Annotated in this window: 56 protein-coding genes, 1 other RNA gene and 1 pseudogene (2 of these 58 cut by a window edge); 35 read left to right on the forward strand and 23 right to left on the reverse strand. The window is 45.4% G+C overall.

Features of this window, described 5'->3' with window-relative positions:
- From mqnP to BKN38_RS01440, 8 genes are all read left to right on the forward strand, one after another.
- Positions 1–295, forward strand: the end of a protein-coding gene (gene mqnP, locus BKN38_RS01405; RefSeq protein WP_082942460.1) for a menaquinone biosynthesis prenyltransferase MqnP. The gene continues 623 nt to the left of window position 1, outside the view; only the last 295 of its 918 coding nucleotides appear in the window; its start codon lies beyond the left edge, outside the window; it ends in the stop codon at positions 293–295.
- 23 nt (positions 296–318) lie between these two features.
- Entirely contained in the window at positions 319–1,038 is a 720-nt protein-coding gene (locus BKN38_RS01410; protein ID WP_066454252.1) for a hypothetical protein, read from the forward strand.
- Positions 1,031–1,540, forward strand: coding sequence for a DUF6115 domain-containing protein (locus tag BKN38_RS01415; protein WP_066454255.1), 510 nt, complete (start codon positions 1,031–1,033; stop codon positions 1,538–1,540). The genes BKN38_RS01410 and BKN38_RS01415 overlap by 8 nt, the downstream gene beginning before the upstream one ends.
- Positions 1,541–1,565: 25 nt before the next feature.
- Entirely contained in the window at positions 1,566–2,435 is an 870-nt protein-coding gene (locus BKN38_RS01420; protein ID WP_082942468.1) for an arginyltransferase, read from the forward strand.
- A complete protein-coding gene (gene asd, locus BKN38_RS01425) occupies positions 2,432–3,307 on the forward strand; it encodes an archaetidylserine decarboxylase (protein ID WP_066454260.1) in 876 nt (291 codons plus the stop codon). Before BKN38_RS01420 ends, asd begins: the two co-directional genes overlap by 4 nt.
- A 32-nt stretch (positions 3,308–3,339) precedes the next feature.
- Positions 3,340–4,425: a thiamine-phosphate kinase gene (locus BKN38_RS01430; protein WP_158655930.1), complete on the forward strand. Its 1,086-nt coding sequence runs from the start codon at positions 3,340–3,342 to the stop codon at positions 4,423–4,425.
- Between the two features lie 147 nt (positions 4,426–4,572).
- Complete coding sequence (locus BKN38_RS01435; RefSeq protein WP_066454267.1) at positions 4,573–5,247, forward strand: hypothetical protein; 675 nt, start codon at positions 4,573–4,575, stop codon at positions 5,245–5,247.
- 250 nt (positions 5,248–5,497) lie between these two features.
- Positions 5,498–6,352 carry an NYN domain-containing protein gene (locus BKN38_RS01440; protein WP_070957653.1) on the forward strand — a complete coding sequence of 285 codons (855 nt, stop codon included), beginning with the start codon at positions 5,498–5,500 and terminating at the stop codon, positions 6,350–6,352.
- A 188-nt stretch (positions 6,353–6,540) separates the two neighbouring features.
- Here BKN38_RS01440 and purN read toward each other — a convergent pair whose 3' ends face one another.
- From purN to BKN38_RS01460, 4 genes are all read right to left on the reverse strand, one after another.
- Complete coding sequence (purN, locus tag BKN38_RS01445; protein WP_066454271.1) at positions 6,541–7,179, reverse strand: phosphoribosylglycinamide formyltransferase; 639 nt, start codon at positions 7,177–7,179, stop codon at positions 6,541–6,543.
- 126 nt (positions 7,180–7,305) lie between these two features.
- Positions 7,306–9,795 carry an ABC transporter ATP-binding protein gene (locus BKN38_RS01450; protein ID WP_066454273.1) on the reverse strand — a complete coding sequence of 830 codons (2,490 nt, stop codon included), beginning with the start codon at positions 9,793–9,795 and terminating at the stop codon, positions 7,306–7,308.
- On the reverse strand, positions 9,786–10,727 hold the full coding sequence (nikC, locus tag BKN38_RS01455; RefSeq protein WP_233712866.1) for a nickel ABC transporter permease subunit NikC: 942 nt from the start codon (positions 10,725–10,727) through the stop codon (positions 9,786–9,788). The genes BKN38_RS01450 and nikC overlap by 10 nt, the downstream gene beginning before the upstream one ends.
- The gene (locus tag BKN38_RS01460; RefSeq protein WP_066454281.1) at positions 10,724–11,833 is read right to left on the reverse strand and encodes an ABC transporter permease subunit; all 1,110 of its coding nucleotides are present in this window, start codon (positions 11,831–11,833) and stop codon (positions 10,724–10,726) included. Before BKN38_RS01460 ends, nikC begins: the two co-directional genes overlap by 4 nt.
- Before the next feature lie 315 nt (positions 11,834–12,148).
- Here BKN38_RS01460 and BKN38_RS01470 point away from each other — a divergent pair, with 315 nt between their 5' ends.
- From BKN38_RS01470 to BKN38_RS10920, 5 genes are all read left to right on the forward strand, one after another.
- On the forward strand, positions 12,149–12,412 hold the full coding sequence (locus tag BKN38_RS01470; RefSeq protein ID WP_070957656.1) for a carbamoyltransferase N-terminal domain-containing protein: 264 nt from the start codon (positions 12,149–12,151) through the stop codon (positions 12,410–12,412).
- A gap of 116 nt (positions 12,413–12,528) precedes the next feature.
- The gene (locus BKN38_RS01475; RefSeq protein ID WP_256325509.1) at positions 12,529–14,868 is read left to right on the forward strand and encodes a carbamoyltransferase N-terminal domain-containing protein; all 2,340 of its coding nucleotides are present in this window, start codon (positions 12,529–12,531) and stop codon (positions 14,866–14,868) included.
- 65 nt (positions 14,869–14,933) lie between these two features.
- Positions 14,934–16,229 (forward strand): hypothetical protein, encoded by a 1,296-nt coding sequence (locus tag BKN38_RS01480; RefSeq protein ID WP_066454285.1) that lies wholly within the window; start codon positions 14,934–14,936, stop codon positions 16,227–16,229.
- A gap of 161 nt (positions 16,230–16,390) precedes the next feature.
- Positions 16,391–16,801 carry a hypothetical protein gene (locus BKN38_RS01485; RefSeq protein WP_066454287.1) on the forward strand — a complete coding sequence of 137 codons (411 nt, stop codon included), beginning with the start codon at positions 16,391–16,393 and terminating at the stop codon, positions 16,799–16,801.
- Between the two features lie 13 nt (positions 16,802–16,814).
- Positions 16,815–16,964, forward strand: coding sequence for a DUF5989 family protein (locus tag BKN38_RS10920; protein ID WP_172798597.1), 150 nt, complete (start codon positions 16,815–16,817; stop codon positions 16,962–16,964).
- A gap of 47 nt (positions 16,965–17,011) precedes the next feature.
- On the opposite strand, the gene BKN38_RS01490 is transcribed toward BKN38_RS10920, so the two are convergent.
- The 3 genes from BKN38_RS01490 to hemB form a co-directional block, all read right to left on the reverse strand.
- Complete coding sequence (locus BKN38_RS01490; protein ID WP_082942463.1) at positions 17,012–18,772, reverse strand: ABC transporter substrate-binding protein; 1,761 nt, start codon at positions 18,770–18,772, stop codon at positions 17,012–17,014.
- Between the two features lie 11 nt (positions 18,773–18,783).
- On the reverse strand, positions 18,784–19,569 hold the full coding sequence (locus tag BKN38_RS01495) for a pseudouridine synthase (RefSeq protein WP_066454376.1): 786 nt from the start codon (positions 19,567–19,569) through the stop codon (positions 18,784–18,786).
- Positions 19,570–19,739: 170 nt separating this feature from the next.
- Positions 19,740–20,705 carry a porphobilinogen synthase gene (gene hemB, locus BKN38_RS01500; protein ID WP_066454380.1) on the reverse strand — a complete coding sequence of 322 codons (966 nt, stop codon included), beginning with the start codon at positions 20,703–20,705 and terminating at the stop codon, positions 19,740–19,742.
- 323 nt (positions 20,706–21,028) lie between these two features.
- On the opposite strand from hemB, the gene BKN38_RS01505 reads away from it, so the two are divergent.
- On the forward strand, positions 21,029–22,015 hold the full coding sequence (locus BKN38_RS01505; RefSeq protein WP_066454289.1) for a HAMP domain-containing histidine kinase: 987 nt from the start codon (positions 21,029–21,031) through the stop codon (positions 22,013–22,015).
- Positions 22,016–22,085: 70 nt separating this feature from the next.
- On the opposite strand, the gene BKN38_RS01510 is transcribed toward BKN38_RS01505, so the two are convergent.
- From BKN38_RS01510 to BKN38_RS01525, 4 genes are all read right to left on the reverse strand, one after another.
- On the reverse strand, positions 22,086–23,462 hold the full coding sequence (locus BKN38_RS01510) for an FAD-linked oxidase C-terminal domain-containing protein (protein ID WP_066454291.1): 1,377 nt from the start codon (positions 23,460–23,462) through the stop codon (positions 22,086–22,088).
- An 84-nt stretch (positions 23,463–23,546) separates the two neighbouring features.
- Complete coding sequence (locus BKN38_RS01515) at positions 23,547–24,617, reverse strand: plasminogen-binding N-terminal domain-containing protein (RefSeq protein ID WP_066454294.1); 1,071 nt, start codon at positions 24,615–24,617, stop codon at positions 23,547–23,549.
- A gap of 18 nt (positions 24,618–24,635) precedes the next feature.
- Positions 24,636–25,430 carry an NUDIX domain-containing protein gene (locus tag BKN38_RS01520; RefSeq protein WP_233712947.1) on the reverse strand — a complete coding sequence of 265 codons (795 nt, stop codon included), beginning with the start codon at positions 25,428–25,430 and terminating at the stop codon, positions 24,636–24,638.
- Positions 25,357–26,913: a peptidoglycan DD-metalloendopeptidase family protein gene (locus BKN38_RS01525; RefSeq protein ID WP_066454296.1), complete on the reverse strand. Its 1,557-nt coding sequence runs from the start codon at positions 26,911–26,913 to the stop codon at positions 25,357–25,359. The genes BKN38_RS01520 and BKN38_RS01525 overlap by 74 nt, the downstream gene beginning before the upstream one ends.
- Positions 26,914–27,243: 330 nt before the next feature.
- On the opposite strand from BKN38_RS01525, the gene BKN38_RS01530 reads away from it, so the two are divergent.
- The 4 genes from BKN38_RS01530 (at position 27,244) to flgK (ending at position 30,127) form a co-directional block, all read left to right on the forward strand.
- Positions 27,244–27,432: a hypothetical protein gene (locus BKN38_RS01530; RefSeq protein ID WP_082942464.1), complete on the forward strand. Its 189-nt coding sequence runs from the start codon at positions 27,244–27,246 to the stop codon at positions 27,430–27,432.
- 87 nt (positions 27,433–27,519) lie between these two features.
- Positions 27,520–27,735, forward strand: a complete 216-nt coding sequence (locus BKN38_RS01535; RefSeq protein ID WP_066454301.1) for a flagellar biosynthesis anti-sigma factor FlgM — start codon at positions 27,520–27,522, stop codon at positions 27,733–27,735.
- Positions 27,736–27,850: 115 nt separating this feature from the next.
- Positions 27,851–28,291 carry a flagellar export chaperone FlgN gene (flgN, locus tag BKN38_RS01540; protein ID WP_066454303.1) on the forward strand — a complete coding sequence of 147 codons (441 nt, stop codon included), beginning with the start codon at positions 27,851–27,853 and terminating at the stop codon, positions 28,289–28,291.
- A 9-nt stretch (positions 28,292–28,300) separates the two neighbouring features.
- Positions 28,301–30,127 (forward strand): flagellar hook-associated protein FlgK, encoded by a 1,827-nt coding sequence (flgK, locus tag BKN38_RS01545; RefSeq protein WP_066454305.1) that lies wholly within the window; start codon positions 28,301–28,303, stop codon positions 30,125–30,127.
- A 129-nt stretch (positions 30,128–30,256) separates the two neighbouring features.
- Here the strand turns inward: flgK and acpS are convergent, their stop codons facing one another.
- The 4 genes from acpS to BKN38_RS01565 form a co-directional block, all read right to left on the reverse strand.
- Positions 30,257–30,616, reverse strand: a complete 360-nt coding sequence (gene acpS / locus BKN38_RS01550; protein WP_066454308.1) for a holo-ACP synthase — start codon at positions 30,614–30,616, stop codon at positions 30,257–30,259.
- A 641-nt stretch (positions 30,617–31,257) separates the two neighbouring features.
- Entirely contained in the window at positions 31,258–31,803 is a 546-nt protein-coding gene (locus BKN38_RS01555) for a flagellar basal body-associated FliL family protein (RefSeq protein ID WP_066454311.1), read from the reverse strand.
- Positions 31,804–32,781 carry an RsmD family RNA methyltransferase gene (locus BKN38_RS01560; protein WP_066454313.1) on the reverse strand — a complete coding sequence of 326 codons (978 nt, stop codon included), beginning with the start codon at positions 32,779–32,781 and terminating at the stop codon, positions 31,804–31,806.
- Entirely contained in the window at positions 32,781–33,137 is a 357-nt protein-coding gene (locus BKN38_RS01565; protein WP_066454316.1) for a hypothetical protein, read from the reverse strand. Before BKN38_RS01565 ends, BKN38_RS01560 begins: the two co-directional genes overlap by 1 nt.
- 242 nt (positions 33,138–33,379) lie before the next feature.
- Between BKN38_RS01565 and ffs the strand changes: the two genes are divergently transcribed.
- Together ffs and BKN38_RS01580 are read left to right on the forward strand one after the other, a co-directional pair.
- Positions 33,380–33,477: signal recognition particle sRNA small type (gene ffs / locus BKN38_RS01570), an RNA gene on the forward strand.
- Between the two features lie 684 nt (positions 33,478–34,161).
- Positions 34,162–34,353: pseudogene (locus BKN38_RS01580) on the forward strand (glutathionylspermidine synthase family protein); the annotation flags it as partial.
- Between the two features lie 176 nt (positions 34,354–34,529).
- Here BKN38_RS01580 and BKN38_RS01585 read toward each other — a convergent pair.
- The 4 genes from BKN38_RS01585 to BKN38_RS01600 form a co-directional block, all read right to left on the reverse strand.
- Complete coding sequence (locus BKN38_RS01585) at positions 34,530–34,757, reverse strand: heavy-metal-associated domain-containing protein (protein WP_066454324.1); 228 nt, start codon at positions 34,755–34,757, stop codon at positions 34,530–34,532.
- 183 nt (positions 34,758–34,940) lie between these two features.
- The gene (gene rnhA / locus BKN38_RS01590) at positions 34,941–35,402 is read right to left on the reverse strand and encodes a ribonuclease HI (protein ID WP_066454326.1); all 462 of its coding nucleotides are present in this window, start codon (positions 35,400–35,402) and stop codon (positions 34,941–34,943) included.
- 8 nt (positions 35,403–35,410) lie between these two features.
- Positions 35,411–36,661 (reverse strand): lipopolysaccharide assembly protein LapB, encoded by a 1,251-nt coding sequence (locus BKN38_RS01595; protein WP_066454328.1) that lies wholly within the window; start codon positions 36,659–36,661, stop codon positions 35,411–35,413.
- 122 nt (positions 36,662–36,783) lie between these two features.
- A complete protein-coding gene (locus tag BKN38_RS01600; protein ID WP_066454336.1) occupies positions 36,784–37,764 on the reverse strand; it encodes a peptidyl-prolyl cis-trans isomerase in 981 nt (326 codons plus the stop codon).
- 254 nt (positions 37,765–38,018) lie between these two features.
- On the opposite strand from BKN38_RS01600, the gene BKN38_RS01605 reads away from it, so the two are divergent.
- The 13 genes from BKN38_RS01605 to hemC all read left to right on the forward strand — a co-directional run bounded on the left by BKN38_RS01605 (position 38,019) and on the right by hemC (position 51,767).
- Positions 38,019–39,323: an MFS transporter gene (locus BKN38_RS01605; RefSeq protein WP_082942465.1), complete on the forward strand. Its 1,305-nt coding sequence runs from the start codon at positions 38,019–38,021 to the stop codon at positions 39,321–39,323.
- 57 nt (positions 39,324–39,380) lie between these two features.
- On the forward strand, positions 39,381–40,607 hold the full coding sequence (locus tag BKN38_RS01610; protein ID WP_070957657.1) for a hypothetical protein: 1,227 nt from the start codon (positions 39,381–39,383) through the stop codon (positions 40,605–40,607).
- A gap of 86 nt (positions 40,608–40,693) precedes the next feature.
- Positions 40,694–41,872 (forward strand): HipA domain-containing protein, encoded by a 1,179-nt coding sequence (locus BKN38_RS01615; RefSeq protein ID WP_066454798.1) that lies wholly within the window; start codon positions 40,694–40,696, stop codon positions 41,870–41,872.
- A 42-nt stretch (positions 41,873–41,914) separates the two neighbouring features.
- The gene (cutA, locus tag BKN38_RS01620; RefSeq protein WP_066454796.1) at positions 41,915–42,220 is read left to right on the forward strand and encodes a divalent-cation tolerance protein CutA; all 306 of its coding nucleotides are present in this window, start codon (positions 41,915–41,917) and stop codon (positions 42,218–42,220) included.
- A 216-nt stretch (positions 42,221–42,436) separates the two neighbouring features.
- Positions 42,437–42,718 (forward strand): hypothetical protein, encoded by a 282-nt coding sequence (locus BKN38_RS01625; RefSeq protein ID WP_066454794.1) that lies wholly within the window; start codon positions 42,437–42,439, stop codon positions 42,716–42,718.
- A 47-nt stretch (positions 42,719–42,765) separates the two neighbouring features.
- The gene (hisD, locus tag BKN38_RS01630; RefSeq protein ID WP_104720830.1) at positions 42,766–44,202 is read left to right on the forward strand and encodes a histidinol dehydrogenase; all 1,437 of its coding nucleotides are present in this window, start codon (positions 42,766–42,768) and stop codon (positions 44,200–44,202) included.
- Between the two features lie 80 nt (positions 44,203–44,282).
- Complete coding sequence (locus tag BKN38_RS01635; protein WP_066454783.1) at positions 44,283–44,552, forward strand: DUF2018 family protein; 270 nt, start codon at positions 44,283–44,285, stop codon at positions 44,550–44,552.
- Between the two features lie 3 nt (positions 44,553–44,555).
- Positions 44,556–45,140: a hypothetical protein gene (locus BKN38_RS01640; protein WP_082942489.1), complete on the forward strand. Its 585-nt coding sequence runs from the start codon at positions 44,556–44,558 to the stop codon at positions 45,138–45,140.
- A gap of 157 nt (positions 45,141–45,297) precedes the next feature.
- The gene (locus BKN38_RS01645) at positions 45,298–46,596 is read left to right on the forward strand and encodes a polyprenyl synthetase family protein (RefSeq protein WP_070957658.1); all 1,299 of its coding nucleotides are present in this window, start codon (positions 45,298–45,300) and stop codon (positions 46,594–46,596) included.
- Entirely contained in the window at positions 46,596–48,086 is a 1,491-nt protein-coding gene (locus BKN38_RS01650; RefSeq protein WP_066454780.1) for a glutamyl-tRNA reductase, read from the forward strand. Before BKN38_RS01645 ends, BKN38_RS01650 begins: the two co-directional genes overlap by 1 nt.
- 9 nt (positions 48,087–48,095) lie before the next feature.
- The gene (locus BKN38_RS01655) at positions 48,096–50,156 is read left to right on the forward strand and encodes a proline--tRNA ligase (RefSeq protein WP_070957659.1); all 2,061 of its coding nucleotides are present in this window, start codon (positions 48,096–48,098) and stop codon (positions 50,154–50,156) included.
- On the forward strand, positions 50,143–50,718 hold the full coding sequence (locus BKN38_RS01660; protein ID WP_066454772.1) for an FxsA family protein: 576 nt from the start codon (positions 50,143–50,145) through the stop codon (positions 50,716–50,718). Before BKN38_RS01655 ends, BKN38_RS01660 begins: the two co-directional genes overlap by 14 nt.
- On the forward strand, positions 50,715–51,767 hold the full coding sequence (hemC, locus tag BKN38_RS01665) for a hydroxymethylbilane synthase (RefSeq protein WP_066454769.1): 1,053 nt from the start codon (positions 50,715–50,717) through the stop codon (positions 51,765–51,767). The genes BKN38_RS01660 and hemC overlap by 4 nt, the downstream gene beginning before the upstream one ends.
- A 248-nt stretch (positions 51,768–52,015) precedes the next feature.
- Here the strand turns inward: hemC and BKN38_RS01670 are convergent, their stop codons facing one another.
- On the reverse strand, positions 52,016–52,483 hold the full coding sequence (locus BKN38_RS01670) for an acyl-CoA thioesterase (protein WP_172798598.1): 468 nt from the start codon (positions 52,481–52,483) through the stop codon (positions 52,016–52,018).
- A gap of 88 nt (positions 52,484–52,571) precedes the next feature.
- On the opposite strand from BKN38_RS01670, the gene galE reads away from it, so the two are divergent.
- Positions 52,572–53,675 (forward strand): UDP-glucose 4-epimerase GalE, encoded by a 1,104-nt coding sequence (gene galE, locus BKN38_RS01675; RefSeq protein WP_066454768.1) that lies wholly within the window; start codon positions 52,572–52,574, stop codon positions 53,673–53,675.
- Here galE and BKN38_RS10500 read toward each other — a convergent pair.
- Positions 53,635–53,829, reverse strand: a complete 195-nt coding sequence (locus BKN38_RS10500) for a hypothetical protein (RefSeq protein WP_143000174.1) — start codon at positions 53,827–53,829, stop codon at positions 53,635–53,637. The two genes, galE and BKN38_RS10500, sit on opposite strands and share 41 nt — an antisense overlap.
- A 126-nt stretch (positions 53,830–53,955) precedes the next feature.
- Here BKN38_RS10500 and BKN38_RS01680 point away from each other — a divergent pair, with 126 nt between their 5' ends.
- On the forward strand, positions 53,956–54,453 hold the full coding sequence (locus tag BKN38_RS01680) for a flavodoxin (protein ID WP_066454767.1): 498 nt from the start codon (positions 53,956–53,958) through the stop codon (positions 54,451–54,453).
- A 119-nt stretch (positions 54,454–54,572) separates the two neighbouring features.
- Here BKN38_RS01680 and BKN38_RS01685 read toward each other — a convergent pair whose 3' ends face one another.
- A complete protein-coding gene (locus BKN38_RS01685) occupies positions 54,573–56,417 on the reverse strand; it encodes a DUF6056 family protein (RefSeq protein WP_066454766.1) in 1,845 nt (614 codons plus the stop codon).
- Between the two features lie 159 nt (positions 56,418–56,576).
- Positions 56,577–57,671: the final stretch of a hypothetical protein gene (locus BKN38_RS01695; RefSeq protein ID WP_143000175.1), read on the reverse strand. It continues 3,399 nt past the right edge of the window; the window shows 1,095 of its 4,494 coding nt (coding positions 3,400–4,494); the start codon falls outside the window, past its right edge; it ends in the stop codon at positions 56,577–56,579.

Raw genomic sequence — 57,671 nt, forward strand, 5'->3', positions numbered from 1 at the left:
AAGAGAGGGGCTGTTTTCTGTGCCTTCGCGCTTTGGCGTCATCGGCGCGCTTCGCATATCGCGTGTGTTTCATGTGCTAGCGGTTGGATTCTGGTGCGCGTTTGCCTATGTGGCGGACATCGGCGCGGCTGGCTGGGTGGGGATAGCGCTTAGTGCGGGTATGCTTATCTATGAGCAGTATTTGGTGCATAGGGATTTTGCCAATATCCCAAGGGCATTTTTCACGACAAATGGCTATCTTGGCTTTGTGCTGCTGGCGTGCATCGTGATAGATGGGCTTATGCGGACGATTTAAATTTGGTGGCAAAAATGAGCGATATGCAATATTTTATCAACACGACAAAAGAGCTTGGCATACAAACGCGCATGATAGAGTGCCTCATACAAGCGGAGTTTAGCGAAACATCAAGCGCCTCGCTAGAATCTAAACTAGAATCCGCGCAAAATTTTACATCAGAATCTAAACTAGAATCCAATTTGGATTCTGCGCCAGAATCCAAGCAAGATTTTACATCAGAATCCAGCCCAGCCAGCGACGCAAACACCGCCAACACGACAAGCGACGCTAGCACCACCACCACCGCCACCAAATTTTTACACGAATACGAAATGCTAGGCCTCATCGGCGATGACGCCATAAGCCAAGCGCTGCAATTTAGCACCAAAGAAAAAAACCCTTCGATAGCTTTGATACTAGAGATTTTGACGCAGCTTTATCAAAAGCTAGCGCGCATAGAGCAACACCTCCTAAAAGAGCAGCAGAGTTTGCCTCCACTAGAAAATAGTGGCTCGATACGCGCGCTCGGGCATGGCGTGATATGCTTTGATAATAAATATTTCACGACAAATAAGCTATACTATGTGCGCTTTTGCCTGCCAAATGCATCCCAGCGCACCATGAGCGTGTTTGCCAAAGCGGTGGCGCCAGAGATTTTGCATATCACGCGCATGCATTCCCATGATAGCGATGCGCTAGATAGCTACATCGTATCCAAAGAGATGGAGCAACTTCGACAAAAAAGGATTAGAAATGATTGATGAAGAGCTATTTATCGTATGTATGGGCGGTATGGGGTTTGTTATCGTATGCATCCTAGCCTATATCATCATCAAAGACAAAGACACTTACAAGCGCGTATCGCGTTTTGAAACAGCGATAGAAGCTATCACCAAAGAAATCTATAAAATCCAAAAAACCCAACAACAAATCCAAACCGACCAAGCGAGCATTGGGTTTATGGGCGACAAAGATGGCGCAAAATACGATGCCAATAATGACAAAATCCAAGCACTCAACAAAAAAGTCATCGAGCTTGACAAGGATATCGATTTGCTAAAAAATCACTATGATGAAAAAATCATAAGCCTTGAGAATAGGATGCGCGAGTATGGGCATTTCAGCAGCACCGGCGGGGATGTCGATGAGAAAAAAATCATCGATATGTTTCAAAATGGTTTTAGCATAGATTCCATAGCCAAAGAATTACGCATCGGGCGCGGCGAGGTAGAATTCACCCTAAAACTAGCAAACATCAAATAAGGCGCGGGCGAAGGAGTTTTTGGCATTGCAAATAGCGGAGTTTTTTTCTGACCCTAGAGAAATTTGTAGTTATTACAATGATAGGCGTTTGAAATTTCGATATTTTTATATCCAAGAATGCAGCATTGCGTTTTGTCAAGGGCTTATTGAGCGCGGTTGGCGGCGCTTTGGCGAGTATTTTTTCGTCCCTATTTGCAAAGACTGCCAAGAGTGCATATCCATAAGGCAGCTGCCCCAGATTTTCACCCCTAGCAAATCACAGCGCCGCGTCATCGCCAAAAATCAAGACACCAAAATCACCATCACGCGCCCAAGCGTGACGAGAGAAAAAATCGCGCTGTATAACAAATACCACAAAACAATGGAGGGCAAAAAAGGCTGGGTATATCGCCCCATAGATTCTGAAGTGTATAGCGAAAACTTCGTATATGGCTTTGGGAATTTTGGCTTTGAAGTGCTGTATCGCGTGGGCGGGAAGCTCGTGGGTGTGGGGTATTTTGACTTGATGAAAAATAGCATTTCAGCGACTTATTTTTTCTATGATCATGACTACCAATCCCTAAGCCTAGGCACTTTCAACATCCTAACCCAGCTTTTGCTAGCCAAAAACAAGGGGCTAGAGTATTTTTATCCGGGATATTGGATAAAAGATCATTTTAGCATGGGCTACAAGGAGAAATTCCAGCCTTTTGAGATTCTCATAAATCGCCCAGATATTTTTGAAAGCCCATTTTGGAAGCCATACAGCGAGCATCTTTTGCCGCCAAAATACACGCCTTGCGCTTATCAAAAAAGCTGCGCTTGCCAAAATATCGCCGCGGATATAAGCGATATTTTGCCAAGCGAGCCTCATATCACAAACTTCACCACATCTCAAAAAAGGACAGCCAAATGAATTCAAACTCCATCTCGCGCCTCTTTGGGCGCTTCGCCTCGCACGCGTTTCCGCCATTTTTCCAGCGCATTGTCAATCGCGTGTATGTGCGGATTTTTCGCATTGATCTAAGCGAGTTTGCGCCCATAGATTCTTATCCCATGCTAAACGCGCTTTTTACCCGCGCTTTGCAAAAGCCCCGCGCGATAGATTCTAGCGCTACAGTGCTCATCTCGCCAAGTGATAGCATGATAACAGCACAGGGCGCGATAGCAAACGACACAGCACTTCAAATAAAAGGCATGAGCTATAGCCCAAATGAGCTGCTAGGCATAGACAAAAGCGCGCCAAATCAAGCAAGTCTCGAAAGGTTCTCATTTATCAATCTCTACCTTTCGCCTAGCGATTATCACCGCTATCATGCGCCCTGTGATATGGAGATACTCGAGGCGCGCTACTTTGGCGGCGAGCTGCTGCCGGTGAATCTGCCTTCACTTAATAAAAATCAAAATCTTTTCGTGCGTAATGAAAGGGTGGTGCTGGTGGCGAAAATGCTAGAATCTAACGATGTAGATTCTGGACGCGCGGATTCTGGGCGCCAAGATTCTAAAAGTCAAAATACCAAAAGCGCGGATAAACTTCTCTATTTTGTAGCTGTTGGTGCGCTAAATGTGGGGCAGATGATTTTCCACTTCGAGCCTAGGATAAAAACCAATGCCACGCCAAATGCCAAGCAGATTTATCGCTATGATGCGCCTATCAGAATCCGCAAAGGCGAGGAGCTGGGGCATTTTCAAATGGGCTCTACTATCGTGCTAATCGCGCCACTTAGCAAGCTTACCACAGAGCTAGGGCAAAAAGTGCGCTTTGGCGAAAAGATAGCGGATATTTAGCAGAAGCAAAATAGATTTTAGTAGGAGCGAAAGTGCCAAATGCCAAAAATCTTTCACGCCAAATAAGTGGCGCGAATGGACGCAAATTTGACAAAGAAGCGGTATTTTTGCGCGCTTTGGCAAAAAATGGCGTGCTAGCGGGCGTGGGCGATGATGGTGCGATTTTGCGCTTTGGCAAAATAGATTCTAGCGCGGATTTCAAGGCAGATTCTCGCACAAGTTTCAAGCTAGATTCTGGCGCGAATTTCAAAGCAGAATCTAGAATCCAAACTACTATCCACCAAAACCCAGAATCTAGAATCCAAAACCCAAAACACATCCACATCAAAAAATCCACGCTAGCGATAGCTTCTGATGGATTCTGCGAGGGCGTGCATTTCAAGCGCGAATGGCTTAGCCTCGCCCAAATCGCGCAAAAAGCCCTGCTAGTAAATATCTCTGATATGATTGCTATGAATGCCCGCGCCAAATACGCGCTGCTCTCCATCACGCTGCCAAACCTAGCGCCGCGCGAGATCGTAGCGATAGCAGACGCGCTAAGCACCACCGCCAAAAAACATGGCATAGCGCTTATCGGCGGGGATACGATGAGCGCGCCTTATTTGTCGTTTCACATCACGCTTATTGGCGAGTGTGCTGGCAAAAGGCGCTACAAAAATGGGCTTTATAGAAAAGGGCTTTTGCGAGGCGATTTGATATACTGCACCGGCAAGGTTGGCAGCGCACAATACGCGCTAAAATGGCTTTTAAATGGCGGGCAAATCGCAGAATCTAGGCGCTTTGCGCGCTTTATCGCGCCTAATTTGCGAGGGGCGTTTATCGCGCGCGTGGCTAGCTTTTTGCACGCTGGGCTTGATGTCTCTGATGGCGTGGCTAGCGAGCTTTATAGGCTTAGCAAGATAAATCATCTGCGCTTTGTCATCGCGGATAATCGCCGCAAAATCGCGTATAATAGCGGCGAGGAGTATGAAATGCTTTTTGGCATAGCGCCGCGTGATAAGCGCAGGCTTTTGCGTATTGCAAAATCGATGCGGATTCCGCTAGAATACATAGGCAAAGCGACGCAAAAAAGCGAGCGCAGTGGCGCAAAACTTGCGCTAAAAATCTGGCACAAATAGCGCCAGAGTCTAGAGTCAGAGTCTAGCGCCAGAATCTAGCATGAGGATTTTTGAGTCTAAGATTTTAAGTTCAAAGATTCTAGCAAAAAGCCAAAGCCGACCAAACTTAGCCAAAAGCACCAAAACCCACATCAAAGGAGTAGCCCCATGAGATTGACAAAATTGACAAGATTGATGAGATTTATAGAATCCACAAAGCCCATAAATTCTATAAAATCCATGCAGCCTATAAAATCAATGAGGCTCATAAAATCCATAAAGCCCGCAGAATCCACAGCGCCTATAAAAAGCGCCAAAAAAGCGGCATTTCTGCTGCTATCTCTCATGCTAGCTACCAATCTTTGCGCGCTAGATGCAGAGCGCGAGTCGCGCAATAATAAGCTAGGCAATTGGTGGCAGATAGCGACATTTCACATCGGCTCGAGCATCGATATAAACACGCCAAATGGCGGTGCTATGGGGCTAAATATCGGCGGAAGTGCGGGGTGGAATTATATATTTTTGAGCGATGTGGATATGGGCGCGCGGTTTAAATACCTCTACTCCAACGCCTACGCCTCCACGCACAGCCTGGGTGCCATGCTCTACATCCACACAGCAAATGATGATATGTTTTCGCTAGCGCTTGGCGGCGGGGTGCTTTTCACCAACCAAGGGGGGCAAAGCGCGACTGGCAGCTATGTGGAGGTGGGTGTGGGGCTTTTTAAGTTTTTCCCGGTGAATGGCGATCTGCTCTATCGCGCGAGCTTCTATCCTGCGAGCAACCCGCTTGGCATGTCTGAAATGGTGCATGGCATACAAATCGTGTTTAGTTTGTTTTGATTTGGGATTTTTGGGATTTGTGTTTTTAGATTCTGGATTTTTGGCACTGGCTTGTTTTGGATGCTTTTTGCGTATTTTGCGTATTTGCAAGCGCAAGCAAGCGAAAAACACAAGGCTTTTCACTCAAAGCTCACGCCAAAAATAAAACTATTAGAAACATCTGTGATTCTTATCGTGTGGATAAAAATACAAAAGAAAAGCTAAAAATGCTTAGAATAAAAACGCAAAAATATCAAAATAAAGGGACAAAATGCCACAAAATGAGATTGAAATAATGCAAGATAAAATATCAAAAAGCGAGCTAGAAGCACACTATCGATTGAAATTTAGCAATAAAATCGCGCTTTTTATCGATTGTGAAAATATCGATTATAAAGCCTGCGATAAAATCATACAAACGCTAAGCGAGATTGGCGAAATATGCGTAAAAAAGGCGTATGCCAACTGGGCTAGAGCGGATATGGAGCACTGGCGCGAGATGCTGGCGCTGCATTCTATCGAGCCGATACAGATTTCATCCATCATCAAAGGCAAAAACGCCAGCGACATACGCCTCACGATAGATGTGATGCACGCGCTGTATCACTACAACATGGACTGCATCGCGCTGGCGACGAGCGATAGTGATTTTGCCCCGCTGGCACAAGAGGTGCGGCGCTGGACGCTGCCTGTGATTGGCTTTGGCAGGCGCAATGCGCGCGATGAGCTAAAGCGTGCGTTTAGCGTGTATCATGAGATCGATGAGCCTGCGAAGGTTGCGGCTAGCAGGGATTTGAGACAAAGTCAAAGCGCGCCAGAATCTAGCACAACCACAAAAGCGAGCAAAACGCAAGGCAAACTTTGTGATGACGAATGGCTTATTGGGCTTTTGTGTGATGCGATAAAAAACACGCAAAATGTGGAATCTTGGGCTAATGTCTCAAAAATAACTGCGTGGATAGAAAAAAATAGCGATATCAAACCTACTTCCTATGGCAAAAAAACTTGGGGCAAGGTGTTTAAATATTTTTGCAACAAAACAAATATTTTTAAAATGCGCTATGCGGGCTTAAGAAACTGCGTGATGCTAGTGCGGATAGTGGAGCAAGATGAAGCGCGACAATAAATTGGTGGCTAGATATTAGAATCCAAAATATCAGAATCTGCTAGTATTTTTTTATGATTTGTGATTTAAAAGCGCATCTTTTGGTGCTTTTTGGCAAAATTGGCGCTCTGGCAAAAGCGACAAAATTAGCAAAAGCAATACAAATGATAAAAGCAATAAACGCGGCAAAAGCACGATTTCTAATAGCTTTATTTCTCATCCAAATTTTTTGCATATTCCTTTATCGCGCAAATTAGGGCTTTGGGATAGAGTTTGTATTCTAGCTCATGGATGCGCTTTTCAAAAGATTCTAGATTCTCGCCGCTTTGTTTATATACCTTTTCTTGCGCGATGATAGCACCAGAATCCAGCTCCTCACTCACCCAATGCACGCTCACCCCGCCAAAATCCTCCGCACCCTCAAAGCTGTCTTTTATCGCGTGCGCGCCTTTGTGGAGGGGCAAAAACGAAGGGTGGATGTTGATAAATGTAAAATCCTGCACGATTTTCGCGCCCAAAATCCGCATAAACCCAGCCAGCACGACAATATCGATGCGATTGCGCGCGAGTGCGTCGCTAAGCGCGTTTTCAAACTCTAAGCGCGTGGCAAAATCCCTGTGCTCTATCACCTCGCACCTAAGCCCCAAGCGCGCGCACCGCTCTATGCCATAGGCGTTTTTATTATTGCTTATCGCCAGCACAAAATGCGCGTTTATGCCTTGCGCGCTTAGCTCGTTTTGCATAGCGCTTTGGTGATTGACTAGATTTTCAAGATTGCTCCCATTGCCGCTAAAAAGGATTGCCAAGCGGATTTCTTTGTGATCATTGCTTTGTATTTTTGCTTGCATACTATAAATATCCTTAGAAATTTCGTTAAATATCAGCAAAATTTAAGCCTAGCATTATATCCAAAAATTAGGCTTTTTTATCATTGGCAAAATGTAAAAAACAAATAACAACATAGATTTATATTTTTATTTTTGCCCGTTTGTAGATGATGCCTCTTGCAAGCATTGAGGTGTGTGGGTGATGATGCGCGTGCAAAATTCGCGCGCGATGTCTAAATCATGCGTGATGAAAATCACGCTTTGTGGTGGCGTGTAGCGTAGTTTTGATGCGTTTTTTGCGTTTGGCGCACTAGATTCTAGCATCAAATCTGCATCAAAAGCATTTGCATCAAAGGCACCAGAATCCGCGCCGCTAGAATTGAAAATCCTAGATTCTAAACCTTTAGACTTTGTGTCAAAACCATCCAAACTAGAATCCAAACTTTTACTAGGCAAAATTTTAAAATCCGCGTTGCTAGATTCTGGCGTTTTAGAATCTAGACTTTTGAAATCTAGCTTTTTAGATTCTGCATCAAGCGCGCAAATGCCAAAAGTGCCAGAAATATCAAAAATGCTAGAAGTGCCAAAAACGCCAGAATCTAGCGCGTTTGAAGCAGCACACAAAAGCCGCAAAACCTTGCGCTTTAGCAGTTCATCAAAGCTAGAAGTGCTCTCATCAAGGATTAGCAGCTTTGGCTCTATCAGCATGATTTTTGCCACGCACACGCGCTGCGCCTGCCCGCCAGAAAGCATCCCGGGGTAAGATTCTAGCATCTCTAGCGGCAGCCCCAAAAACTCAAAAATAGGCGCGATCATCGCAAATTGCGCCCCTTTGTCGCGCACGCCAAGCAGATTTGCAAGCGGCTCTTGCAGGCTCTCCCAAACCCTTAGGCGCGGATTTAGCGAGCTTATCGGGTCTTGGAAAAGTATTTGCAGCTCCTTATACAGCGCACGCCGCTGCTTGGTGCTAGCCACTTGCAAAGGCGCGCCACAAAAGCGCACGCAGCCTGTATCCGGGCGCGCGAGCCCTGCGATAAGGCGCGCTAGCGTGGATTTGCCACAGCCGCTTTCGCCAACTATCCCCACCACTTCGCCCGGAAATATCTCTAGATTTATGCCATGCAAAAGTGGCTTGGCGCGCGCTCTGCCTAGCCATGCGCGCGAGCCACGCGAACCATAAGAGAAGCCAACATCGCGCAGAGAAAGCAGGGGCGTGGCTGTTTGATGTGCGGGACTTGTGAGACTAGAATCTTGTGGTGCGGAATCTGGATTTTTAAAATTTTGTTTGCAATTCGCTTCAGAATCCACTCGAAAATCCGTCCCAAAATCCGATTGAGAATCCGCGCGCAAAGCGGAGTTTTTAGATTCTGCGATTTTTGTAGATTCTGCCAAAGTGTTGGATTCCGCGTTATCGCCAGCAAGCTTAGCAAAGCGCAAATAAAGCGCATTGATGAGCGCCAAAGCAGAAGCTGAAAGGCTAGATTCTGCTAGATTTTGCGCGCTAGATTTTGGCGCATTTTGCCTTCTAGCCAAGCGCGCGGATTTTTCAAGCTGTGCGCGCGTGAAAGACGCCGCTATGCGCCCATTTTCGATCACATGCACCACATCAGCGATGCGCGCCGCCACCTCCAAATCATGCGTGATAAACAGCACGCCAAGCCCGCGCCGCTCGCGCGCCTCAAGAATAAGGCGAAGCACTTTTTCGCGATTGGCATTATCAAGGTCGGTCGTAGGCTCATCCGCCACCAAAAACGGCGCGCGCGCAAGCTCTGCAAGCGCTATCATCACGCGCTGCAGCATCCCCCCGCTTAGCTCAAACGGATACATATCAAGCACGCCGCGCTCCAGCCCCACGCGCGCCAGAAGTAGCACAAAAAGCGACTCTAGCCTAGTTTTTCTCTCGCGCGCAAATGGCAAAAAGAAGCGCTTAGAATCTATTTTTGCGCCAAAGATTTGGGGGTTTTTGGGCGTGTCGCTTGTGGATTTTGCCAAATCCAAATCGCTCGCAAATGCCACTAGCAGCGCGCTTTCGCCTAATGCCTTGGCGCTTTCAAAAAAATGGCTTTTGATGCGCCACAAAGGATTAAAACAGGTTTTTGGATTTTGCAAAATGGTGGCTAGTAAATGATGTCTCGCATTGGCAAAAAGCGCGCAAAGCGCGGCGGAGTCTGCGCTGGAATCTAAATCAAAAGAATCGAGTTTGGCAGAATCTATTTTTTCTAAAATCACATTTAAGCCAGCACTTTTGGATTTTACATTTTTGGATTCTGCGCCAGAATCCAAAACACTAGAATCCACGCTATTTATCCCAATAGGCGCGCCATTTATGCGCACCTCGCCACTAGATTCTGCTAGATTGTCCGCTAGCACGCCAAGCAGGCTTTGCGCGCAAAGTGTTTTGCCACTGCCAGATTCTCCTAGCAGCACGACGATCTGCCCGCGCGCGAGCGTGAAGCTGATATGCTCTAGCAACACCCTCCCGCCAAACTTCACGCATAAATCGCACACCTCTATAACTTGCGCGCTTTGGGCTAGCGATATATCATCAGCAAAATCGCGCGCCCCAAGTCCAGCACACCCCCAAAATTGAGCGCCCGCGCAACCACAAGAGCCACCGCCCGCGCCCCTTACTCGCATTTCACCGCTCCCAAGTCGATATCCAAATAATCGCGCAAGCCCTCGCCCAGTGCATTGAAAAGCGCGATAGTCGCAAACAGCGCAAGCCCCGGATAAAGCGCCAGCAGCGGATCACTCCACATAAACTCGCGGCTATCACTTAGCATCACGCCCCACTCGGCCTGCGGCGCTTGCACGCCAAGCCCTAGGAAGCTAAGCCCCGCGATATGCAGGATAATATGCCCGATATCCATAGTCAGAAGCACGATGACTTGCGAAAACACGGGCACGAGCATATTGCGCTTGAAATTCTGCCATTTGCTAGCACCATAGATGAATGAGAGCTCGACATACTCGCGGTTTTTTAGGCTAAAAACGATAGAGCGGATGAGGCGCGCATACCACGCCCAGTGCGTCAGCGCGATGGCGATGATGACATTTTCTAGCCCGCTGCCAAGCACGCCGACAAAAAACAGCGAAAGCACGATAGTAGGCACGCACAAAAACAAATCGCAAAGCCGCATGATAGCGTTATCCAGCACACCGCCGACAAAGCCGCTAATCCCGCCAAACGCCAAACCAAGCGCAAAAATAAGCACAAGGATGAAAAACGCGGCACTTAGCGATATCCTAGCACCCTCGATGAGCCGCGCGAAAATATCGCGCCCCAAATGATCTGTGCCTAGCCAATGACTAGAATCTATGGGCGCTAGCTTCATATCCAAATCAATCGCATCCGGGGCGTGCTGGATGAAAATAGGCGCTAGCAAAATGAGCGCAAAAAACATAGCAAGCCCAAAAATAGCGGATTTTAAAAGCAAAGGCATAGGCTTTTTGATATGCGCGTTTGGGGTGAGAATCTGCGCTGGGGTTTGTGGCGAATTTTGCGCCAAATCTTGCGTGGGGTTTTGCGCCAAATTTTGCATGGCGCTTTGTGCTTTATTTTTTATCATTGCGCGCATCCTTTGGCGGCGTTTGGCGCGGATTTTGCGAAACTAGAATCTGTGAAACTAGATTCTACAAAACCAGAATCTGTGCCCCTAGATTCCAAAAAATCAGATTCTGCCCTTTTAGATTCTACATCGCTAGAATCTAGCGCGCCGCCTGCGCTTCTGCTAGCCTCGCCATTTAGGCTTCTCACCACGCGCGCATCAAGCAGCGCATAGCACACATCTACCGCGAGATTACACAGCGCGAAAATCACGCAAAGCACGACGATAAAGCACTGAATGATTGGGAAATCATGGTTTGCAATGCCTTGAATGCTGTAAAATCCAATGCCCGGCAGCGCAAAAATGCTTTCAATTATAAGCGCACCGCCGATAAGTTCGCCGATATGCATGCCAAACGCCGTGACAATAGGCAAAAGAGCGTTGTAAAAAATATGCCTAAAAGTAAGCGCACCACCACTTATCCCGCGCGCTTTGGCATAGAGCACATGCCGCCCTTTGCGCACTTCTAGCATATTTGCGCGGATGAGTCGCGAGTTTATGCAAATCGACATAAGCGCGATAGACACGCAAGGCAGGATGAGCGAGGCAGCAGAATCTAGCCCAAGCGCGGGTAGCCAGCCAAGCCACACGCAAAAAATCCCAATAAGTATAAACGAAAGCCAAAAGTTTGGCATCGACACGCCCACAAAACACAGCGCGCGTGCGATGATATCTGGCAGCCTATCTTTGTAGCTCGCGCTAATGATGCCAAGCGGGATAGAGATAATAAGTGTCAGCGCAAACGCGCAAAACACGAGCAAAAGCGTGTTTGGCAACAGCCGCAAAAAATCCTCACTCACACTGCGCCCACTCATAAAAGAAGCGCCAAAATCTAGCATCACCGCACCTTTGAGCCACGCGACATACTGCTGCCAAATCGGCTTATCCAAGCCAAACTCCGCTTTTAGCTGGGCGATGATTTCTGGCGTGGAGTTTAGGTTGGACTGGAGGAGGTATTGGGCGATGGGGTCGGTGTGATTTAGCCTAAGCAGCGCAAAAATCGCCATCGAGCCAAGCAGCAAAAGCGGCACAAGGTATAAGAATCTAAAAAATATATATCGCGCCATTTTTTGCCTTTTTGGGTTGTTTTTACATTTGCCTTGTTTATGCTTGCCTTTTTGGATTTGTTTTTGTGTTTGTGTTTGTATTTTTATGTTTGTCTTGTTTTTGGTTGCTTTTTCAAGCATTGTATCAAAATTCTTATAAAAGTATTACCAAACTTTAGCTTTTCATATTTTAGGCAGCAATGCGTTATATTTTGCGCAGATTTTTTCAATATTTTTGATATAATGGCGGATTATTTTTGCTATTTTGATGGCTATATCGCGCGATTTGGCAGTGTGAGTAAGCCATAAACCACGCAAATCACAAAAAGGCACAAGATGAAAATACTTGGGATTTCTGCATACTATCATGATAGTGCGATCGCGCTGCTTGAGGATGATGACATACTTTTTGCTATCCAAGAAGAGCGTCTCTCGCGCAAAAAAGGCGATGAACGCTTCCCTGCGCAATCTATCAAAGCAGCACTTTCTTTTCTAAATCGCGATAAATATGCTAGTGCTATATCGGGGGGGGGGGGGGGCAAAATGTTCGCCTGCAAAACCTCAAAAACCCCTTACAAAACTCTTGCCAAAATAGCCTAGATTCTGCTTCTAGTAACTCTACTTTTCCAAAAACCCACGCTTCGGAATTTACTACTTCGGAATCCGCCACTTCAAAATCCACCACCTTAGAATCAACTCCACGCGCAAACTGCGTTATCACACTAGAATCTATCGATGCCTTTGTTTTCTATGATAAGCCATTTTTAAAATTTGAGCGACTGCTTGAGACCTACCTTACCACCGCGCCTTTTGGGTTTTTTAGCTTTGTCAAAGCGATCCCTGTGTGGCTCAAAGACAAACTCTTTTTGAAAGAAACCATCGCGCGCGAGTTAGAAGCCCTCTACATCGAGCTTTATCCGCACAAAAGCGCCAAAGAAGCTAAGGCGTTCAAAAAAAGCGTGTATGAGAAAATCTATTTTTGCGAGCATCACATAAGCCACGCAGCAAGCGCGTTTTACCCAAGTCCATTTGCAGAATCTGCAGTGCTTTGCATCGATGGCGTGGGCGAGTGGAGCACGACAAGCATCGCTAAGGGTTATACGCTAGATTCTAGTTTTGATTGTGGCGAGGGCGTGGATTCTTTGGCTGGCGCGGATTCTAGTGCAGATTCTTTGGCTGGCATGGATTCTAGCAATGCTAAAAAAGCGCAAATCAAACAGCTAGAGATTTTAGAGGAATTGCATTTTCCGCATTCTTTGGGGCTTTTGTATTCTGCATTTACCTACTACACTGGCTTTAAGGTAAATTCTGGGGAATATAAAGTCATGGGGCTTGCACCTTATGGCGTGCCGCGCTTTAGCGAGCTTATCAAGCGCGAGCTGATTGACATCAAAGAGGATGGCAGCTTTGCGCTAAATATGCGCTATTTTTCCTACACTTACGGGCTTAGAATGACAAACAAAAAGTTTGATAGGCTCTTTGGCGGGGCTTTGCGAAAGCGCGAGGGAGAGCTTATGCAGGCGCATATGGATTTAGCTGCGTCCATTCAAGCAGTGACCGAAGAAGTGATGCTAAAGCTTGCGCGCACTGCACTAAAACGCGCTCAAAGCAAAAATCTTTGCATGAGCGGTGGCGTGGCGCTAAACTGCGTGGGAAATGGCAAGATTTATAAGGCACTAAAAGATGAGGGATTGCTTGAGAATCTTTGGGTGCAGCCGGCGAGTGGGGATGCGGGGAGTGCGTTAGGATGCGCTCTAGAGTTTTATTACCAAAATTCATCTCTTGGCAAAAATTCAGCTTCGAGTATGCAATGCGATAAGATTTATGATTTTTCGGAAGGCACGGACACCAAGTCCGCTAACCTTCCAAAAAATCATAAAAACTTACACAGCCACACTGCAAATCTTGGAATTTGTGAAAGCAAAACAGAAACTAGTGCAAATGCAAAATCTACCAGTCGTCATTGCGAGGAAGCGCAACTGACGAAGCAATCCACCACAAAAAATTCGCAAGGATTTTTTAATCAAATCAAATCTTCGCACGAAGTGCGGCACCTTGAAAGGCTGACGGGGGTAAAGGGGGTCGTATGGGGACTAGGGGGCGGTCTTCGCCAAAGCGTTAGCTTCTTTAGTAATTTAAGCCCCCTGTCCCCCTGCAAAGAATCCAGCTCTAGTGGTATAGATTCTGCTAAAAAATTAGAGTTGTCAGAATCCACCCAAATGGATTGCTTCGCTCACGCTCGCAAAACGAGCGAAGCGAGTTTCTTTAGTAATGATGATGGCGACACTAGCATTGCGCAAGATCGCATGCATGGTAGCTATCTTGGGCTTTCCTACACAAATGCAGAAGTTCAAAGCGCGCTAGATTCCCTAGGTGCGGTGTATGAAAGGCATGATTTTAACACGCTTAAAAATATCGTGGCGCGTGCGCTTAGTGAAGGCAAAGTGGTTGGCTGGCATCAAGGGCGTTGTGAGTTTGGTCCGCGCGCACTTGGGGCGCGATCAATCCTAGGCGACCCGCGCAATACCACCATGCAAAAAACGATGAATCTAAAAATCAAATATCGAGAATCTTTCCGCCCATTTGCGCCGAGTGTGCTTGAATCTGCGCTTAGTGAGTGGTTTGAGCTGGATTGTGCTAGCCCTTATATGCTGCTTGTAGCGCCGGTGAAAAAAGAGCGCTGCTTTAGCATGAGTGAGGAGCAAAAAGCACTTTTTGGCATAGAGAAGCTAAATGTCGTGCGTAGCGAGATTCCGAGCGTGACGCATATTGATTATAGCGCGAGAATCCAAAGCGTGCATAAGGATACAAATCCGCGCTATTATGCGCTTTTAGAGGAGTTTTATAAGCTTAGCGGTGTGCCGGTGCTTGTAAATACGAGCTTTAATGTGCGCGGGGAGCCCATCGTATGCTCGCCAGAAGATAGCTTCGCGTGCTTTATGGGGACAGAGATGGATGTGCTGGTGGTTGAGGATTTTGTGCTGTATAAAGAGGCGCAAAATACGCAGAATCTGCAGAAATACAAAGCGATAAAAGACAATTATGAGTTGGATTAGGAGGGCAAATTTTGAGGTTTAATGCTTGAAAATTTAAATTTAATTTCAAATCAAAAGGAGCGAGGATGAAAATCTTTAAAAAATGGTATTTTTGGCTGGTGGTTGGCGTGGTGCTTATGCCTATAGTGCTAAAGCTTGATGGGGTGACACAGAGGGATTTTGGCTTTTCTGTCGTGCCTTATGCGTGGATTGGCTTGTATTGGGCGGTGTTTTGCATAGTCCTTGCTTGGAAAATGCCTAGCACAAAATCATGCGCAAAGCTAGTGCTTGGCTACTTAAGCGTAATTCCGATTTGTTTGGCGATAGGGGAAATATATGAATTTTGTAAATCCAAAAATACAGAAAAATCAAATAGCAAGCAATGCAAGGTTAGTAGCAGTGGCACTTATAATTCTAAATATTTTACATTTAATGTTATCACAGGATATGGCGGATTGCCAAATGTTAAAGCAGATCTAAAAAAAATTGCTAATGAAAAAATTATATACGATGTCATATATAATACAGATTCTAATGGCTGGCGCATAACGCCAAGCTCAAATAACGAAAGCAAAGAATGTGTATTGTTTTTTGGTGATAGCTTCACTATAGGTGAGGGTGTCAATGGCAATGAAACTTTGCCTTTTTATTTTGGAGAAGGAAGCAAAAATCAATTTAAAATATTTAATTTTGGATTTCATGGATATGGACCACATCAAGCCTTGGCATTATTGCAAAGTGGCGAAGTTGCTAAAATTACCAAAGAATGCGAGAGTATCGTGGCGTTTTATGAATCCCTGCCTGGGCATATTGGGCGAGCAAATCGTTTCTCTACATGGGAGAGCGTAGCAGCGCCAACATATATTTTGAAAAACAATTTATTAACTTGGAAAAATGCCGATCAAAATGCACTAATGACAAAAATAAAAGTCAAAATAGAAACTTTGATTTCTCGTAGCTACTTATATGGCCTCTTAAAGTCACAATACAATTTTGAGGATAAATATAATAAATTGTTCTTTACCATTGTGGATGGTATCAATAGCGAATTACAAAAACAATTTAACACTAAGCTTAATTTTATTTTATGGGATAAAAATAACCTAAGTGAGGTGACTGAAATTTTAGAATCTGATACCATAGCAGAATGGCTACCAAAGCAAGATTTTGCGTATTTTTTGATTGGAGATATTTTAGGGGAGAGCTATAAAAACAATCGCCTTGCATATGGAATAGATATTTGTGATTTGCATCCAACGGCGCACGCAAACGAGCTTATCGCTAAATTTTTAGCAGAAAAAATTAAAAGTGGAGAGATTCCATTAAATCCAGTAAAACCAAATCCAAATAACGCAAGCACTGCACCAAAGGATGTGAAATAAAACAAAACTAATAAGATTCTGACAAAGATATTTAAAATAGCAGAATCTACCCGCCTTTTTTTGCCTTTGAGTGGATTTGCAAAATTTAAAGCGATACAAAAATAGCACAGAATCTAGCACAACATTAGATTCTGCAAAACAAAATGACAGGAGCAAACAAAATGGATTTCGCACGCATTACAAACCATTCGCACAAAACCAACACCAAAGATTTACGCATATTTTTAGGCATTTGGGCGGGGATTTTTGCGCTGTTTTTAGGCTTTGGCTACTTCGCCCATGATATGTGGCGCATTTGGGCGCTTGTGGGACTTGCCATAAGTCTAGTATTTATCCCCTATCCGCGCCCCATCGCACCACTTTATCGCGTGTGGGTGAAGCTTGGCGAGATGGTAGGCTTTGTCATCTCGCGCAGTATTTTGCTTGTGCTTTGGGTGGTGATATTTTGTCCTATCGGATTATTTTTCCGCGTCATTTCGCGCGATGTCTTGCAGCAAAAGCCAGACAAAAAAGCACAAAGCTATTTTATCAAGCGCACCACGCCACCTCAAAGCCTCAAAAATCAATTCTAAAAAGGAGTAAATCATGGGAATCTTAAAAGAACTTTGGCAGTTTTTGCGCGTGCGTAAGAAGTTTTGGCTTTTCCCTATTATTATCATCATGCTTTTTTTAGGCGCGCTCATCGTGCTTGCAAAAGGAAGCGCTATCGCACCATTTGTTTATACGATTTTCTAGGCGTTTTTGGCTTGAGATTTACCTCCCAAGCCCCATCACGCTTTTTATCACTCCGCGCGTTTGTCGCCTAGCTCCCAGAGTGGGATTTCAAATGCGGCGACACCCATATTTTCTAGCCCAGATATAAAGTCTTTGGCGATCGCTTTGTTGCGCTGGTAGGTGAGCGGCACAAACACGCTCGCTTCATAGATCTCGCGAAGTATCGCGTGCGTGGGTGCGACAAGTTTGGATTCTGGTGTGGCGATGAGTGCGGTGATGTCGGCGAAAATCTTGCTGCCTTGTGGCAGCGGGCTTAGCAGCACATAGCCGCTGTGCCCTTTGAAGCGCATGGAGTTTAGCATGATGATTGGCTCATATGGTGCGCCCCAAGTGTCCGTGAAGCACATATCAAACGCGCCATTTTTGATTTTGTTGCTATAGATGCTTTCATCATTTGCGCTCAAAACCAGCTCTACGCCGATTTTTGCGAGCTGCGCTTGGAGTATCTCACCCATCATTTTTTGCGCTGGGTCATTGCCGACATACTCTAGCTTTAGGCGCAAAATCTTGCCACCTTTCTCATACGCGCCTTGTTTGTTGCGTGTGAAGCCGCTAGATTCTAGTAGTTTGCGTGCTGTGCTAGAATCCGCGCTAGAATCCACGCCGCTAGAACCCGCTCCACTAGATTCTGCGATTTTAGCCAACTCTATTTTAGTAAGCTTAGAATTTGGCGCAAAAAGCGCGCTCGCACTGCTTTGATACTCGCCATACACGCCTTTTATAAGCGCGTCTTTATCGATTGCCTGTGCGATAGCTTGGCGCACGCGCTTATCTACCAAAAACTCATTGCTGGGATTTAGCCCAAGCACGGTAGTGTAGATAGCCGGGCTCAAATACGCGCGCAAATCGCGCCCGCCACGCCCTTGCGCGACTTCTTTGAATATCTCGCTAGAAATCTGATCGCGCCCATACACGAGATCGACCAGTCCCGTTTTTAGCGCGATGAGCTTGGAGTTTGGCTCGAGGATGACTTTGGTGCAGATAGTCGTGAAATAGGGCGCGCGGCCGGCATCCCAATAATGCGGATTTGCTTTAAACTCATCGCCACTGCCAAGGATAGATTCTGCTAGCATATACGCGCCTGTGCCGATAGGCTTGCTCGGCGCGCGCGAGGTGATGTCTAGGCTATCTGGGATGCAGCTAGGGGCGATGAAGCGATAGGGGCGGATGAGTGCCAGCTCGCTAAGTGTAGGCGCATAGGGCGCGCGAAGCGTGATAGCTAGGGTGTGAGAATCTAGTGCTGCCACAGAATCCAGCACTTCGCTTAGCGCACTCCATGAATGCCTAGCGCGCATTTTTATAAGCGCATCGAAGTTCTTTTTGGCAGCACTCGCATCAAACGCCTCGCCATTGGAAAACACCACACCTTTGCGAAGGTAAAAAATATACTTTTTGCCACCATCCAAAATCTCCCAAGATTCCGCCAAACTCGGCTCTATCTCGCCATTTTTTCCAAGCCTTGTAAGCCCTTCAAAAACGAGATTCTGCGCGAAGAGTTGGTTTGCGCCATAGCCTTGCGGGCTTGTGACGATGGCATTTTGCGAGATAGCGATAGTGAGCGTGCGCGCTTTGGTGTATTCTATCGGCCTTTGCGGTGGTTGATTTTTATCTTGCGTTTGAGATTGCGCCTGCGCGAAAATAGGCGCAAAACTTAGCGCCACAAATGCTGCAAATATCGCCATAAATGCCATCAGCACCTGCCGCGCCATTTGCCAAAATCTCGCCTTTTGTTTTTTGATACTTAGTAAAATGATTTTTTGACTTTGCATATTTATCCTTTTTATTCTCTACTTTTTGCTTTGCCTTCTTTGCTCTCAAACGCCCTCATAAACTCATGCAGCTGCTTATACTCATCCTTGCTAAAAAAGCGCGTTTTGCCCTCTGGCAGCGCGTTTAGATGCACAAACCCATATCGCACGCGGCGCAAATCCAGCACGCTCGCTTTGAAATGCGCGAAAAAGCGGCGCAGTTCGCGGTTTTGCCCTTCATTTATTGTGACTTTTAGCCGCGAGAATCTAGGCGTATTTTTCAAAATCTCATAGCCCACAAAAGGCTTGATATCCATTTGCGTGATTTTGCTTAGCTTGTGCGCGCCCGCCTTGTCGCGTATCTGCAGCCCCTCACTCATCGCCTCCTCCATCGCTTTATCCACGCTAGAATCTATTTTTAGGATGTATTCGCGCTCGAGGCTACTTTGCATAAGCGCGCTTGCCACGCGTTTAGAATCGCTCAAAATCAGCAGCCCCTCGCTTGCATAATCAAGCCTGCCAACCGGCACAAAGCCCCTATATTTCGCGCCCAAGCCATCATATATCACGCGCCGCCCTCTATCGTCTTTTTTGATGACTAGCTCGCCTTTTGGCTTGTGGTAGATGATGAGTGTGTATTTTTCTTGGTCTAGCGGTTTTATGTATTTTTCATCGATGAAGACTTTGTCGCCTTGTCTTATGGTGTCGCCAAGGCTTGCTTTTTGGCGTCCGATATTGACGCGTCCTTGTGCGATGAGCGCGTCTGCTTCGCGGCGGGAATAGGGGCAGTTGTGCGAGATGAAGGCGTTTAGGCGCATGGATTTGGCGCTAGAATCTAATCTTTTAGATTCTGCCTTTTTGGCGCTTGATTTGAGGGTGCTTGATTTGTTAGAGGCTGATTTTTTAGAATCCGCGTTGCGAGAATCTGCTTTGCCAAAATCCGATTTTTTAGATTCTGCGCGTGCGCGCCTCTCTTTATCTATCTTTTTTATCGGCATTGGCGCAGTATCTCCGCCACTTCTTTGGCATGATAGGAGATGATGATATCCGCCCCCGCGCGCTTAAACCCCGTGAGCGTCTCCAAAAGTATCCGCTCATAATCGACAATCCCAGCCTTTTGCGCCGCCTTTAGCATCGCGTATTCGCCGCTCACATTATACACCGCAAGCGGCAGCAGCGTGCGCTCTCTGATATCCCGCACGATGTCAAGAAAGGCAAGTGCAGGTTTTACCATTAGTATATCCGCGCCCTCATCCTCGTCGTTTTTAGATTCTAGTATGGCTTCGCGGCGGTTGGCGATGTCTTGCTGATAGCTTTTGCGATCGCCAAAGCTTGGCGCAGAATCCGCCACCTCGCGGAAAGGTCCATAATACGCGCTCGCAAATTTAGTCGAGTAGCTCATGATAGGGATATGCGAGAATCCGCTAGAATCTAGCGCGCCCCTTATCGCGCCCACCATCCCATCCAACGCTGCACTTGGCGCTATCATATCCGCTCCAGCGCGCGCCAGCACCACCGCTTGCTTGCCTAGAATCTCAAGTGTGGCGTCATTATCCACGCTTTGAAGCGCGCTATCCAAAATCCCGCAATGCCCATGGCTCGTGTATTCGCAAAAGCATAAATCTACGCTTACAAAAATCTCTGGATACTCGCGCTTCACCTCGCGCACACACCTAGCCACGATGCTTTGGCTATCTAGCGCGCTAGAGCCTATCTCATCTTTGTGCTTTGGTATGCCAAAAAGCAGGATGTGATAAAGCCCGAGATTTGCGAGGCTCGCGCATTCTTTCAGAATCTCATCGATACTCATCTGATACACGCCCGGCATCAATGATATCTCGTTTTTCACGCCTTTGCCCTCCATCACAAAAAGCGGATAGATAAAATTATCTTGGCTAAGCCTCACTTCTCGCACCAAATCGCGCAATCGCGCATTGTAGCGCAGGCGGCGCATGCGCTTGAAATTTGGCGAGGTGGTGCTTGTGGTGGCGTGTGGCGCGTGGCTGGATTCTGGCTTAGATTCTGCTTGCGTGCGGTTGGATTCGGGTGTGCTGGATTTTGGTGTGTTTTGCGGCTGCATTTGATTCCTTAAAGTATTGATTGCAATAAATATGCTAATATAGCAGGATTTTTATAAAATCTTTGTAAAGGTGCTTTGATATTGATTTGCGAGGATTCTGCGGACGCGCCAGATTCTAATGCTGGCAAAATCTAGCGCAAACAAAAATCCAAAAAAGCAGAATCCAAAATCCAAAGCCACCAAGCCAAAGGGCAAATATGACGCAGTTTGACATAGCGATGATGACAAAATATCTAAAAAACAAAGGCTATAACCTCGATGAGCTCTCCCAAATGAGCAGCGAAAAACTCACCGAGCTTTATGAGGAGACGGTGCGAAATTTTATTTATGAAGCGCAAGATATCATCAGGGCAAACTCGGATTTTAGAGAGGAAAAAAAGCAGGCGGCTTTCATCACGCCAGAAGTGATTAGCATCGTAGCGCAGCAGCCCTCCAAACTCTATGAAGTGATAGATAACTATATCGACTCATACACGCCAGATGACATCGCGCATACATTTTTCTCCGCAATCCCTCACGCCAAGCTAAACAAACTCAAAAAAATGGTGCGTATCAAAGTCCGCGAACTCCAAGAAGTCTGGCTACTAGAAATCCGCAAAAACATCGCAAGCCTGCCAAAAGAAGAGATAGAGACGCTTATGAAATACTACACCGACAACAAAGAAAATCTCCAGATGATAAAATCTATCTATGAAAAATCCTCCGATAGCGCCTACCTCGATGAAATCCGCACCATCGCCAATATGAAGCTAACGATGATACAAGAATATATGCCAGAGGAGCTTGAGCGCAACTACAAAACATACTATGACAACAGCCCAGAAAAGCTAGAAATCATCCAAGAAATCACCAAACTATCAGAAACCTACACCAAAAAATCACTCCTAAGCAACTCTATCACAGAGCTGCAAGAGATACTAAAAGAAGTCAGGGAAAAAGATGAGCAAAAAAGGGCGGAGGATGAGAAAATGCATGCGTATTTTGATATTTTCAAAAGCGCTTTGCATGACCCAGATGACCAAGCCTTTGTCGATGCGTGCTTGGAGGCGGCAAGCGCGCTGCCTAGGCAGAAATTTCAAGAGCTTGCTATCATTTTGTCAAAGCATTATAAAACTTTCCGCCAGCGATTCAAAGATGTGACAAAAGAGTTTGGCGACATCCAGAATCTGCAGATTGTGTTTTAGCGAGCATATAAAAATACTCACTAAAAAATATGCTATTTGCTAGTGATATTTTTATAGCGTTACCTTGCTGTTATAGTCCCATTTTGCCGGGGTTGAGAATATTATTTGGATCAAAGGCGCGTTTTAGGCTTCTAAAAAGCTCCATTTCAGCTTCGCTAAAAGCTAGGTGCATAAATGGCGCTTTTGAAAGCCCGATGCCATGCTCGCCACTAAGTGTGCCTTCCAAATCTACTGCGAGTTTAAAAATCTCTGTTATCGCCTCATGTCCTTTTTCTAAATCTTTCAAATCCGCCACCATCACATTTGTATGCACATTGCCATCGCCTGTGTGTCCAAAACATGGAATCTTAAAGCCATATTTTTCGCTCACTTTTCCTATGCCTTCCAAAAGCTCGGGCAATCGCGCGCGCGGGACGGTGATATCTTCGTTTAGCTTTTTTTTGCCATAGATTGTGATGCTTTGGCTTACATTGCGCCGCGCAAACCACAAATCCTCTTCTTCTTGCTCGTTTTTGGCGATTTTAAATTCTTTGCAACCATTTTCTTTGAACTTCGATTCTAGCGCGCTTAGTTGGTAGCTAATCGCCTCTGGCAAATCACCATCAACCTGCGTGATAAGTATCGCGCCCGCATCAATAGGCAATCCTTTGTGAAATCGCTCCTCCACAGCACGGATACTAAGATTATCCAAAAACTCCATCGCCACCGGCGTAAGCCCGCTTGCCATGCTTTTATACACCGCATTCATCGCATCATTTATGCTATCAAAAATCCCCATGGCTGAACGCTTAAATTTTGGCTTGGCAATAAGCTTTAAGGTAAGCTCTGTAAGCACTGCAAGCGTGCCTTCACTGGCAATTAGCGTGCCTACTATGTTATAGCCCGCGACATCTTTTATCGTCTTTTTGCCCGCGCGGATTATCTCGCCATTTGGCAGCACCGCACGCAGAGCCATTACATAGTCTTTGGTGATTCCATATTTTGCAGCGCGCATACCGCCGGCATTTTCGCTTACATTGCCCCCAAGTGTGCTGTAGTCTTGACTAGCTGGGTCTGGCGGATAGAAAAGTCCGCGTTTTTCGACTTCGTTTTGAAAGAGTTTATTCACCACGCCGGGTTGCACGCGCGCGATGAGGTTTTTTTCATCAATTTCTAAAATCTTATTAAAATATTTTTCCATTGCCAAAATTATCCCGCCATTTGCAGGCAGCGCGCCACCGGTAAAGCCGCTTCCAGCACCACGCGGGATAATGGCGATTTTATGCTCGTTGCAGTATTTGAGAATCGCGCTTACTTCCTTTTCATCTTGCGGATACACCACCGTATCAGGCTCGTAGCGCTCGCGCGTGGCGTCATAGCAATACGCGATTAAATGCGCCTTGTCATTGTGGCAGTCTTCTTTGCCTACGATGTTTTGCAGGGCTGAAAAATGTTTAGATTCTAGCATTTGGGGCTTCCTTTTGTGTAAATTTGCGTGTTGTGTGTAAATTTGCGCGGGCTTGCGCTTGGCTAAAAGCTTTTGACTACCGCGTCATTGCGCCTTTTTGAAATCATTGCCAAGCGTGATGAGCTGCCTATAATAGCTAAAATAATCGCGCGATTTTTTGCGTGATATGGAGCTATCGAGGCTGCCGCTGGAGGCGTATTGCACTCTTGAGAAAAAGGGCGCGACGCTTTCTTTCACGCTTGAAGTGTCAAATGCGCGCCTTGCAAGCACGACTAGGCTTTGGCAATCAAGCGCGTTTAGATGCCCTTCTGTCACGACATACAAAAGCCCAGCACTGTAGATTTCGCATACTTTATGCAAAAAATCAGGCTTAGGATCAAACCCGCCATAATCAAACAAAAATCCCATCATCAAATCAGAATTTAAAAACGAAATATCCCGCTCTTGCGCGCGCACATCTTCATATGTGGCTAAATCTGGGGCGATGAGGAAGGCTAGGTTGTTTGTCGTGCGGAAGTGGATGTCATCGCCCACACTTGGCTTGTTTGTGGGGGTTGGGAGGTATTTTTGGGGCAGGATGCTAGCGGCGTTTAGCTTCACATAGGCGTTGCTAGAATCCACTTTTACCACCTCGCCATACGCGATGATGGCCTCATAATTGCTATCAAATCTATGGCGCACGATGCCAGTCTCGCCCACGCGCAAATCAAGTGCGGCGATGGTGGCTATCTGGGATTTTTCATCGATGCTTTGGATGGAGATTTTTACTGGCGATTGCAAGGCGGAGAAGTCTTGTGAGATGTTGGCTAGCGCGGCGTTTTGGGAGTTTTGGGCGCTAGAATCTAGATTCTGCGATTCTTGGCTTTTGGATTCTGCGCTAGATTCTGACGCGGTGGAATCTGCGTGCAAAATCGGCACGCCAAAAATCATAAGCGCGCTAAAAAGTGCGATAAAGACAAAAAATAGATTCTCGTTTTGCGCGCTGCCTGCGGATTCTGCGCGCTTAGATTTTGCGGCGTGCTTGGATTTTATAGCATATTTAGATTCTGCGATATGTTTAGATTCTATAGCGCATTTGGCTTGCGTAGCACATTTTATCTGCGCGGCGTGTGCGATTTGCGTGGTGCATAAAGTTTGCGTGGCATTTTTATTCATATTTATCCTTAAAATTTGCTAATCTTTGAGATTATACGCGTCATTTAGGCTGGCGCGGTAGAAAAAGCGGTTTATCCCAAAAGCGAGCGCTGGGGTTTTGGGATAGCTCTCATCCTCGATAAACGCCATCGCAAGCTTGCGCTTCAGATACAAAACCTCGATATTTTCATCATCTATACCACCGCCAAGCGCGCGTTTGTCGCGTTTATCCACTTGGGCGAAATATATCGTCTGCTTCGCGCCACTTATCCCCACAGAAGTGTAAAAGGTCGCGATTTTTTCCAAGCGATTTGGCGCTATCTCATAGCCGCACTCTTCAAACACCTCTTCGACCGCGATTTGCTCTAGCGTCTTTTTGGGCTTATCCACAAGCCCTGCGCACAGCTCATACACATAGCCATCGTGGTTTCGCATATACACCGCGGGGCGAAACTGCTTGACGATGACAAACGCGTCCAAATCCGACTCATAAAGCATGACCGACACGCTATCGTGAGAGTGGATGATATCCCAATTTTTCGCCACGCCATCTTGCTTGTAATGCAATCGAAGCGGCTTTATAAACCGAGAATCTTTGCAGGCATCTTGGCGCGCTTCACTTATGCGCGGCGTGGGCTGTGGGGCGGTGATGAAATATTCGTTTGTCTTGCTTGTCTCGCTCATGGTTTGCTCCTTTTTTTGGGGTTTGTGTTTGGCTTGCGCTGTTTGGCTTGACTTGCTCGCGCTGTTGGTTTGCTCGCTAGGCGCTTTGGCTGGATTTTGCGCCTCTAGATTCTGCGCTACTAGCCCCAGCCTCGCTAGATTCTGCCTCATCTATAGCGCCTTCATTAGCGCCTTCATCTTGGCTAGATTCTGCTTCATCCTCGTTTTGCGCGTCATCTTGGTCTTGCGCTCCGCCGCCTTGCGTGATTAGCACATATTTGGATTCTTGCCAGTTAGCAGAATCCAGCGCGCCCACTAGCTCATTTTCATACAGAGTCGCGACTTCGAGAAACGCCTTTTTTTCCTTGCCGCTAAGCTCGCTTTTGGCGGTGCGGATTCTGCCTAGCGGGTTTATGGGCTGGTTGTATTTATACACGCCAAAGTGCAGGTGCGGTCCGGTGCTCACCCCTGTGTTGCCCACGCGCCCGATGATGGTGCCCACTTTGACAGAGGCGCCGGTGCGCGTGTGTATCGCGCTCATATGCGCATACAGCGTTTTTAGCCCATCGCCATGCGCAATTTCTACCACTTTGCCATAGCCTCCGCGCACGCCGGCAAAAATCACTTTGCCAGAGGCTGCGGCAATGATAGGCGTGCCGATTTTGGCGGCATAATCCACACCATAATGCGGGCGCACGACTTTTAGTATAGGATGCTTCCTGCCGGCGGAGAATCTAGAGCTGATGCGCGTGTATCGCACCGGCACTTCTAGCGCAAATCCCGCCATTTCCTTGCCATTTTTGTCATAATAATGCCCGTTGGTATGCAAAAATCCAAAATGTGCTTTTTTGGCGGATTCTACCATGGTGGCTTTTATCTCGGGGATGCCAAAGGGTTTGCCTAGCCGATAGCTGCGCGTGAAAATGAGTGCGATTTTGTCATCCACATGCAGCGTGCGCGTGGAGATGCTCCTGCGGTAGATATTGGCAAACTCGGTGGCTAGCAGGATGTCGTTTGTCGTGTTGTAGATGTCTTGGTATGGCGAGCTTTGCAGGGAGATGGCTAGAATCTGGTCTTTTTTGAAAGAGATGATTGGGATGAAGTCGATTTTGAAATCATCGCCTTTTTTGTAGATGTGGATTTGGACTTTGTCGCTTACTGGGATTAGCGCGTGTAGCAGGTCGCCGCCTTCACTTCGTAGCGTGTAGTAGGTGGCGTTTGCTTTGACCTCGGCGGTTAATTCTTTGTCTTGGGAAGTGAGGTTGTAATACAGCTTCAAGGGAATTAGATTTTGCTCGAAAAATCCTAGCAGCGTCTTGCCACTCTCCCACTGCAGCCGCTCGCCCACTGCGCCAAAAGCGATGCTTGGCAAGAGTGAGAAAATAAAAGCTAGTGAAAAAAGCGCGCTGGTGCTGGAGTGAGGCAAATGCGCCGGGATCCGCGCGCTAAAAAGCCAGCTGAAAAGCCTAAATAGCTTGCTAAAAAGCTTAAATAATGTGCCAAAAAGCCCAAATGGCGCGCCAAAAAGACTTAAGAATCCGCCAAAACGACCACCAAAACCGCGAAAATCTCTTGCGTGCGCGCAAAACTTTTTACCAAAAAGTTTGCCAAATATGCCGCTAAAAACCTTGCCAAAACCCCAAAATACCGACATTTATATCCTTAGAAAGATTGATTTATGCTTATTTTGCCTCTTTATACGCCCCCATGCTGGAGCTATCGATAAAATCGATAAAGTATCGCGCGTAATTATAATAGATTTTTGCAAAAACTAGAATCTTTTTGGCGTTTTTGTTATATAATCGCTCGTATTTTGGTGCTTGATTGATGCCTTATTGGCGCCTTAGTTGGCACTTTTAGAGAGACTTTGGATTCTGGCTTTTGGCTTGAAAACGCCAGATTTTAGCCGATTTTGCTAAATATTTAGAGATTTAGATTCTAGCGCCGCCCAAATTTTGTGTAGCCCAATTTTCAAAGGATTAGCATGGATGTCAAAACTTGGATTTTCCCTACCATTTGCTTTGTGCTCTTTTGCTATGCGATGGTGTTTGTGGGGATTTTTACCTATCATATCAATCCCAATGTTTCGCTATTCCAAAGCGGTTCGCAAGGGCAAAAAGGCACGACTGATATCGAAGGCTTCCAGCGAGAACTCAACCGCGTGGTGAAGTAGAATCTAGATTTTGCGATTTTTGCGCTAAATATTTAAAAATCGCCAAAAAAGTCGATATAATTCCAAGATTTAAGCAAAGGAGAAGCTATGATAAACTCAATCAGCTCAAGCATGGTAGCAGCCAACGCGCAAGCCTACAAAGATGAAGAAAGCAAAATCGCCGCGCAAAAAAGCAGGGACATAAAAGAAGTCACCGAGCAAAACAAAGTCGCGCAAATCAAAGAATCTATCGCCAACAACGAATACAAAATCGATTTGCAAAAAACTTCCGAAAAAATGGCACTAGATTTGCTTAATCTCTAAAAAACCTCCGCTTTGTTTTAGTCGCTTTTAGCAAGTTTTGCTAGGCTTCACCCAAGTCTTGCAAGCGCTTGCCAAAGGTGGCTAAAACACGATGGCGCTGGTGTTAGGAGAGATTATGCTTATTCAATATTTACGCGGCGCTATCAAAGACTTACAAACACTTATTTCTTATACCAAGCTAGACATAGAAGCGATTAAGCGCGCCGAGCATGATGAGATTTTCGCGCGCAACGCCCAAAAAGATGCGCTTGTCAAAGAGTTTGAAACCAAAAAAGATCTCATCGACCAAGAAATACGCTCTATCAAAGAAAAAGAACCACAAAAAGACATCCAAGAAATCATCGGCGAAGAGGCGATAGATCTGTTTGGCGATATGCGAAACACGCTCGCAGAATTGCAAAAAATCAATAGCGATTATGCGCGCATGGTGTTTGCGGTGTCGGAGTTTTTCACCTCGCTTATGGATAAACTCATCCCAAAAGACACGCTTGCCTATGGAGAAAACAAAAAGGTCTCCTCCAGCACGCAATCAAGTCTATTGCATATAGAGGCATAAAGGCGCGATATGGGTGGAATCCTAACCTCTCTCAACACCTCATACACCGGCTTGCAAGCCCACCAGCTCATGGTGGATACCACAAGCAACAACATCTCAAACGCCAGCGATGAGTTTTACAGCAGAAAGCGCGTGATAGCCCAGCCCGAGCGCTCGCTAGTGATGCATCAAGGGCTCATCATGGGGCGCGGTGTGGAAGTGCAAGCGATTCGCAGAATCCACGATGATTTTGTGTTTGACAGATATACCAAATCCGGCTCTGAAACGGCGTTTTTCCAAAATAGTTTTGATACACTGCGTGAGGTTTCTGCGCATTTTCCAGATGTCGATGGCGTGGGGATTTTCAATGATTTGGAGACATATTTCAACGCATGGAAAGATCTCTCCAAAAATCCCAAAGATTCCGCGCAAAAACAAGTCCTAGCTGAAGCCACGCAAGTGCTAACGCGCAATATAAGAGACACGCGATTAAAACTCACCACCATCCAGCGCCAAGCCAGCGAAAATCTAGAAACGCTCGTCAAAGAAGCCAATCGACTAGGCTATGAGATAGCCCATCTCAATGAAAAAATCGGCGAAATGGAAGATGCCAAGCAGTATAAGCAAGCAAATGAGCTACGCGATAGGCGCGATCAATACGAATATCATCTGATAGAAATCATCGGTGGCAAGGTGTTTAAAGGGCATCTAAAGACAGATTCTACTATGCGCGCCAAAAACGCGGATTTTGATGAAAACTATGTGATGAATGTCGCCTATGGATTTAACATCGTAGATGGCTCTGCCTTTCACCCATTGACGCTTGAGAAAGAAAACAATGCCGAGCATCTAAACCGCGTGTATTATCGCACCTATGACTTCAAAGATGTCGATATCACCGACAAAATGCAAGAAGGCAAAGCCGGCTCGCTCATAAGCCTCTACAACACCGGCTACAATGGCACAAAAGTAGGACACATACAGCGATATATCGATTTGCTAGATACTTTCGCGCAGGGCTTTATGGAAGCGACCAACGCCATATACGCGCAATCCGCCGCGCATATCCTAGAAGGCACGCCTGTGACTTTTGAGCGCAACCAAGCGCTAAAAGACACTGGCTATAATTTCAAAAATGGCACCTTTGAGCTGCTAGCCTACAACACAAATGGCAAGGTGATAGCCTCAAAAACCATAAAAATCGATAATATCACCACAATGCATGACATCATAAGGCAGATAAATGAAAACACCGATGATAACAACGACAACAACGATACCAACGACTTTGATGACTACTTCCGCGCGCATTTTGACCCGGTGGTGAAAAAGTTTGTCGTCCAGCCCAAACGCCCATCTGATGGACTCTATGTAAGCATCAAGGACAATGGCACGAATTTCACGGGTGCGATGGGGATAAATAAATTTCTCCAAGGCGATAGCGCAAAAGATATTCATCTGCATAGGGATTATGAAAAAGACCCGACATACATACGCCCTTGGCTTGCGCCTATCAATGGGAACTTTGATGTCGCAAATATGATGCAGCAGCTCCAATATGACAAGATTGATTTTTTCAACAAGCGCACCAAACAGCGCGATCATATGAAAGTCAGCGAGTTTTATCAATACGCCGCGGGCAAAGTAGCGACTGATACCGAAGAGACGCAGCGCACACTAGATACCAAAAAATCCGTGTATGAAGCTACCAAAAAAGAGCATCTATCTATCACGCAAGTGAGTATCGATGAGGAAATGGTGGATTTGATAAAGTTTCAAGGCGGCTACGCGGCAAACGCCAAAGTCATCACCACGATAGATAGGATGATAGAAACGCTGCTAGGCATCAAGCAGTAGATTCTGGTGGGTTGTTTTGTGGAAGTTTGAGATTTTGGTAGATTTTAGTAGATTTTAGAATTTGCTTTTTATTTTTGCTTTTGGATTTTGATATTTTTTGCTTTTGCCTTTATTTTTGCTATTTGGATTCTAGTGGCAAATCACCGCAGCGATGGCAAAGCCGCCATCATGGCTTATGCTAAGCGAAAATGAAGTGATACCAAAATGCGCTAGCTTCTCTGGCGTGAGCGTCATCAAAGGCGCGTTGGCTTGCGTGTAGGAAATGCAGATGTCTAGAAACGAAAGCTCTTTTGAAATCCCAGTGCCAAGCGCTTTGGCGCAAGCTTCCTTGCTAGCCCAAAATCCAGCGATACTGCTAGCCCGAAGCCCTCTCGCGCGCAAAATATCTATCTCGCTGGGCGATAAAAAATGCGACAAAAAATGCTCGCCATGCCGCTTATACACACGCTCTATGCGCGCAATCGATACGATGTCTATGCCTATCTTCATATACGCCCCTGCGCTTGTGGCTAAAGTTTGCGTGAGATTCTAGTTTGCGACTTTGCGTTGGCAAAATCTGGTCGAAAATTTATCCGAAAATCTAATCAGAAATCTGCCCGGAAAATCTTGCCTCAAAATCTGCCCGGAAAATCTGCCTAATAGAAATATAAAAGCTAAAGCCAAATATTTTGGCTAGATTCTGCGCTAGAATCTACTTTTGGCGGCTTGCAAAGATTCTAGGCTAAATCCAAAAAATCACAAACTAAAATTTTACCTAGAATCCAAAGAATCCAAAATCACAAGCGCGCTTAGATTCTGCATTTTCGCAAAGCGATAGTAAAATCTAACTTAGATTCTAGCGCTCAAAAAATCACAAAAACCATAAAAACAAGTTTTGCAAAACGCGCCAGAATCTAAATCTGCCTAAAATCCAAAAATATTGGCAAACGCAGAATCCAAAACCGCACGAGAATCTAAAAATCTGCCTAAAATCTAAAATCGCAAGCGCGCTTAGATTCTGCGATTTGCAAAAGTGCCCGCCAAAATCCAGCCTAGATTCTAGCGCTCAAAAAGTCGCAAAAAACAAAAATCATAAAAAACGCGCCAAAATCCACCCGCCAGCGCTTTCACGCCAAGCGCGTGCCTAGATTCTAGCCCCTTTGTATCGTAAAGCTCGTGATAAAAACATTCGTCACTTCGCCATCGACTAGAAACTCATTAATCCGCGTGCGAATCTCTTCTAGCGTGCGAGTCTTGCCCTTCGTCGTGCTTAGCTCTTCAGGCGTTTTGGAGGAAAACACCTCTATCACGACGCTTTTTATCGGATCGATTTTTTTCTCGACTTCTGGCTGCAGCTTGACATCATCCAGCGCGATAGACACAGACACCTGCAGATACGCATCGCGCCCTTGCGTGGAGAGGTTGATGATAAGCGGCTCTTTGCTAGTGACTACAGGGATCGTAGGGCCGATATTCATAAGCGATGATGAAGACGCCGACGCGCCGCCCGATTTTGGCTTGCTCGCTTGCTTTTCTGTCTTTGTCGGCGCAGCTTCTTCCTCATCATGTCCGCCGCCCATTAGCATTATCACCACGACACCAACGATAATGAGCAGCAGCACCGCGCCCAAAATCACAAACAACATCGTTTTATTGCCACCGCCTTTTTGCTCTTGGCTTTCTTCTTCTTCCGCCATTTACGCTCCTTGTGTGAAATAAGTGAGGCTGCTTTTGCCAAATTTTTTGACTTTTTGCAAGGCAAACCGCCCGATCTGCGCGCCAAACGCATACAAACTGCTATGCTCAATAACCACTAATTCTATCTCGTCATTGCTAATTTGGGCGATAAGATTAGCACATTTTTCATAAATATCAGCATAATCTTGGCGGATAAAAAATGGCGGGTCGAGATACAAAATGCTAGGCGTGGCGATGTCTGCCAACAGTTTTGGCAGGGCGTGGAAGCTATCGCCTTGTATGATTTGCGCGCGCGGCTGGCTCGCCGCGTCTAGATTCTCGCGCGCAGAATCTAAAGCACCAGAATCTAAAACCTGCGCCTTTTTGGATTCTAGTCCAGCAGAATCCAAAGTTTTGGATTCTATGATGCCTAACAGCGCGAGATTTTGCCTAAGCACACTTATCACACTAGAATCCATCTCGCAAAACACAGCGCCCAAAGCCCCGCGACTAAGCGCCTCTAGTCCCATGCTCCCGCTACCCGCAAAGCCCTCGATGAAAATTTTGCCATAAATATCTTGCGCGATAGTGTTGAAGCAGGATTCTTTGAGGATGGATTTGCTAGGGCGCGTGATGAGCGCGTTTTTGTCTGATATGCTTTTATCAGGTGCGCGTTTATCCAACATATTTTTGTCTGATATGCTCTTGTTTCGCGCACTTTTGTTTAGCACGCTTTTACCCATATCGCGCGCTAGATTCTGCGATTTATCATCCAAAGCATCGCGTGCTAGATTCTCATCCCTTGCCGCGCTTGGCGCGTATATTTTCCTGCCTTTCCATTTACCACTGATTATGCGAAGTGTTGGCGCTATTTTAGGCGTTTGTCGCGTGTTTGAAGCGCTTCTAGCAGATTTGGCACCGCCAGTGCGCGCGCTATTTTTGGCGGATTTGCAAGAGAATTTGCGAGGGGATTTATGAGAGGATTTGCCGCGCGCCATCATCTGCCATGACTTAGCAGCTCATACAGCTTGTGGCGAAACTCCGCGAGCGTGTCCTCGATGAGCGCATCAATCTGTATAAAAAGCTTGGAATCGCGCGCGCTAAGGGCGTTTAGCTGCTCTTGGCAATAAGTCGCGTGGAAAATCTTGCAGTTTGCCAGCAGGCTTTCTTTGGTGAAAGGATTTTTGATATGCGCGCTTTGGGCATTGCCGACAAGGCAGACCGGCTTCAAATCGCACGCCTGATAGTCTGAAAGCACAAAATCGCACTCTTCAAGCGGGGCTAACATATCCTTGAGATAGACTTCTAGGCTTTTTTGCAGAAGCTCTGACTCGCATATCACAGCAATTTTCACCGGCATCCTTATGGTTTGGGATTTGAGATTGGCACATTTTGCGCGCATTATAGAAAAAGCTTATTAAAGAATCGTTTAATCATTGCGCTATTGGCGTAATTTTTGGCGTTGGCGCAAATCTTGGCACTAGTGCGAATTTTGGCATGCGAATTTTGGGCGCAAACTTTAAGACATATTTTTGGAGGCATCAAACTTGTATAAAGCGATATTTAAGTGCAAAAAAGCTAGAATCCACGCGCTCCTTTTCAGACCTATGCAAGGTTATTTTCTGGCAACGCTTCAGGGTGGGAACACAGCAGAGCACTGGATTTTGGCTTGTGCCGTAGGTATCTGAAGAGGGGTTTTGACTGCACAAAGCCTTAAACACGATAGGCTTTTAGATTCTGTCAAGCTACACCTTTTTTAGAAAACCCATTTTTAGATTCTACCAAAACCTTGTTTTTTAAACAGCTATCTTTAGATGCCACAAAATTAGATTCTACTTTTTCATATTCCAAAACCGTTCAATGCAAAAAATAAATTCTCTGATGTATTCATTTTATGGATTGCTTTGCAGGCAGCTTGCTCCAAAGCAATCTATGCTGCGCCTCCTAGCTTTTGCCTCTTGTAAATTCTCCAAACAAAATACCATTTGTAAATATCATTTAGTCAAAGTTTTTATAAATATTGGCAAATTTCGCCAAAATAATCAAAAAGTGCGTTTGTATTTATGAGTAGCGTAAGGTAAGATAGTGGCGGGGCTAGGCGATTACCCTATATAAATGCTAGCAAAACTAGCCTCCGAGCTTCGGGAACACACAGCCCAATCAAGCTTCTACGGGTTTCCTTTCCTTCACCAGCAAGGCTAGCGATGGATTATAGCACAAAAAACAAGCCAAGTTTCGCCAATCGCCAAACAAGCGCATAAAAAATCATCACAAACAGCAAATAACAAGGCGATCTATAAACACAAACCAACAAAGATTCTAATACAATCACCAAAGACGAGTGCAAGTATTTTGCGCCAATGAAAATCGGCGCGCCGATAGTGCAAAATGATGGCGATTATGGCAATTTCAAATCCGTGTATCAAGAGTTTTGCTTGCAAAATGAAAGCGGTGGCGCGTTTTATCAGCCAAATGTGTTTTTTGCGTATGAGTCATGCGGGCTAGGATTCCGCAAAGGTGGCGAGATTTTGGATAATTACTCAAAATTTGTTAGCCACATCATTGTCTAGAACAATCGCGCAAAATGTATCTTACTGCCAAAAGGGCTAGATACATTTCCGCGCAAGACTAAAATTTAAAGAAAAATCTAGTCTTGCACAACAATATGATACGCTTAGCCATACTAAATAATCCAAGCCCACAAACCAGAAGCGGCTAAAAATAACAAAACCGCAATGGCTGGAATCTAAACCTTCCGCCTTATCTCATAGCCTAAGTCCTGCACAGATTCCATCACTTTTGCAATGAGATGCTTTTCTTGCTTGCCGCTTGCATCATACTCTACACTTAGCAGTTTTTGCTCCAGTGAGACTTGTGTGCCTATCACACCACTTACTTCTTGGACAAAATTTTGCACCTTGCTAGCGCATTTACCACAATGCATGCCTTCTATGATAAATTCTATTTGTCTCATTTTACTCCTTTAAGTCTGGTAAATTTCATAGTCAGTAGTATCTAGGTTTTTGATACTTGGTCTTCGTCGGACAGGCTAGCCCTATGCAACCCGGCTTTCCAAAATATAAGGCACACTCAATTTAGGTTATATTATACAATCGCGGTTGTGTCTAATCCACAAGCTACTTAGCCCAAACGCCGCCTAATCCAAAAGCGATTTGGGGCGCTCGATAAGCTGTTCGGAATCCTGTAGCTGCTTTGCCTCAAAGCGCGCAATTTTATCACATTTTTCATTCATCATATCGCCATTATGCCCTTTTACCCATTTTGCTTGGATTTTGTGTGGCTCTGAAAGCTTGATATACTCGCGCCACAAATCCGGATTTTTCACCTCGCGAAAATTTTTGCGAATCCAGCCAGAAAGCCACTCATTAATCCCCTGCGCGACATACTGCGAATCCGTGTATAGCTTTATCTCGCAAGGCTCTTTCAAAATCCTAAGTGCCGCGATCACTGCAAGAAGCTCCATGCGGTTGTTGGTAGTGTCTGGCATCGCGCCTTTTACGATTTTCTCCACGCCCTTATACACAAGGATCGCGCAATACCCGCCAGCGCCCGGATTCCCAAGCGATGAGCCATCGGTGTAGATATTAAGCTGTTTCATTTATCTCCTTATAAAGTGGTGTAATTATCGGCGTTTTGGGCGGTGACTTCTTTGATTTTGTAAATCAAATCCATCTCGCCCACGCTCGCGCACATCGGACATCTGAATGAGTCAAATGGAAAAATATTTTTGCAATGATGACAGCGATACTCAAACACCAAATCGCCCCTTTGTTTAGAATGCGCAAAAAGCACGCGCAAGACTTCGAGCTCAAAAAGCGGGGCAGAATCTGGGGCGGAATCTGGCTTGGATTCTGCAGTGCGCGTGCTAGAATCTAGTTTGGATTCTGCGCCCGCGCCAAAATTAGATTCTGCGCTGGATTCTGCTTTGGATTCTACGCCCGCGCTTAAGTTAGAATCTGCGCTTGTGGCGATGCTGGATTCTGTGTCAAAATTAGATTCTGTGCCAGAATCCAAATATCCCTTTGCCACAAACACATCCAAAATATCGCGGCGTCCATGCTTTGTTATCATCTCAAAGGGCACCTCTTCTTTGCTAAAGCGCCACAAAATATCCAAGCAAAACTCCACCGACTCCGCCTTCAAAATCTCCTCCCAAAAAAGCTCTCTCGCATACAAAAATAAATAATCAAATGCCACGCGCCTAATCGCATTATTATAATGCATAAGCGATATAACTTCTTTATTTTTTTTATTTAGCGATAAAATATGACTATTTATTAAAAGCATAAAATGCAAATATGCCTTGATATTCGCGCTTTCTTGGCGCATTTTTGGCGTGCTTATTTCATTTAGACATTCTAAAACATCTAGCGCGTCTTGATACTCGCCCATACTTTCATGCGTGCGCACGAGATAGCCTAGAATCTGCACATTTCTAGGATATGTCTTTAGAATCTCTAGAAAAATATTTTTTGCCCTTTGTAAAAATCCCACTTCAAAATAAGTGATTCCGAGTGATTCTAAAATAATTATTTTTTCTTGCGTGTTTTTTGTCTTTTCTAAAATCTCTAGATAAATTTTTATCGCATAGGTGCTATCACCCGCGCGCGCGTAAGTTTTGGCAAGCAAAAGAAGCGGGGGGATGGGATCTTTGGCAAGGGAGAGAAAATCCACAAACTCATCGCTAAGCGAGTTTTCATGATAGGATTTGGTGAAATTCTCCAGCGCGATTTTATGCTTTTTGGCGCGATATTTGTTGCGCCCATAGTCTGCAAACACCAAAATCACGATAATCGCCACCAAAATCGCCACGCCAAAAAGCGGGTCTCTATACAAAAACGCTATTTGGTCAAGCATTTTTCACCCCCTTTTGATATTTTGCGCCCATGCTGTTGTGCGCGCATTTTTTGGCTTTTGAGCGCGTTTTGCACTCGCGAGATTTGGCGCATTTTGAACTCGCAAAATTTTGACACATCGCATCAAGGCGCGCGCAAATACTCTATGCGCGCTTTTAGCTTGATTTTTTCAAAATACTCGCCAAGCACTTGTTCTTGGTTGCTTTGGGCGAGTTTTTGGGCGATGTAGTTTTTCGCCTCTTCAAAACTCATCGCATCCTCGCCTATCTTATCCTGCACCAAAAACGCCACATAGCTGCCATTCCCCGCATCTAGCACGGGTGAAAACTCGCCCGCTTTTAGCGTGGAAAACATTTGCGCGATTTGCGGGTTTAGCGCGCTAAGTGTTAGTTTTTCTGGCACTTTTTCCACGCCATTTATGCTTACAAGCGGGCTTTTTATCGCGCGCTCTAGCAGCTTTGGATCTTTGGCGCTATATCTTGTCGTCTGCACCTCTTTCGCCACGACAAACTCGCTTTTGTGCGTGTCATAATACCGCCGCATCTCATTTTCGCTCGAGACATCCGAAGAAAGAAGGATATTTCGCATAAGCTCGCGCGTCTGGATTTGATCTTTTAGCTGCTCTTTATACACATCTAGCGTCATTCCCTCTTGGCGCAGGGCATTGATAAACTGCTGATATGTTAGCTTATTTTGCGAGGCGATGGCTTGGATTTCTTGATCTAGCCTTATGTCATCAACATCGATTTTTAGGCGCTTGATTTCTTGGTTTTTTAGCCTTTGGGCGATGAGGAATTCTTGTGCTTGGTCTTTGCTGATGTGCTGTTTTATCATGAGATTTTTTATCTCATAGATAGTGATAGGATCGCCATTTACTTTGATGGCGATGCCTCCGATTATGTTTTTGTTTGCGCTGTTTGCGGCGCTTGGCGCATTTGTGGCGCTTGGCGCGCTGTTTTGCGCGCTGCTAGATTCTGGCGTAGTCTTAGATTCTGGTGTGGCAGAATCTAGCGCGCTTATGCCTAGCATCCCTATGAGTGCGATGCCACAGATGCGCGATAGGGTGGCTTTTTTGGCTGGATTTTTGGCGTATTCTTTTTGCATTAGTTTTCCTTAATTTTCCTTGTAGTTTTGGCTTAGACAAATAAATGCAGAATCTTAGCATTATTTCTCTAAAAATATCTAAATGCAAATGCGCGCAAAAATTACACACAAAAAATTCTCCACAAAAAACTTGGTGCGCAAAATCCTAAAAATCCTTTAAGCCAAAAGATTCTACAATTCGCGCCTTTAAACGCTGCGCGATAAGTCAAAACGACAAAATATCCAAAAATCTTAAAAACATTTAAGGGAAAAATATGCCACAAAATCAACGCAAACAAAATATTTCTAGTCATTGCGAGGAGGCAACGCCGACAAAGCAATCCATAAGCGCACTAGAATCTAAAAACACAGATTCTGCCCCAGAATCCGCGCCCACAAACCCCGCCGCTGCAACCCCTGCCAAAGCCCCCTCCAGCCAAAAAGGACTCATCGCGCTGGCGTTAAGCGCGTTTTGCATGGGCGTTACCGAGTTTATCATGAGTGGCGTGCTGCCGGATGTCGCGCGCTATTTTGGCGTGTCGCAGCCCGTGGCTGGCTGGCTTGTGACGATATATGCCATAGGCGTCGTCATCGGCGCGCCCATCCTCACCATCCCCATAAGCCAGCTAGACCGCAAATACCAGCTGATGCTAAACCTATTCGTCTTTTTGCTAGCAAATCTCATCATCGCCATTAGCTCAAACTTCTATTTGACGCTCGCCGCGCGCTTTGTCGCAGGCTGTATGCATGGCGTGTTTTTCGTCATCGCCACCATCGCCGCGGTGAAAATCGCAACTCCGGGCAAAGAAAACACAGCCCTAGCGCTTATGGTATCAGGTCTCACCATAGCGCTTGTCACAGGCATCCCGGCTGGGACATTTATCGGGCAGAAGTTTGGATTCCACGCGATATTTTGGCTTATCGTGTTGCTTACAAGCATCGCGCTTATCTCGGTGTATATCATCATGCCAAAGATACAAGGCGCACGCACGCTTTTCAAAAACCTAATCCTAGCCATCAAAGTCCCCAAACTCCTGCGCGCCTATGTCGTGACGGCTTGCACTTGCGGGGCGGGATTTGTGATATACACCTATGTCGCAGAGATTCTTTTGGCGCTTTCAAAGTTTGAAAAAAGCACGATACCACATATCTTGCTAATCTATGGCGGAAGCGCGATAGTGGGGAATCTGATAGGCGGGAAAATCACGGATGCCAAAGGCTCGGTGATGACGCTTAGGATGGTGCTAGCGGGGCAAATCATCATCTATGGCGCGATGAGTTTTAGCGCGTATTCGCAGATTTTGGTGCTTTGCAACCTCTGCCTCATGGGCATCATCTCATTTGCCGGCATCCCAGCACTCAAATCGCTAAGCATCATCTCATCGCACAAATACGCCAAAGGCTTCGAAGATACCGCAGTAAGCGTAAATGAAGGCTCATTTAATGTAGGTATAGCGCTTGCAAGCGCGCTTGGGGGCGCTGTGTTTGCGCATATTGGCATCGAGTTTAACGCGCTTTTTGCGATGCTTTTCGCCCTGCCTGCATTTATCATCGTGCTACTCACACCACGCGGGATTTGAGGAAATATAGAGGCTTAAGGAAATATAGAGATTTGAGAAAATAGAGGGGGGCTAAAAATGAAATATATTTTAAAAAATAAAGATGTGCTAGAGTTTGAAGTGGTGGGGCATCTAGCGCAAGCTGCTGGCAGCGATGCAATGATGAAGCGAGAAAAAATAGAAAATATAAAAATAATAAATCCCACCCTTTTGCCAAAAAGCATAAAAATATCTGACATAGAAAAAAGCCTAGAATCTTATATAAGACATAGGAAAATCCCCAAAAATAGAGCATGCGCTAGTGCGATAATAAAAGCCTATCAAAGCGAGAATGGCGAAAAGCTTATGGATTATATAAATGCCTCATTTGGACTCTCACTAAATGATACTTACTGGATAAATAAAGCAAGCAAAAATAATAATCCAAAAAATACTTGGCAAAAAATCAATCTTTATGAAAATAATTTTAATAAATCTATAAAACTAGCAGCCTTTGGAATCATTTCTAATGATTTACCACACACTGCCAAATCGCCAGAATACACCACCAATGGTATGCTTAAAAAATACTGGCACAAAGAAAAAAATAATATTTATTTGCTAAAAAGTCATAGTCATATGTATGAAAGTGGAGCGGAGCCTTTGAGCGAATATTTTGCCGCACAGATTGCTAGCATCATCGGGCTTTCTTATGTGAAATATGATTTGGTGAAGTTTTATGATGAAATCGCGAGTCGGTGTCCTATTTTTACCAGCCAAGATGAAGGATTTTTGCCGATGTCTTATTGCCTAGATTCTGATGATAGGAGAAAAAAGGGCAATGAGCTAAGTGAAAAAATACTACAAATCTGTGGCAAATCGCACTTGAAAGAGCATTTTGAAGACATGATGATGTTTGATGGGCTTATTTGTAATATCGATAGGCATTTGGGGAATTTTGGCATGATGATAGATAATGATACGCAGGAGTTTATCCGCCCTGCCCCGCTGTTTGATAATGGCCTATCAATGATGACTTGGCTTTATGATTCTGATTTGAAAGAGAGTGTCGAGAATCTTAATAATTTTGTCGGCGGTGTCAAGGGCTATTTTGACCTGACTTTTGATACGCATTTGAGATTTTACACGCGAAAAAGACATGCAAAAGGACTAGAGGAGCTAAAAAATGGCGCGCTAAAATCGCTAGATTTTCCAAAGTCGATAAAATCTCACGCATATAAAAATAAAAAATATTTAGAGCGCATAGAGTGTTTTATAAAAATTATTTCTAAAAGAGCAGAATATGCGCTAGATTTTGTAAAATGATTTTTGATATTTTGTGCTATGATTTTTTGCGCTATAATTTATCAGAATCTAGCATAATTTATCGTAAAATCTACTAAAGGCATGATATGACAAATCCGCTTTATATTTTCAAGCAAAATAAATTATATGCCAAAATAGATGAGGGACATTATTATTTATTTTGCGATGATGATTTTGCGCTAAGTGATGATGATATTTTTGAGATTATTGATATTTTGCCAGAAGGTATAGATTTAGAAATCATGCTGCATGCACTTAGGGCAGAAAAAAGCAGAGATATTTTGCCATTTTTGATAAATACTATAGGTGATTTTCATTTTTCTTTTTCTAAAGATGATAAAAAAGCACAAAAGCCTATTTTATCAAGCACAAATTTATGCGATTTGGATTCTAGCCATGCATTCCCAAACATCCTAAAATGCCACATCGATATTCCAGAAAATGCACTAATCCCAAGCATATATGGCTTTGATATAAAGCGCTATCAGAGGCTTTCTATCAGCGGCTATCAGCATAAATTACAAGTTGGCATTATAAATAATATTATGAGGCAGGATTATGCGGATTTTATCCTAAAACCAGCGAGCCAAGATTGGATAAATCTCGCTGTAAATGAGCATTTGCATACGAGCTTTATGAGAGAGTTTGGCTTTGAAGTGCCTTTTAATGCGATAATCTATGATGAAAATCTAAAAAAATATCATTATATAATAAAGCGCTTTGATATAGATTCTAATGCCAATAAACTTCCGCAAATATCGCTAAATGCATTAAGCAAAAGCTATGATAAATATAGCGGAAGTATAGAGAATCTAGCCAAAATTTTAAAAAATAATCTAAATGATAGTGAAAAAATGCAATTTGTAAAATTTATCTATGCCAACGCGCTGCTTCATAATAGCGACCTACACAAAAGAAATATAAGCTTCGTGCCTATCCAAAACAAGCTAGCACTAAGCCCAATCTATGACATCATCAACACATATCCGATACGAGGGCTAAGCAACGAGCAATGCGTGCTGTTTGTCAAAGGCAAGCGCAATAATATAAAAATCTCGCATTTTAAAGATATAGCCAGAATCTTGTGCCTAGATTTTGATGAAGTGCGCCAAAATCTAGCGCAAATCCTAGAAATCTACGCCCAAAAATACCCGCAATACATAGAAAAAATAAAAGAAACTCCAAGCTTTTACAATTCAAAAGAATTCCGCCAAAAATTAAAAGAAAGCTATGATAAATGCCTAAGAATCAATGCGCTAAAATAGCTAGATTTTGGTATTATATGATATTTATTCTAAGGAGATTTTATGCTGATTTATACTGCGATTGATGATAAAAAGAAGGCTAGGAAAATCGCTAAAAAGTTGCTTGCAAAGCATCTGGCTGCTTGCATACAAATCCAAAAAATAAAAAGCCTTTATAAATGGCAAGGCAAGCTTTGTGATGAAAAAGAATTTTTGCTATGTATCAAAACTGCGCCAAAAAAGCGCAAAAAGCTCTGCAAAAAATTGCGACAAATGCACTCTTATGACACGCCAGAGATAGCCTGCATAAGCGTAAAACATTGGGATAAAAAATATAAAAAATGGCTAGATAAGGCTATAAGAAAATAAAATCATAAAAGTGGCTTGCAAAAAATAATTTGCTAAAAATCTAGATTCTAACAAAACTTTGGCGCAAACAAAAAGCGGATTCTGCAATTTTTATGCAAACCACGCATCGCAAAAATTAGTAAAATCTACCAAGCTTTTGTCTTTTGCTAATTTTTCTCGTCAAATTCGCGCCCAAATCTTACATTTTGCCAACTTTAATGCTATAATGCGAGCGTTTTGAGAGAGTGCGCACCAAATGCGATTTTGCGCCAAGCATGGATTTGTGCTAGACAAAGATTTGCACCGAGCAAAAACTCGCGCCAGACAAAGTTTCACGCTAGGCGAGGATTTGCGACAAGGCAACAAAACGCAGAATCCGCGCGCTCTAGCGTTTTGGCGACAAGCGAGATAAACAGCGCATCAATGCAGACAAACGCGATGCGCGACACAAACGACGCAAACGACGCAAACAAGCAGGATAGTGCAACACAAACGCGCCGCCAAAAGACGCAAAAATAAGAGCGCCCAAAAACACCAACTAAGGACACCAAAAGGACACCAAAATGATAAATATACTAAATTCTAGCGATTCTGGATTTGAGGCCGCATTTGGCAGAATCCTCATGCGCGGCAAACAAGACATAAAAAGCGTCTCCGCCAAAGTCTCAACCCTCCTCCAAGAGATACAAGATGATGGCTTGCAGGCGGTTTTGGCGCAAATCGCGCGCTTTGATAGCTGGAATCCAAAAAGCCTAGATGACATCAAAATCGCCCCGCAAGAATGCCAAAAAGCCTATGAAAAGCTAGATTCTGACACGCGCAAAAGCCTGCATATCGCGTATGATCGCATCTTTGCCTTTCATCAGAAGCAAAAGCAAAAGACTTGGCTTGATTTTGAGCCAAATGGCAGCATGCTAGGGCAGATGCATATCCCCATCGAGCGCGCTGGGCTGTATATCCCCGGCGGCAAGGCTGCCTATCCTAGCTCGCTGCTTATGAATGCGATCCCTGCGATCGTCGCTGGTGTAGAGCAGATAGTCGTATGCACGCCAGCCCCGCAAGGCACGCTAAATCCGCTGCTTCTCGCCGCGCTCCATATCTGCGAAATCCGAGAAATCTACAAAGTAGGCGGCGCAAGCGCTATAGGGCTTATGGCGTATGGGCTGGATGCTGGCGACGCAGTTTTTAGTAAAGCAGATTCTGGCAGTGCAGATTCTAGCAAGGCGGCGGATGCTGGCAAAATAGACAAAGCAGATTCTGCCAGCAAAAGCAGCGCAGATTCCGCGCCCACGCGCCCACTCGTGCAAAAGGTCGATATGATAAGCGGTCCGGGCAATATTTTTGTGACGACTGCCAAAAAGCTCGTGTTTGGCGATGTGGGGATTGATATGATAGCGGGTCCTAGCGAGATAGCCATCATCGCTGATGAGCGCGCAAATGCCGATTTTATCGCGTATGATTTGCTCTCCCAAGCCGAGCATGATGAGATGGCTAGCTCATTTTTATTCACCACCAGCGGCGAGCTAGCCTCTATCGTGGCGCAAAAAATCGAGCAGATTCTCCCCACGCTGCCAAAACATGACATCGCCAAAACAAGCATAAACAATCGCGGCGCTATCATCGTCTGCAAAGATTTGACAGAATCCATAAACCTATGCAACGCCCTAGCACCCGAGCATCTAGAGCTACTCACCAGCAATGCCTTTGAGCTGCTGCCGCGCATCAAGCACGCGGGCGCGGTTTTTATCGGCGAAAATACGCCAGAGCCCATAGGTGACTATCTAGCCGGTCCCAACCACACGCTTCCAACAAGCGGCAGTGCGCGCTTTTTCTCGCCTTTGAGCGTGGATAATTTTATGAAAAAAAGCTCGATTATACATTTTAGCGATGAGGCGATGCGCGAGCTTGGCGAGCATTGCGCGAGACTAGCGCACCTTGAGAATCTAGATGCGCATAGGCTTGCAGTGCTTGCGAGGCTTGAGAAGTCAAAGTCTGAAAAATAGAGCAAAAATCAAGGAGCAAATAAAGAGTAAAAATATCGCGCGATGCGTTTGTGCCAAACACCAAAACTTAAGGAGTCAAAATGTGGGAAGAATGGAGCGATAATGAACTAGAAGTGCTGCAAGGCGATCCTATCGATAAATGGGGCGATATCATCCTAAACGCCTCGCCAACGCTTGCCAAAAAGGAGCTTGATAGGATTCTGGAGATGCTGGCGGTGTATGAGCTGGCGTTTGAGGAGAGTGGCGCTGATTTGCGAAAATTTTTGCATACGCACAAAGAGGCGATACAAGCACAAAAGCGCAATATCGCGATAGAATCTAGTGCGAAAATCCTAAGCGAAAATGAGTGAAACTTGTTTAAGTTTAGCATATCTAACATTTTTGGCAAGCGCAGAATCTTTGCTATTTGTAGCGCGCCTAGCCTAAAACTGCGCCAAAAATTTAGTGCTATTTTGCCGCGCTTTAGATTTTGCCTTTTTGTATGCGCTGCGTTTTTTGTCATGCCTTTTGCATCTTTTCTGCCTTTTGCATCTTTTCTGCCTTTTGCATCTTTTCTGCCTTTTGCGCCCCATACTCCGCACGCGCTTTATGCCGGCGCGCCTTCGTGGGATTTTGTCGAGGATTTGGATTTGAGTAAAGATGAAGTGTATGAGACGAGCTTCACGATTGAGGGCATGCAGAAGGATTTGCGCCTGTATTGGACGCTGTATAAAAACTATGGGCTCGTGGTCAATCTCAAATACGACAAATTTCCCTATCAATTCGTGCTTTATACGGACTATAAGCGAAAAAGTTTTAAGATTCCGCTATCAAAAGGCGGCGATATTGATAAAGATGCGTATGCGCTGGTGAGTTTTAGGGAGTTTGATGATAAGGCAAAGCGCGCGAGTTTGGGGCTTTTTGTGATGCTGCCAAAAGCACCAAGTGGTGGTAATTAGCGGTGTGTGCGGTAATTAAGCGCGTGGCGGTTAGTAGCGCGTGGCGATGAGGCAGGTTCTAGATTCTAGCGCGCCAGAATCTAGAAGGCAGAATCCAAAAGACAGAATCTAAAAAAGGGCCAAACTTTAAAATAAGCGCAAATTCTAAAGGAGAGAGATGAAGCAAGATAAAAAGCAAAGCATAAGCAGCAAAGCAGAATCTAGCGCAAATGCGCCGATGCTAGATTCTAGCGCGCAGCTTTTGGGCGCGGATTTTTCCAAAAAGGATTTATCGCAAATGGATTTTGCAAAAGCGGTTTTTTCCAAACTGGATTCTGCCAAACTAGATTTTTCTAAGCTAGACTTTAAAGAATTTAGCGCGCAAGTATTAGAATCCATAAAATCGCGCTGTAGCGAATGGGTGGCTGAAAGCAAGCATGCAAACACCATAGAAATGTATAGCAAAATAAATCATGGCAAAATGATGCGCTCAAAGCTTGTTTTATCGATTTTGGCGCCCACTTTAACACCTAGCTCCGCGCCCGCACTTTTTGCGGATTCTGCGCTAGAATCTAAAATACCAGAATCCAAGCGCGCAGAATCTAAAATATCAGAATCTAAATCGCCAGAATCCAAGCGCGCAGATTCTACAAAATCCACAGATTCCGCAAAATCCACAGATTCCACAGCCCCCGCCTCACAACTTTTGCACGCCAAACTTTCCAAAATCATCGATCTCTGCGCCATCATCGAGCTTATCCAATGCGCCTCCTTGCTGCATGATGATGTCATCGATGACGCCAGCACCAGACGCGGCAAACCCAGCATAAACGCCAGCTTTGGCAGCAAAAACGCCATAATGCTAGGCGATGTGCTGTATTCTAGCGCGTATGTGAAGCTTTGTGATTTTGCGCCAGAGATAGCCAAAACAATCGCGGATTCTGTGAGCCAGCTAGCGCGCGGCGAGATAGATGATGTCTTTTGCGGGGGCAATTTCCAGCCGGATTTGGAGGTGTATTATAGGATTTTGAGCGACAAGACGGCTTCGCTAATCGCTGCGAGTGCCAAAGCAGCGGCACTTCTTGGCGGGCTAGATTCTAGCATCTATCATGCTTATGGGTATAATCTTGGCATGGCATTTCAAATCGTCGATGACATCCTAGACATCACCCAAGATGCAAGCACGCTCGGCAAGCCCGCGATGAATGACATTCGTGAGGGCAAAAGCACCCTGCCCTACATCCTGCTTTATCACACGCTAAAAAGCGATGAGAGGGGGGTGTTTTTGCGCGCGTTTATGAAGGCAGATGAGGAGAGCATCGCCACTATCAAATCCATGCTTTTGGATTCTGATAGCATCGCGCGCGCCAAAGATATCGCAAAAGACTTCATCCACAAAGCCACGCAAGCCATAGAGAGAGAGAACAACGCACGCCTTATGCAAATCGCCACATCCGTGATAGAAAGGAGTTTTTGATGCAAGCCCAATACCTAACCCTAAGCTTTTCTCACAAAACCACGCCAATCGCCCTACGCGAGAAGCTCTCCATCGCGCCTGATAAACTAGAATCCTTCATCACGCACCTAAAATCCAAAATCCCAAGCATCAATGAAATATTTTTGCTAAGCACCTGCAATCGCGTAGAATTCTACATCATCACGCACGCGCCCCAAGAGTGCGTCGCTGGCGTGCTGGATGTGTTTGCGCGATTTGTGGGCGTGCGGCTTAGCGAGCTAGAATCCGCCTGCAAAAGCGCGCTGGGCGCGGAGGCTGTGCATCATATTTTTGGCGTGGTGAGCGGGCTTGATAGCGTGGTGATAGGCGAGACGCAAATCACAGGGCAGGTAAAAAGCACGTATAGAATGTGCTTTGATCTAGGCGTGTGCGGGCAGGAAATCACGCGGCTGGTGCATTTTGCATTTCGCACCGCAGCAAAAGTGCGTAACCAAACGCTTATCTCAAAAACGCCCCTCTCTGTAGCGTCAATAGCGGTAAAAAAGGCGCTAGAATCTAGCGCGCAAAATGATGCACTAGATTCTGGCGCACGAAATAGCATTTCAAATATCGGCGCGCAAAATCCGCAAAATACACGCAACGCACAAAATGCGCCACGCGCCAAACGCGCGCTTATCATAGGTGCTGGCGAGATAGGACAGCTAGTCGCTAAACACCTGCTAGAATCTAGCGTGCAAATCTCTCTTATAAACCGCTCTTTGTGTAAGGCGCAGGATTTTGCCAAAAGCCTAGAATCCAAAAATACCGAAAAATGCGACAGCAACAAAGCAGAATCTAGCCAAAACGCGCAACAAAACACGCCACAAAGCGCGCTAAACCCAACGCGCCAAACCCAAAAAATACAAGTCCTAGAGTGGCAAAACCTAGCACAAATCATCAATGAATACGACTTCGTATTTAGCGCCACTAGCGCGCAAGAGCCTATCATCACAAATGATATTTATAAGCCAAGAGACTTTAAGCGCATTTGGCTAGATCTTGCTGTGCCGCGCGATATTGCGCTAGATTCTAGTGAAGAAAATCTAGAAATTGTCTGCGTGGATGATCTCAAGCAAGTGATGAATGAGAATCTAGCACACAAAAAAGCGCAAATGCATGATGCCTATCGTATTATCGGCGAGGCGGTGGAGGAGTATTTTGGCTGGGTGCAAAGTCTTGATGTTTTACCACTTATCAAAGCGCTGCGCCAGCAGGCAAAAGACGCCTCGCTAAAAGAGCTAAACCGCGCGATAAAAAAGGGCTATTTGCCTAAAGAATACGAAGATGAAGTGCGTATCATCTTGCATAATGCTTTTAATGTCTTTTTGCATAATCCTACGATAAATCTCAAAGATTTCGCGCAAAATCCAGAGGGTGATGTCATCATCGAGGCATTGCAAAAGGTGTTTGAGCAAAAAGACAAGCCAAAAATGCTAAACCGCTACAAATGCGAATACGACACGACTTTATAAGGAGCATTTATGCTATTTTCTCGCCTTCTTATCCCTACCAGCAAAGAGACGCCAAAAGATGCGGTGCTAAAAAGCCATCAATTCCTCGTGCGCGGCGGCTACATACACCAGATGGGAAGCGGAATCTATAGCCTTTTGCCACTTGGCAAAATGGTGCTAGATAATATCGCGCGCATCATAAGGACGCGCATGAATGAAGCGGGCGCGCAAGAAGTGCTGCTAAGCTTTGTCACGCCAGCGGAGCTTTGGAAAGAATCTGGGCGCTATGAGAAATATGGTAAGGAGCTTTTGCGCTTTGTCGATCGCAAAAATAATGAGTTTGTGCTGGGTCCCACGCATGAAGAGAGCATCACCCAGCTTGCCAAAACCTATATCAAGTCTTATAAATCACTGCCGATAAACCTCTACCACATCCAGCTAAAATTCCGCGATGAGCTGCGCCCGCGCTTTGGGCTTATGCGAACGCGCGAATTTCTCATGAAAGATGCGTATAGCTTCCATAGTAGCGTGGAGGATTTGGATAAAGAGTTTGAAAATATGCACCGCGCGTATAGCCAGATTTTTAGCGATTTGGGCTTAGATTTTCGCGTGGTGGAGGCGGATTCTGGAGCGATCGGCGGGAGTGGGAGCAAGGAGTTTATGGTGCTGGCGGATTCTGGCGAGGATACGCTGGTGGTGTGTGAGTCTTGCGAATACGCTGCCAATCTCGAAGCTGCCAAAAGGCAAAAGCGCCCCGAGCTAGAAAACCCACCAAAAGCGGAGTTTGCGCTATTCCCCACGCCAAATGTCAAGACTATCGATGATGTCTGTAAATTTTTCCATATAGAGCCATATTTTGCGCTAAAAGCGGTGGTGAAAAAGTTTGCTTATAAGTTGGATTCTAATGCTTTGGATAAAAATGCGGGCGCGAAAAAATCTAGCGCAGAATCTAAAAACGCGGATTCTGAAGCGAAATCCAAAGGCGTGGATTCTGGCGAAGCGAGTAAAAATACAGAATCTAGAAAAGTGGATTCTGGCGAAGCAAGCAAAAATGCAGAATCCGCCTCATCGATAGCCTATGATTTTGCAGTATTTTTCTTGCGCGGCGATGATAGCCTTGATGATACCAAAGCACTAAACGCGCTTAGCAAAAATGGCTTTGATGCGATAGAGATTTTGGAAGCAAGTGAGGGCGAACTAAAAAATCTCGGGCTTATCGCTGGAAGTATCGGAGCGGTGGGACTTCGCACGATTATCGGTGAGCGCGCTATCATCTTTGATGAGGATTTGCGCGATGCACAAGAGATAATCTGCGGTGGCAATCAGCAGGATACGCATTTTGTGGGCGTGGATTTTTCTAGCTTTCAAGATATGGTTTATGCGCCTTTGAGCGTGGTGCGCGAGGGCGATATTTGCGCGTGCTGCGGCGGCAAATTGGCGTATAAAAAGGGCATAGAAGTGGGGCATATTTTTAAGCTTGGCGATAAATACTCTAGTGCGCTAAAGGCGGAGTATCTCGATGAAAACGCGCGCCCCACGCCTTTTATCATGGGCTGCTATGGCATAGGTGTTACGCGATTGCTGCCGGCGATTTTGGAGCAAAAGGCAGATGTTAAGGGCTGTGTGTGGAGTGAGACAAGCGCGCCTTTTGTGGTGCAAATCATCATCGCAAATGTTAAAGACAGCGCGCAATATGAGTTTGGTATGTCGCTGTATGAGGGCTTGCGCGCGCGTGGCGTGGAGGTGCTATGCGATGATAGAGATGCTAGGTTTGGCGCGAAGATGGCGGATTTTGAGCTGGTGGGCTTAGCACTTTTTGGCATAGTTATCGGCAAGGGACTAGAATCTGGAAATATCGAGTGCGTGAAGCGCGAGGGATTGGAGAAAAAGATGCTTCTAGCTTCAAATGCGCTAGAGCAGATTCTACAAGAAATCGCGCCAGCTATAGAAGCGCGAAACGCGACAAGCGCGCGAGATACTAGAATCTCACAAAACACTAGAAGCGCGCAAAATGCATCGCCAAATAGCGCGCCAAACAACGCGCCACGCGCCACCACACCACAAGGAGCCACACCAAATGCGCGCCAATAACTCCATAATATCGCTATTTTTCATAGGATTTATCGCTGTAGAGTTGCTTGGACTTAGTTTGTTTGTGTATGAGTTTGGATTTTTGCTGCTGGCTTTGGAGGTCGTGTTTAGTGGCGCGCTTGGCGTTTGGATATGGGTGCTTCACACGCACAGCATCAGCGCATCGCTCAATGAAATGCTAGAGCTTTTTGCGCGCGGGCGGGCGTTTAGCCTTATCAAAAGCAGCGTGCTTGCGTATTTTGGCGCGTTTTTGCTGGTGCTGCCGGGCATTTTTGGCGATATTGTGGGGCTTGTTTTGGTGTGTATCAGCCTTATTTTGCGCCCTTCAAACAAGCAGAGCGAGTTTAAACAGCATTTTGATGAGTTTTACAAGAGAGAATCTAGCGATTTTGATATGCGCGAGCCAAAAAAGAGGCGCGATTTTGATGATGATATCATCGATGCGGAGGTGATAGATATAGAAATCACCGCGCAAAGCACGACTAGCACACAAAATACGACTGGCGCGCAAAATACGCAAAGCACGCAAGATGAAACGCCAAACAAAAAGGATGCGCAATGAAGCCAATCATCATCGGCACACGCGGTAGCGCGCTAGCACTCTGGCAGGCAAACCACATAAAACAGCGCCTAAGCGATGAGCTAAACCTAGAATCTACACTCCAAATCGTCAAAACAAAGGGCGATAAAATCCTAGATGTCCCGCTGGCAAAAATCGGCGGCAAGGGGCTTTTCACCAAAGAGCTAGAAGAGCTACTTTTGAGGCGCGAAATCGATATCGCCGTGCATTCGCTAAAAGATGTGCCTGTGGAGTTTCCAGCGGGACTGACTCTTGCTTGCATCACCAAGCGCGAGGATGCGCGCGACTGCCTTGTAAGCCACAGATACCCAAATATCAGCGATCTGCCACCAAATGCCAAAGTCGGCACGACATCGCTTCGCCGCGCGATGCAGCTAAAAATACTGCGCGATGATTTGCAGACGCTAAATCTTAGGGGCAATGTGCAAACGCGCCTAAGCAAGCTGGATTCTGGCGAGTTTGACGCGATAATGCTGGCAAATGCTGGGCTAAAAAGGCTTGGCATATCGCAAGCGCAAATCGCGCATATTTGCCCGCTTGATGTGCGCGAGATGATACCCGCGATGGGACAGGCAGCGCTTGGCATAGAATGCCGCGAGGATAGCGAACTACTGCCACTGCTAAGCAAGCTAAATCACGCGCCAACAAGCATTTGCGCGCAAGCGGAGCGCGAGTTTGTCCGCGCACTTGAAGGCGGCTGTCAAGTGCCTATAGGCGTGCATTGCAGCTTTGTGGATGATGTGGGCTTGGCGGAATCTGGTTTAGATTCTCGATTGGTTTTGAGCGCGGAATCTAGTTTGGGCTCTGCTTTGGATTCTGACACAAATTTTAGCTTGGATTCTGGCGCGCTTTCAAATCTAGAAGTAAATATAAGTGCAATCGTCGGCTTGCCAGATGGTAGTAGATTTTTGAAAGATTCTAGCAACACAAATGCCGCTGATGCGCTAACTTGCGCCAGCACACTAGCGCAATCTTTCATCGCACAAGGCGCAAAAGACATCCTCGCCCAAGCCGCAAAATTTTGGGAATAAATTTGAAAAATTTTGGAGATATTCGTTAAGATTCTAATCGCTTTATTTTTTATGGTATTTTGCTAAAGTGTGCGCACCTCTTGAAAGTGCTTTTGCGCTATTGCAGCGCTAGCCCTACTAGCTCTGCGCCAATCAGCAATCAGGCAGAATCCGCCAACTCCACCAAGAGGTCTTTAAAACTCTTTTTAGGCCAAATCACATTTAAAATCTAGATTCTGCTAGATTCTTAGACTCCTTACCCCCTTTCCTTATCCCCTTTTTCTCATTTCGCGGCGCTTGAGTGCTGCTTCATATCGGCGTTTTTCGGATTCTGTGGTGGGCTCGAGTTGCGGGATTGGGATTGTCTTGCCATCTTTAAACGCCACCATCGTAAAATAGCAGCTCACGCAATGCGTCACATAGCGCTCCTTGATATTCTCGCTAATCACCTTTATCCCCACCTCGCAGCTCGTTTTGCCGGTGTAATTCACGCTTGCTAGAAATGTCAGCAGCGTGCCGATAGGGATAGGGTTGCTAAACACGACATTATCCACGCTCATCGTCACCACACCCACGCCGCAATACCTAGTCGCGCACGCATACGCCACTTGATCCAGAACCTTCAAAAGCTCGCCGCCATGCATAAGCCCGCTGAAATTTGCCATTGAGGGCGTCACCAAAATATTCATAGTCAAAGAGCGATTGTCCATCGCATGATGTATATCTGCATTACTCATTTAAGCCTCCATAGATTTACAAAATAGCAGGCATTTTAACATAGTTTGCTATAATGCAAGGGCAATTTTACAAAAAAGGTAAAGAAAAATGAAACTTTTACTCACCGGCGGAAGTGGCTACATCGGCTCGCACACGGCATTATGCCTGCTTGCAAACACAGATTCTAGCATCACGATTTTTGATAATCTAAGCACTGGGTTTATACAAAACTACGAGTATCTAGCTAGCTTGTATCAAGGGCGCGTGAGCTTTGTCAAAGCGGATTTGTGCGATACGCAAAGCGTGGATAGGATTCTAGCAAGCGAGAAGTTTGATGCGGTGCTGCATTTTGGCGCATCGCTAATAGTCAGCGAATCGGTGCAAAAACCCCTACTCTACTACAAAAATAATGTCATAAACACCACGAACCTTATCGACTCCTGCGTGCGCCATGGCGTGAAAAATTTCATATTTTCATCCACCGCAGCAGTCTATGGCGAGCCGGACGCCTCACTCATCCCGGTAAATGAACTCACTCCGCTAGCGCCGATAAACCCCTATGGCACCTCAAAGATGATGAGCGAGCTTGTGCTAAGGGATGTGAGTGCGGTGGAGGATTTTAGCTATGTGGCGCTTCGATATTTCAATGTCGCGGGCGCTAGTATGGCAAACACGAGGGAGAATCTAGCAAAGGGTGCGGGACTCGGACAGCGCAGCAAAAACGCCACGCATCTCATCAAAGTCGCCGTAGAATGCGCCACTGGCAAGCGCGAAAAAATGGCAATCTATGGCGATGACTATGCCACAGAAGATGGCACATGCATCCGCGACTGCATACATATAGATGATCTCGCAAGCGCGCATTTATCAGCGCTAAATTATCTTTTGGCCAAACAAAAAGATGTGGGGCAAAAAGATGTGGGGCAAAAAGGCGGTCAAGAAAACGCCGTGTCTCAAAAAGAGGGGCAAAAAAGCGCAATATTTAATGTCGGCTACAACCGCGGATACAGCGTCAAAGAAGTGATAGAATGCGTCAAAGAAGTAAGCGGCAAGAATTTTGTCGTGGAAATGGCGGCACGAAGGGCGGGCGACCCAGCGATCCTTGTCGCAGGGAATGAAAAAATACTGACACAAACCGACTGGAAGCCAAAATACAATGACCTAAAAACCATCATAAAAAGCGCGTATGACTGGGAGTGCTATCTGAAGTAGAATCTGCTTTTGGAATTCTGGCGTGCGAGCTTCGCTTTAGGTTCTCGCGCACGCAGATTTTGGATTCCGCTTGAGGGTTTACCGAGCGCGGATTCTGTTTTGGATTCTGGATTCTGGGCGCATAGAATCCAAAGTAAGCAAAATTAGATTCCATTGTGTAGATTCTGCACCATTTGCGCCTATACGCGCTTATTTATGCGCTAAGTTTTGTGGCTTTTATTGCGCTGTTTAATCAAATTTGGCATATTTAGCTTTTCAAACTTCACACAAAGGATAACAAATGGAAAAAGTCGGAATTTTCTTCGGTAGCGATGGCGGCAACTCCAAAAACGCAGCAGAAAAAATCGCAGCAGAGCTTGGCAACGCGGAAGTCATCGATGTGAGCGGCGCTAGCAAAGACCAACTAGCAGGCTTCAAAAACCTAATCCTAGTTACGCCTACTTATGGTAGCGGCGACTTGCAAACAGACTGGGAAGACTTCCTAGAATCTTTGAGCGGCGATGATTTCGCGGGCAAAGTAGTGGCGCTTGTGGGACTTGGCGACCAAGACACATACTCTGACACATTCTGCGATGGCATCTCTCACATCTACAACAAAGCCAAAGGAAGCGCTACAATCGTGGGGCAAACTTCTACAGATGGCTATGAATTCTCCGATTCTCAATCAGTCGTGGATGGCAAATTTGTAGGGCTAGCGCTTGATGATGACAATCAAGAGGACCAAACAGATGACAGAATCAAAGCTTGGGTCGCTGATATCAAAGGCAAATTGGCTTAATCTAGCCCAATAAACAATCGTTAGAATCCATTTTTTGGTTTCTAACGATTAAATGGTTATAGATCCTCCCAATTCTTTTAAGACTGCTTTAGCATATCGACTATTTGCGCTATAATTAATTATTTGTTACCTTTATCTTTTACCACCAAGCTTTTTATACCAAAATGATGTGCATATACATTATTTGGCCATTCATTTGCATTTTCTCCAGGATTCTGCCAATCCGTGTAGTTTCTGTAGTGCGACTCAAAAGTATCACTTGATATCTCCACATCTAGCACGCCTAGCTTTTTGTGCGCCTCGACGATTCCTAGCATTTGCTCCCATTTGTAGCGCATGCGTATAGATTCTACAACAACAAAGCTGCCATATGCCACGCAACAAAAAAGCACAATAACCGCAAAAGATTTGGCAAACCCATGCCGCCATTGCGCTATAATCGCAAAAAATGAAGTGAAAAGCATAATTTGCAAGATATGATATTGTAACTTTGCGCGTGATGGTATATCTACTTGCAAAGTCGTGCCGATATAGAGCGCATATATCACTAAAAGTGCGGCTTGGATGAAAAGCGTGTTTTTTGTAACAATGAGGACGCTATCGCTAGAATCAAGCCTTTTAAGCGCAAAGCCAAGTATCAAAGTAGCCACAATACAGCATGTCATAACCACAAAGCCTAGTCGCGCTACATTTGCAGGCACAACTATCGCGATAATAGATAAAGGCAGAAGGATTTGCAGGATGATATGTTTCACGCCAGAATTGTTTGCAGAATTTGATGCATTTTTGGATTCTAGTGCGTTTTTAGATTCTAGCTCGCTTCTAGATTCTGATGATTTGCTTGCTTTGACATATCTTGCATACACAAACATATACAAAATACACATTATTACTAAAAATACACTAGCAGATCTGGATTCTGTTCTGCCAAACTTACTATTTAAAAGCTGCCATTTTTCTTGCAGCGTCATCGCCCATATATCGCCAAATGTCAAAAACCAACCATTTTCTATAAAAAGCGCTACGCGTTTTGCAGACCCAGGGCTATTATACACAATAAGCCAGCCAACACAAAGCCCTATAATCCCAGCATAATACCATGCTGGCAAAGCCACATCGCGCCTGCACACAAACTTATAAACAAGCAGTGCGACATGCACCACTATAAGCACCACAGACATCTCACTACACCACCCAGCGCAAATGCCTAAAATAAACATACCAACTATTGCCAAGAGTTTTTTGGCACAGGATGAAAATTTGCAAGAAGCACAAGAGCTATCTATATCGCAAGCACCCCCCCCCTTACGAATTTTTGGGCTATTGTCTTTTGCTATTTTGTCCCAAAATAATCTATAAACCAAAATAAAAAATAGTGTAAAATCCCAAGCCCAAAGATAATTAAAACTTCCAGCAGCCCAGAAAAACACTGCACCAAAGCCTCGAAAGCCATAAATAAGCGCAAAAATCGCTAAACTCATAATGCCTAAATCAAAAACCTCGCTGCCAGCCTTGCTAAAAGGTATGCGCGCAAACATCACCACAAACACAAGATAGAAAAACACCGCGCCAACAGCAGCATTTATCGGAGCATAAAATATCGTATATACCGATAGTGCATTGCCAAACCCGACACTAAGCATATCACCAAGTCGCCCATTCCAGTTCATATATGAAAGAAGAGCTGCATCTATCCCGCCAAATGTAGCCCCCATACTATCGCTTTGTGTGGGAAATGCGGCATTTAGGATAAGCAAAAACACAAAAAGTGCTAGTGGAAATAAGATAGAAATATTTACAGCTGCGTTGGTGCTGACACTGCGTGCGCTAGAATCTAACGCGCTAGATTTCGACATATTAGATTCTGGTGTGCCTGCCTCTTGTGCGTTAGTTTTGCAAAAAAGATAATCATAGATTCTAGCAAGGCTAAATCTTGATTTGCTTTTATTTGTGGAGGTTTGCATTATATTCCTTGATTTTGAGCTTTATTCAATTTGGCATATAATTATACAAAAATTAACGCGAAAACAAACCATAAATTACGCATGGATTTTACCAAAAAGGCTTTTGCTTAAAAACCAGCATGGCAAAAGCCAGAATCTAAAAAATCTAGATTCTAGATTCTAAAACTTATATTCAAGCTTTACATCACCCTTTAGGCCGAAGTTGGCGCTAGAATCTATGAGTGCTGATAGCCCATAGCTTAGAGATAGCGCGCTTGTGAGTGCGTTTTGCCCCATGAAGTTTAGCGCGAAATTTACCGGCGCGTGGCGCAAATCATAGCTTATGAAATTATTGGCATTGCTAAGCGTGACTAGAATCTTATCTTGCGTGTGAAACAGCGTCGCGCGCGCGAGAATCTGCAGCGCATACGATGCATCCTTGCTGCTTAGCACATACTCACCGCCCACGCCCAGCGCTAGATACGCATCATTGATACTTTGCTGGCGGAAGTTTTGGCTCCTAAACCCGCCCCCGCCATTATAGGCAAAAGACAGCTGCCCCACTGGCTTTAGTATGTGCGCGAAATGTGAGGCAGAGCCGCCCAAATCGCTAGCATTGCCAACGCCAACAGAATCCGCACTAGAATCTAAAGAATTGCCAGAATCCAAAGCGCCACCACCAAACGCACCAGAATCTAAAGCATGAGAATCCGCGCTAATATTGCCCTTGCCAAGCCTAAAAGCATATTTATAATACGCGCTAAAAAGCATAGCACCCGTGGCGCTATCTATCTTCTCCTCGCCAAATGTCCCGCCAAAGCTGCGCTCGGTATCTAGTATCAAGCCATTGAGATTTGCTTGTATTTCGTTTTGGCGCGCGCGGATGCTTAGATAAAGCCCGGCGTTGTAGATTCTGGTGGTGTCTTTGTGTGTCTTTGCCATCGCATTTGCGCCATTTACGCCTAGCATTGCGCCTAGCAAAATATCCGCTCCGCGCGTGGCAAAAAACCTATCATAGTCGATATTTGTCCCATATATCGCATTGTGCGAGCCAGCCGCGCTTTGCTTGAAATACCCGCCGCCCACATTTAGCCACATGCTGTTTTTGCGCGCTAGCTCTTTTTGCGCCTGCGCTACCTCATCTAGCCTTTCTTTTAGCGCTTTGTCGCTAGTGTCTGCTAGGCGCACGCGCTTTTGAAGCGCACTCATCGCGCGCGCTTGGTTGATGCTAGCTTGCAGGATGCGCGTGTTTATCGCTTCGTTGTTGGTTAGCAG

Source organism: Helicobacter sp. CLO-3, from assembly GCF_001854545.1.
Lineage (GTDB): Bacteria > Campylobacterota > Campylobacteria > Campylobacterales > Helicobacteraceae > Helicobacter_B.

Bases quoted from the DNA above. Each gene is read 5' to 3' on its own strand.
- rnhA (WP_066454326.1), bottom strand. From the start codon at position 35,402: ATGAAACAGCTTAATATCTACACCGATGGCTCATCGCTTGGGAATCCG.
- BKN38_RS01635 (WP_066454783.1), top strand. From the start codon at position 44,283: ATGTGGGAAGAATGGAGCGATAATGAACTAGAAGTGCTGCAAGGCGAT.
- BKN38_RS01670 (WP_172798598.1), bottom strand. From the start codon at position 52,483: ATGAGTAATGCAGATATACATCATGCGATGGACAATCGCTCTTTGACT.
- BKN38_RS01595 (WP_066454328.1), bottom strand. From the start codon at position 36,661: ATGCTTGACCAAATAGCGTTTTTGTATAGAGACCCGCTTTTTGGCGTG.
- BKN38_RS10920 (WP_172798597.1), top strand. From the start codon at position 16,815: ATGGGAATCTTAAAAGAACTTTGGCAGTTTTTGCGCGTGCGTAAGAAG.
- BKN38_RS01415 (WP_066454255.1), top strand. From the start codon at position 1,031: ATGATTGATGAAGAGCTATTTATCGTATGTATGGGCGGTATGGGGTTT.
- BKN38_RS01535 (WP_066454301.1), top strand. From the start codon at position 27,520: ATGATAAACTCAATCAGCTCAAGCATGGTAGCAGCCAACGCGCAAGCC.
- BKN38_RS01410 (WP_066454252.1), top strand. From the start codon at position 319: ATGCAATATTTTATCAACACGACAAAAGAGCTTGGCATACAAACGCGC.
- BKN38_RS01515 (WP_066454294.1), bottom strand. From the start codon at position 24,617: ATGAATAAAAATGCCACGCAAACTTTATGCACCACGCAAATCGCACAC.
- BKN38_RS01615 (WP_066454798.1), top strand. From the start codon at position 40,694: ATGACAAATCCGCTTTATATTTTCAAGCAAAATAAATTATATGCCAAA.
- BKN38_RS01485 (WP_066454287.1), top strand. From the start codon at position 16,391: ATGGATTTCGCACGCATTACAAACCATTCGCACAAAACCAACACCAAA.
- BKN38_RS01555 (WP_066454311.1), bottom strand. From the start codon at position 31,803: ATGGCGGAAGAAGAAGAAAGCCAAGAGCAAAAAGGCGGTGGCAATAAA.
- cutA (WP_066454796.1), top strand. From the start codon at position 41,915: ATGCTGATTTATACTGCGATTGATGATAAAAAGAAGGCTAGGAAAATC.
- BKN38_RS01600 (WP_066454336.1), bottom strand. From the start codon at position 37,764: ATGCAAAAAGAATACGCCAAAAATCCAGCCAAAAAAGCCACCCTATCG.
- asd (WP_066454260.1), top strand. From the start codon at position 2,432: ATGAATTCAAACTCCATCTCGCGCCTCTTTGGGCGCTTCGCCTCGCAC.
- BKN38_RS01560 (WP_066454313.1), bottom strand. From the start codon at position 32,781: ATGGCGCGCGGCAAATCCTCTCATAAATCCCCTCGCAAATTCTCTTGC.
- BKN38_RS01610 (WP_070957657.1), top strand. From the start codon at position 39,381: ATGAAATATATTTTAAAAAATAAAGATGTGCTAGAGTTTGAAGTGGTG.
- BKN38_RS01460 (WP_066454281.1), bottom strand. From the start codon at position 11,833: ATGGCGCGATATATATTTTTTAGATTCTTATACCTTGTGCCGCTTTTG.
- BKN38_RS01660 (WP_066454772.1), top strand. From the start codon at position 50,143: ATGCGCGCCAATAACTCCATAATATCGCTATTTTTCATAGGATTTATC.
- flgN (WP_066454303.1), top strand. From the start codon at position 27,851: ATGCTTATTCAATATTTACGCGGCGCTATCAAAGACTTACAAACACTT.
- BKN38_RS01650 (WP_066454780.1), top strand. From the start codon at position 46,596: ATGCAAGCCCAATACCTAACCCTAAGCTTTTCTCACAAAACCACGCCA.
- galE (WP_066454768.1), top strand. From the start codon at position 52,572: ATGAAACTTTTACTCACCGGCGGAAGTGGCTACATCGGCTCGCACACG.
- BKN38_RS01525 (WP_066454296.1), bottom strand. From the start codon at position 26,913: ATGTCGGTATTTTGGGGTTTTGGCAAGGTTTTTAGCGGCATATTTGGC.
- purN (WP_066454271.1), bottom strand. From the start codon at position 7,179: ATGCAAGCAAAAATACAAAGCAATGATCACAAAGAAATCCGCTTGGCA.
- BKN38_RS01435 (WP_066454267.1), top strand. From the start codon at position 4,573: ATGAGATTGACAAAATTGACAAGATTGATGAGATTTATAGAATCCACA.
- BKN38_RS01470 (WP_070957656.1), top strand. From the start codon at position 12,149: ATGAAAATACTTGGGATTTCTGCATACTATCATGATAGTGCGATCGCG.
- BKN38_RS01440 (WP_070957653.1), top strand. From the start codon at position 5,498: ATGCCACAAAATGAGATTGAAATAATGCAAGATAAAATATCAAAAAGC.
- BKN38_RS01655 (WP_070957659.1), top strand. From the start codon at position 48,096: ATGCTATTTTCTCGCCTTCTTATCCCTACCAGCAAAGAGACGCCAAAA.
- acpS (WP_066454308.1), bottom strand. From the start codon at position 30,616: ATGAAGATAGGCATAGACATCGTATCGATTGCGCGCATAGAGCGTGTG.
- BKN38_RS01520 (WP_233712947.1), bottom strand. From the start codon at position 25,430: ATGAGGCAGAATCTAGCGAGGCTGGGGCTAGTAGCGCAGAATCTAGAG.
- BKN38_RS01505 (WP_066454289.1), top strand. From the start codon at position 21,029: ATGACGCAGTTTGACATAGCGATGATGACAAAATATCTAAAAAACAAA.
- hemC (WP_066454769.1), top strand. From the start codon at position 50,715: ATGAAGCCAATCATCATCGGCACACGCGGTAGCGCGCTAGCACTCTGG.
- hemB (WP_066454380.1), bottom strand. From the start codon at position 20,705: ATGCGCCGCCTGCGCTACAATGCGCGATTGCGCGATTTGGTGCGAGAA.
- BKN38_RS01480 (WP_066454285.1), top strand. From the start codon at position 14,934: ATGAAAATCTTTAAAAAATGGTATTTTTGGCTGGTGGTTGGCGTGGTG.
- BKN38_RS01450 (WP_066454273.1), bottom strand. From the start codon at position 9,795: ATGCGAGTAAGGGGCGCGGGCGGTGGCTCTTGTGGTTGCGCGGGCGCT.
- nikC (WP_233712866.1), bottom strand. From the start codon at position 10,727: ATGATAAAAAATAAAGCACAAAGCGCCATGCAAAATTTGGCGCAAAAC.
- BKN38_RS01685 (WP_066454766.1), bottom strand. From the start codon at position 56,417: ATGCAAACCTCCACAAATAAAAGCAAATCAAGATTTAGCCTTGCTAGA.
- BKN38_RS01495 (WP_066454376.1), bottom strand. From the start codon at position 19,569: ATGCGCCTAAACGCCTTCATCTCGCACAACTGCCCCTATTCCCGCCGC.
- BKN38_RS01585 (WP_066454324.1), bottom strand. From the start codon at position 34,757: ATGAGACAAATAGAATTTATCATAGAAGGCATGCATTGTGGTAAATGC.
- BKN38_RS01530 (WP_082942464.1), top strand. From the start codon at position 27,244: ATGGATGTCAAAACTTGGATTTTCCCTACCATTTGCTTTGTGCTCTTT.
- BKN38_RS01510 (WP_066454291.1), bottom strand. From the start codon at position 23,462: ATGCTAGAATCTAAACATTTTTCAGCCCTGCAAAACATCGTAGGCAAA.
- BKN38_RS01605 (WP_082942465.1), top strand. From the start codon at position 38,019: ATGCCACAAAATCAACGCAAACAAAATATTTCTAGTCATTGCGAGGAG.
- BKN38_RS10500 (WP_143000174.1), bottom strand. From the start codon at position 53,829: ATGGAATCTAATTTTGCTTACTTTGGATTCTATGCGCCCAGAATCCAG.
- BKN38_RS01490 (WP_082942463.1), bottom strand. From the start codon at position 18,772: ATGCAAAGTCAAAAAATCATTTTACTAAGTATCAAAAAACAAAAGGCG.
- BKN38_RS01680 (WP_066454767.1), top strand. From the start codon at position 53,956: ATGGAAAAAGTCGGAATTTTCTTCGGTAGCGATGGCGGCAACTCCAAA.
- flgK (WP_066454305.1), top strand. From the start codon at position 28,301: ATGGGTGGAATCCTAACCTCTCTCAACACCTCATACACCGGCTTGCAA.
- BKN38_RS01645 (WP_070957658.1), top strand. From the start codon at position 45,298: ATGAAGCAAGATAAAAAGCAAAGCATAAGCAGCAAAGCAGAATCTAGC.